General features: G+C 37.5%; 30 protein-coding genes and 2 pseudogenes. 28 read left to right on the top strand and 4 right to left on the bottom strand.

Annotated elements, in window-relative coordinates; all coding sequences use genetic code 11:
• The first annotated feature begins 291 nt into the window (after positions 1-291).
• On the top strand, positions 292-687 hold the full coding sequence (locus BMW36_RS15920) for a PD-(D/E)XK nuclease family transposase (protein ID WP_175480496.1): 396 nt from the start codon (positions 292-294) through the stop codon (positions 685-687).
• 208 nt (positions 688-895) lie between these two features.
• Here the strand turns inward: BMW36_RS15920 and csaB are convergent, their stop codons facing one another.
• Positions 896-1972, bottom strand: coding sequence for a polysaccharide pyruvyl transferase CsaB (gene csaB / locus BMW36_RS15915; protein ID WP_245711718.1), 1077 nt, complete (start codon positions 1970-1972; stop codon positions 896-898).
• 2 nt (positions 1973-1974) lie between these two features.
• A complete protein-coding gene (locus tag BMW36_RS15910) occupies positions 1975-4005 on the bottom strand; it encodes a DUF5693 family protein (protein WP_139180332.1) in 2031 nt (676 codons plus the stop codon).
• Positions 4006-4607: 602 nt separating this feature from the next.
• On the opposite strand from BMW36_RS15910, the gene BMW36_RS15905 reads away from it, so the two are divergent.
• The 16 genes and pseudogenes from BMW36_RS15905 (at position 4608) to BMW36_RS15845 (ending at position 25230) form a co-directional block, all read left to right on the top strand.
• Positions 4608-7922 carry an S-layer homology domain-containing protein gene (locus BMW36_RS15905; protein WP_089742920.1) on the top strand — a complete coding sequence of 1105 codons (3315 nt, stop codon included), beginning with the start codon at positions 4608-4610 and terminating at the stop codon, positions 7920-7922.
• 89 nt (positions 7923-8011) lie between these two features.
• On the top strand, positions 8012-10315 hold the full coding sequence (locus BMW36_RS15900; protein ID WP_089742918.1) for a hypothetical protein: 2304 nt from the start codon (positions 8012-8014) through the stop codon (positions 10313-10315).
• Positions 10316-11272: 957 nt separating this feature from the next.
• On the top strand, positions 11273-11593 hold the full coding sequence (locus BMW36_RS20870; RefSeq protein ID WP_425431956.1) for a hemoblobin-interacting domain-containing protein: 321 nt from the start codon (positions 11273-11275) through the stop codon (positions 11591-11593).
• A gap of 187 nt (positions 11594-11780) precedes the next feature.
• Positions 11781-12269 carry a hypothetical protein gene (locus BMW36_RS15890; RefSeq protein WP_089742915.1) on the top strand — a complete coding sequence of 163 codons (489 nt, stop codon included), beginning with the start codon at positions 11781-11783 and terminating at the stop codon, positions 12267-12269.
• A 516-nt stretch (positions 12270-12785) separates the two neighbouring features.
• A complete protein-coding gene (locus BMW36_RS15885; RefSeq protein ID WP_089742912.1) occupies positions 12786-13055 on the top strand; it encodes a hemoblobin-interacting domain-containing protein in 270 nt (89 codons plus the stop codon).
• Positions 13056-13388: 333 nt separating this feature from the next.
• A complete protein-coding gene (locus tag BMW36_RS15880) occupies positions 13389-13595 on the top strand; it encodes a hypothetical protein (RefSeq protein ID WP_089742910.1) in 207 nt (68 codons plus the stop codon).
• A gap of 320 nt (positions 13596-13915) precedes the next feature.
• Positions 13916-14296: a hypothetical protein gene (locus BMW36_RS15875; protein WP_089742909.1), complete on the top strand. Its 381-nt coding sequence runs from the start codon at positions 13916-13918 to the stop codon at positions 14294-14296.
• 343 nt (positions 14297-14639) lie between these two features.
• Positions 14640-14888: pseudogene (locus tag BMW36_RS20865) on the top strand (hemoblobin-interacting domain-containing protein); the annotation flags it as partial.
• 485 nt (positions 14889-15373) lie between these two features.
• Complete coding sequence (locus BMW36_RS15870) at positions 15374-15589, top strand: pentapeptide repeat-containing protein (RefSeq protein ID WP_089742907.1); 216 nt, start codon at positions 15374-15376, stop codon at positions 15587-15589.
• Positions 15590-15862: 273 nt separating this feature from the next.
• A complete protein-coding gene (locus BMW36_RS15865; protein ID WP_425431955.1) occupies positions 15863-16720 on the top strand; it encodes a hemoblobin-interacting domain-containing protein in 858 nt (285 codons plus the stop codon).
• A gap of 1076 nt (positions 16721-17796) precedes the next feature.
• Positions 17797-19563 (top strand): S8 family peptidase, encoded by a 1767-nt coding sequence (locus BMW36_RS15860; RefSeq protein WP_175480495.1) that lies wholly within the window; start codon positions 17797-17799, stop codon positions 19561-19563.
• A 404-nt stretch (positions 19564-19967) separates the two neighbouring features.
• Positions 19968-20102 carry a hypothetical protein gene (locus BMW36_RS20760; RefSeq protein ID WP_281243066.1) on the top strand — a complete coding sequence of 45 codons (135 nt, stop codon included), beginning with the start codon at positions 19968-19970 and terminating at the stop codon, positions 20100-20102.
• A 639-nt stretch (positions 20103-20741) separates the two neighbouring features.
• A complete protein-coding gene (locus BMW36_RS15855; protein ID WP_089742902.1) occupies positions 20742-21863 on the top strand; it encodes a GLUG motif-containing protein in 1122 nt (373 codons plus the stop codon).
• 149 nt (positions 21864-22012) lie between these two features.
• On the top strand, positions 22013-22165 hold the full coding sequence (locus BMW36_RS20440; protein ID WP_175480494.1) for a hypothetical protein: 153 nt from the start codon (positions 22013-22015) through the stop codon (positions 22163-22165).
• A gap of 335 nt (positions 22166-22500) precedes the next feature.
• The gene (locus BMW36_RS15850; RefSeq protein WP_089742901.1) at positions 22501-24549 is read left to right on the top strand and encodes a carboxypeptidase regulatory-like domain-containing protein; all 2049 of its coding nucleotides are present in this window, start codon (positions 22501-22503) and stop codon (positions 24547-24549) included.
• A gap of 240 nt (positions 24550-24789) precedes the next feature.
• A complete protein-coding gene (locus BMW36_RS15845) occupies positions 24790-25230 on the top strand; it encodes a cation transporter dimerization domain-containing protein (RefSeq protein WP_089742899.1) in 441 nt (146 codons plus the stop codon).
• 193 nt (positions 25231-25423) lie between these two features.
• Here the strand turns inward: BMW36_RS15845 and BMW36_RS15840 are convergent, their stop codons facing one another.
• Entirely contained in the window at positions 25424-27679 is a 2256-nt protein-coding gene (locus tag BMW36_RS15840) for a LuxR C-terminal-related transcriptional regulator (protein ID WP_089742897.1), read from the bottom strand.
• Between the two features lie 795 nt (positions 27680-28474).
• Here BMW36_RS15840 and BMW36_RS15835 point away from each other — a divergent pair.
• From BMW36_RS15835 to BMW36_RS15800, 8 genes are all read left to right on the top strand, one after another.
• A complete protein-coding gene (locus tag BMW36_RS15835; protein ID WP_089742895.1) occupies positions 28475-29851 on the top strand; it encodes a hypothetical protein in 1377 nt (458 codons plus the stop codon).
• 351 nt (positions 29852-30202) lie between these two features.
• Positions 30203-31777, top strand: a complete 1575-nt coding sequence (locus BMW36_RS15830) for a hypothetical protein (RefSeq protein ID WP_089742893.1) — start codon at positions 30203-30205, stop codon at positions 31775-31777.
• A gap of 597 nt (positions 31778-32374) precedes the next feature.
• The gene (locus tag BMW36_RS15825; RefSeq protein WP_089742891.1) at positions 32375-33139 is read left to right on the top strand and encodes a DeoR/GlpR family DNA-binding transcription regulator; all 765 of its coding nucleotides are present in this window, start codon (positions 32375-32377) and stop codon (positions 33137-33139) included.
• 282 nt (positions 33140-33421) lie between these two features.
• On the top strand, positions 33422-34246 hold the full coding sequence (locus BMW36_RS15820; protein WP_089742987.1) for a carbohydrate ABC transporter permease: 825 nt from the start codon (positions 33422-33424) through the stop codon (positions 34244-34246).
• Positions 34247-34264: 18 nt separating this feature from the next.
• On the top strand, positions 34265-35101 hold the full coding sequence (locus BMW36_RS15815; RefSeq protein WP_089742889.1) for a carbohydrate ABC transporter permease: 837 nt from the start codon (positions 34265-34267) through the stop codon (positions 35099-35101).
• A gap of 17 nt (positions 35102-35118) precedes the next feature.
• Positions 35119-36456 carry an ABC transporter substrate-binding protein gene (locus BMW36_RS15810; protein WP_089742887.1) on the top strand — a complete coding sequence of 446 codons (1338 nt, stop codon included), beginning with the start codon at positions 35119-35121 and terminating at the stop codon, positions 36454-36456.
• A gap of 12 nt (positions 36457-36468) precedes the next feature.
• Entirely contained in the window at positions 36469-37908 is a 1440-nt protein-coding gene (locus BMW36_RS15805; RefSeq protein WP_089742885.1) for a CehA/McbA family metallohydrolase, read from the top strand.
• 3 nt (positions 37909-37911) lie between these two features.
• Positions 37912-38661 (top strand): HAD family hydrolase, encoded by a 750-nt coding sequence (locus BMW36_RS15800; RefSeq protein WP_089742882.1) that lies wholly within the window; start codon positions 37912-37914, stop codon positions 38659-38661.
• Between the two features lie 1563 nt (positions 38662-40224).
• Here the strand turns inward: BMW36_RS15800 and BMW36_RS15795 are convergent.
• The gene (locus tag BMW36_RS15795) at positions 40225-41961 is read right to left on the bottom strand and encodes a carboxylesterase family protein (protein ID WP_089742880.1); all 1737 of its coding nucleotides are present in this window, start codon (positions 41959-41961) and stop codon (positions 40225-40227) included.
• 410 nt (positions 41962-42371) lie between these two features.
• Here BMW36_RS15795 and BMW36_RS15790 point away from each other — a divergent pair.
• The 3 genes and pseudogenes from BMW36_RS15790 to BMW36_RS15780 form a co-directional block, all read left to right on the top strand.
• Positions 42372-42611, top strand: a pseudogene (locus BMW36_RS15790) (carbohydrate ABC transporter permease); the annotation flags it as partial.
• A 56-nt stretch (positions 42612-42667) separates the two neighbouring features.
• On the top strand, positions 42668-43813 hold the full coding sequence (locus BMW36_RS15785) for a DUF2264 domain-containing protein (RefSeq protein WP_089742878.1): 1146 nt from the start codon (positions 42668-42670) through the stop codon (positions 43811-43813).
• A gap of 702 nt (positions 43814-44515) precedes the next feature.
• Positions 44516-51451 carry a pullulanase gene (locus BMW36_RS15780; protein WP_245711719.1) on the top strand — a complete coding sequence of 2312 codons (6936 nt, stop codon included), beginning with the start codon at positions 44516-44518 and terminating at the stop codon, positions 51449-51451.
• Positions 51452-51679 lie beyond the last annotated feature (228 nt).

Genomic DNA, 51679 nt, shown 5'->3' with positions numbered 1-51679 from the left:
ATCAGGACGAAATCTCCTCATGCAACCCCAGAGATTTGGTTGTGAAGCTGCAATCAGAACGAAAAGTGAGAAGAGCAATGATAAGATTTGTCCTTAAATCATTTTTCTAACTCCTAGACTGCAGCTGTTTTATAGTAAATGATTATAAACATGAATGAAGCTTGATAGAATAATTAATATATACAGAAACGATGTTATAATGAAAATAAAGCTTTGGGGCGATGAAAAAAATGGAAACTAAGCTTCTAAAACGAGTATCACTGGATCGGCTGATGGATCTTAAAACTGATTATGAATTTATATTTATTTCCACAAATGAATCGTTTCCATACATCATTCCGACTACATGAAGACAAGGAATTGTTTCCTTTAACAGATGTGATGGAATTTAATTTTCTGGAAATGCCTAAATTAATTAATGACTGGAAACAGGAGAAGCTAGATCCGTGGAATGACCTGCTGGCACGATGGATGTTGTTATTAGGAATAGTCGACCATCGGAGTGGGAAAGTTTATGAGGGCATTTATAAAGAATTGAAGGATATCGCCATGAATGATGAAACTTTAAAAAATGCTTTCCAAGGCTGGGGTATTTTAAGTGCGTCACGGGATGAGATGTTAGAATACGAAGCAATACTAAAAATTATACTGGACGAAGAAGAGGCTAAAATAGAAGCTGACTTATGAGAAAAGGAAGCACGAGAACAAGGTATAGAACAAGGCCGTAAGCAAGAACGAAAGAACCTGATTAAACGAATGCTAACCCAGGGTCTATCCACCGAGCAAATTGATGCCATTGCAAAAACGACAGTAAAAGAAGTAGAAAAAATAAAAGAAGAAACAGACCTCCATCCAAAAAGCTAGGCCCCCAAAAAGGACCTAGCTCTCATCTAGTCTATTCAAACACCCGAATCGCCATCTCCGCAGTCTCCCTAGCCTTAGCCTGCTGAACAACAGCCTTCTCCTTCACAAGCTCCTGCACCTCATCAAGCACAGCAAGCTGCCCCTTCACAACCTCAAGCAGCGAACCACTATCCCAATCACCATGATTCACATGCCCACCAACAGGCTGATCCATCAGCTTCGCAAAAGAATCCACCTTCGGATCATAACTCACCGCAACAAACGGCGTATAAACAATACTCGCAAAAATCAGCGAATGAAGCCTCATCCCAATCAGCAAGGAAGACTCCCGAATCACCGCAATCTTCTCCTCCATCGGAATATCAGCAGACATCACATAAGCATCCTCATCCATCAATCCAACAAGCTCATTCGAAGACCGGTAATCCTCATCCCCATGAAACGGAACAAACACCACCGAATAACCATCCCGCACAAGCCCATCCAGACATCCAGCAATCCGTTCCTTAAACGGCTGATCAGAAGGCCAGTCCCTCACACTCACCGTCACAAACGAACCTGTAATATCCGAATCTTCCACCCATTTACTAGAAAAAGTACGAGCATCAAGGCCGAATACGGGGTCTGGTACAATTACCGTCTCCTGTTTTAATCCAAGTGATGTTAACAATTGTTGTGAGTCGCGATCCCGCACTGTAATTTGATCAACTTTGTTAAGGGTTGACTTCACGATCCATTTGCTCAGTGGGTGATCGACAGGGCCGATCCCCTGTGAATAGATGAAGACAGGTTTCTTATGCCATTTTGCAATCCGCATAATACCTGAGTAATATGGTACAGACTTCATCCCTGTCTTATCCTGGAGGAGGCTTCCGCCTCCACTGATTAATCCATCTGATATCTTTAATACATTACTTACTTCTTTTAACTTCCAGCGGTTCACTGCCTGTACTTGATGCTTGCCGGCAGTAGAAGCTGGATCATTCGATAAAACGGTAATCTCCATATCAGGTTTGATCTCGCGCAATGACTGGATGATTGCTGTCAGTATTGCTTCGTCTCCTTCATTATTAAAACCGTAATATCCTGATAGTACAACATGCATCATTATCACCCTGCCTTTACAAGCTTTGCAACACTAAGGTAAATCCATCTGTAAATCAGAATCAGTACCAAACCTAGCAGAAATCCAAATACTAAACTGTACGCTGTACGCCATAAGGAAATATATACTGGAATATGCAAATGGGAGAATGTATTAACGATTGACAGGAAACCAATGCTTCCTGGTATTAATAAGAAACGTCCCCACTTTTCATGCTGCCCCATCACATATACACCTAGTATAAATAGTGGAAAGCCAATCAGGAATTCCTTCGTTCTTGGACGTACATACAATAACTCTTCTAATTTCTGACGGAACACAATTTCGAAATCTGTGGCAACACCTTCATTACCTGTACGTGTAATGTAGTAATAAATTACTCCACCTGCAATAGCCAACAATATTAAATGCCAATACTTCACTTCTGCATTTGCCAGCTTTGCCGCTAGTTTAGTGGACCTTTCAGCAGTGCTTCCTCTCAGACGGTGATACATATCGGTCACTGGTTTCACTAATGCCCACAATGTTACAACAACCATGGGAATAACATAGACCAGAATAACCCCTCGGAACTGGGCGAATCCAGTAATAAACTCACTTCCATTTAAAATACCAATCATAATCGCAATCCCTGCAAAGCTGATCCCGATAGACTTTAAATAAATCAATGAAACATCTTTTAAACTACCCTGCGCTTTACGGAAATGTATCGTCGCAAAGATTGCCGTCAGTAATGCAATGCCTAAGCCATATGCCTGTAACATTAACGTCATATTTGTAACGAGGTAACCAACTGTTAGAAGTCCTGTAACAATCACCCCTGCAATACGGATCCACATTAACTGGATAAATTCCAATGCAAGATAAGTGAAACCAATACCTGCTAACAATACAGCAATCGTCGACCATAACGGAACATTGATCTCTTCAAACGGTTCCGGTGTACCAAGACTGAACTGGTCAGGCATATGCTGTGGCACACGTTCTAAAAAGGTGACCGTTGCTTCAAGACTTTCCACAGGTTCCACCTCTGTCGGTACATGGATAAATACAGAGCGGATATTCCTCTCTTTTACTGCACGGACAGCTGTCTGCACGGATTTTGCTATCGAATCACTTTCCACCGTCAAACTGTGGAGACGAATAAAGTCAAAGTTGCTCGTATAGGCGAAAGTAGGCAAACCTAACTGGTTGACAAATTCTATCGAATAAAAATCATAACCTGCTTCATTTAACTGTGATGCATAATTCTTCATTTTATTGGAATCTGGGTGCCCAATTACTTCTTCCCCGGAAAATAATAAGCTAGAAATCTGATCATCTTTTAATTGAAGTAAATCCTGAATGGTTTGAGCATTACTCGATTCCTGGTTCTCTAACCGGAGGACATACTCAAATCCCGATTCTTTTACCATATCGATTTTTGATTCATCATAGCCGAAATATGATTCAAACTGGGAATCATCCTTTAATGTACCTTCAGTCTCAGCTTTTGCTTCCATTTCCGGGTTGTTGCTCTCCGTCACAAGTTCCTCTTCTTCAACTGCCGGTTCATCGTCTGGAGGAGAGTCCTCTGTTTCATTCTTTTCATCAATAAAGTAAAGTCGCTCAGAGCCAACCGTAATCTCTACAGGCTGGAAGAAGGATTTAATTTTTTCATCATAATATTCTTCTTCAGGAGCGGTAACGTAGAATCCTGTTTCATCATCAACCAGCGCATCCGAATCTTCATGGAACCGGACAATGTCACGTAATTCCTTTACTTCATATTTACTGATGATGTCCTGTTCTTCCCATTTCGATAGAGAATCAGGTTCAAAGGAGATTGTCGTTAGACCAGCTTCCCGTAATTCTGTTAAAACCTCATCCAGATCCAGATTTTCATCCTTTGTTAATTCATAAATTTCATGAAACGGAATAATCATATTATATGTATTACTATTCGTCTCTTTGTTCCATCTTTCCATTATTCCGGGAATAGCGGCCAGAATCAGTATAATTGTTGCAATCCATACCCATTTTTTTAGCTTCAACATGTTACTTCCTTTCCTTATTAATGTAGGTTTTAAATTTTTCATTGTATACATAAGTTATTATGGACAATTTTGCTATTAATTCTCCCCACGATATTATAACAGAAATATAAGGAATTAGAATAGGTGTAATGACTGTAATATTCTTTTAAAAATGATGTCAGAAAAAAGATGAAACAGAGGAACAATGTAGTAATTTATGGTCGAACAGAAGGAAATTCTATCATATAAATAGAGATTTATGTAAAATATGAAATATATTAAGGAAAAGTGTTTACATTGCTTAATAGTTTTGATAAAATACTTTTAGCTTTTGACATCACAAGTAGGCAATCAATACTAGAATGAAATAAACTTGTAATCATTTTGGGTCATTTTTTCACTGTATTACGATTGTCTGAAAAGCGTTAAAAGTTGAGAACTTATTAATCTATGAAATTAGCGAAAATACTTGACATTAGTCGGTGCACTAAGTAAACTGATTAGTGAAGAAAATTTTTGCTTAATTTTTACTTGTCTGGAACTGTTTTCATTAAATATTACATAGGTTAATAGTTTCAAGATTAAGTAAGTAATATTTGTAAAATACGAGGAGGAATTTCTAAATGGCTATTTCTAAAAAGTCAAAAGTATTCGCAACATCTTTAACAGCAGCTGTTGCAGCTAGTGCTGTAGTACCATCTGTTGCTGCTGCAAGTTTACCGGATGTACCTAACACTCACTATGCAGCTGATCATATCAATGCATTAGTTGAAGCTGGTATCATCACTGGTTACGAAGACGGTACATTCAGACCGGAAAGACAAGTTGAGCGTGCGGAAGCAGCAGTAATGCTTTCAAAAATCCTAGGTTATGATGCAGATTCTGCAACAAGCGCTGGATTCACTGACGTTGCTGCAGATGCATGGTATGCTAACTACGTTAACGTATTAGCTAACGATGGCGTTATCGCTGGTTTCGAGGACAACACATTCAAACCTTCAGATTCATTAACTCGTGCGGAATTTGCTACATTAGTAGTACAAGCGTACGGTATTGAAATTGAAGAAGCTGATCACCCATTCACTGACGTGCCAGCTGACGAATGGTATACTCCATACATCGAAACTCTTTATGCTAACAACTTAATCGCTGGTAAAACTGAAACAAGCTTTGCTCCTGAAGCAAACATCGAACGTGCAGACTTTGCTATGTTATTAGCAAACGCTGATTATGCATTCGGTGATACTCTACAAAAACCATTAGCAAATGGTGTAGAACAAATCGCAGCTGTTAACAACACAACTGTAGAAGTTGATTTCGAAGCAGCAGTTTCTGATGTAGATTCAATTGACTTCTCTATTGAAGGACTTGACGTAACAAATGCGGTTGTTAAACAAACTGACGCATCTGTAGTAATCCTTACAACTTCTGCTCAAGAAGGTGGAGAAGAATACACAGTTTCTGCAAACGGTGAAGAATTAGGTACTTTCGAAGGTATTTCTTCTGTAGTTCCTGATGAAATCAGCTTTGTAGAATATTCTAACCAATCTAAAGTTGGTGACGAAATCACTTTAAGAGCTGATATCGGTGTAGAAGAAGCTGGTGTACCAGTAACATTCAATATCGATGCTCCAACAGGAAGCCTTAACGAAGATCAATTAGTAGAAGTATATACTAATGAAGATGGTATTGCTGAATATTCTTATACTCAATATGCAGCAGATACTGATACAGTTTCTGTATACCCAACTGGTGCGCCTCAAGTTCGTGCACTTAGCAAAGTATACTGGGGTGTAGCTGATATCCTTGTACTTGAACAAGAAGAGTCAGATACTACTCTAGCAAATGGAGACAAGAAAACTTACAAAGTAACATTCAAAGATCCTGAAACTGGTGAACCAGTTGATCATGCATTATTAAATGTTTCATTCCTTGAAAACATTGATGTAAAACCATCTGACGTTGTAGACGCTGTTGTTGGCGATACAGATAACGAAGATGGAGCAGAAACTCCTTACCAGACTACTGATAACGATGAAGCAGGAGTAATCATCGAAACAGATTCTAATGGTGAAGCAACATTCACTGTAAGTGGAACTAACACAACAGTAACACCAGTTGTTTGGTTAGACAGTGCTTATAATGAAGCTGACGAAAATGATGAAATCAAACGTGATCTTGAGAACGCGCGTTTAGATTCTACTGAACTTCAAACTATTGGTAACTCTGTAACATTCAGAGGTGCTCAGGAAACTAATGAATTCAAAGTTGAAGGTGAAGATTTAACTGTAAGCCTTGGATTAGTTAGTGACGAAGATGAAGCAGCAGCAGGTTCTGATAATGGACGTAAATATACTGTTACTGTAACTGATGAAGACGGAGATGCTTACAAAGGCGGTATCGTAAACGTTGCACTTAACGAAGATATCGACGGACTTCGCTCTACTGAAACAAACGCTTGGATTGGAACTTCTGATGATGATCCAAACGGTGACGACCTATTAGGTGATGTTTTATCAGGTAAAGGTGAAGGTGAAATCCAACTTAAACTTGATGATGACGGAAAAGCTGAATTCTTCGTATTCGGTCAAGATGATGAAGTAGCTACTCCAATTGTGTGGATTGATCAGAATAATGCTCAAAATACACAAGCTGGTTACCTTGAAGAAGGAGAACCAAACCTTGTTGCAGATACAACTAACTTCGAAGACGAGCGTGTAGTTGGTGCTGTTCTTGGTGTAGTTGGAGAAGACGAAACTGAAGTAGAACTTGAAGACGGTGAAGATCTTGAAGTTGAATTCTACGGTGTAAACCAAAGTGGAAACTACTATGATGCAGAATATGATGTAACTTATGTAGTGAAAAACACTGGTTCTGAGCCAGTAGTATTAAATGACTTAGGTGTATATGAAGATGGAGAAGGTAACTTAATCAACACAGTTGATGAAGCTACTATCGAAGTTGGCGGAAGCTTAACACTTCATAACAACGACGCTTCTGGTGTAGATGGATTCAGTATCTCTGGTAACGAGGGTGCTGCTGTACAAGTAACTGCAACTGCAGTAACTGAAGACGACAACGTATGGAACACTGGTGATGACCGTGAAAACAACCTACGTATCGTTCCAGAACAAACTATCGAAGCTGATTTCGTTGGTGATCAAACATCATTATTCACTGGTACTGTTGTAGCAATTGATGGTACTGAAATCACTATCCGTGACGTTGATGGTGTTGAGAAAACATTTGATTATGATGGAGACGATCTATTCACTCCAGAATCTGATAATGAAGTTCAACAAAACCACTTCGCTTCATTACTTACTGTAGGTGACATTGTTACTTATACAAAAGATTCTGATGACAACGAAAAATTCGAAATCATCGAAGACAACGAAGGTAACGCAGCTCCAGTTGTAGAAGCAATTGCAACTCAAGAGCTTGTAGTAGACGGAGAAGTATTAACTATTTCTGCTGATCAATTAGCAACTGACTCTGATACTTTAACTTTAGCTAACCCAGTTATCGTTAACGAAGGTATCGAATCAACTGTAGCTATTGACGAAAATGGCGATTTAGCTATTACTCCAGGAAGTGTAGAAGAAACTTTCACAGTAGAAGTAGAAGTTTCTGATGGAGTAAACGGCGCTGTTACAGCAGAAGTTGAGGTGAGTGTAGTGGATGAAGGTACAGTAAGATTAAGTGACTTATCTGATCAAGGTGCATTTGCTTCTGAAGATGTAAGTGGTTTTGGTTCATTCGTTAGTATCCCAACTGCTGCATTAGATGGTGCTACTTCAGCATCTGTTGTAACTTTAACAACTGCTGATGGTACAGAATACACATTGACTTATAACGAAAGCAACGATGTATTCTATGCTTCAGGTGTGAGTGCTGAACCAAGTGAGCTTGAAGCTGCTGTTGTTACAGTAAACTAATTAATATATCAACACCGTTAGTAGATTGGGATTACTCTCAATCTACTAACATTACTTATAACTAAAAGATATACTTTGGAGGGTAGAAAATGAAAAAAACATTAAAAGTTTTATCAGCATCAAGTATAACTGCCGTTGCATTAGCAACTGCTGCGACTCCAGCTGCGGCTGCAAGCATTGAATCCTTCACATTACAGAATGGTGAAGAAGTAAGCAGTCTTGATTTAAACTTAATCAAAAACAACCCGTCACACGAAAGCTATTCTACTTATTTTACAGAAAATGGTTCATTAGTTTCTCCAATCGAATTTATCGAAATTGATGGACAAACTTATAGCAATGTTGATTTAAACCTTGCTAAACAAGCAAATCCAGATGCATCTTTGGATGAATTAGTTAATGAAGTGACTCCAGTTGATTCTGAAACAGAACTAGCTGTAGAAAGCGTAAGTGCGATTAACGCTAATGAAGTAAAAGTAGAATTTAGTACAGAAGTGCTTGAGTCTTCAGCTGAAACACAAGCAAACTATTCATTTACTGCAGAAGCACCATCAGCAGTTGGTAATATTGACGGTAGTATTAGTGACATTGAATTACAGGAAGACGGTAAATCTGCAATTGTTCGTTTTGCTAATGATACTTTAGTTAATTCTACAACATACAAAGTAACTGTGGAAAATGTATTATCTACTGATCACGAAAAAGTTTCCAAATTTGAAGACACTTTCTTATTCAGTGGTGACAACACAGCTGCTTCATTAGAAACTGTAAAAGTAGAAGGTTCAGATCTTCTTTTAACTTTTGACGAAGAAGTTGACTTTACGGATGCTGTTTTGAGAGTAGATGGAGTAGAGATTGCTTTGGGTACACCTACAACTACAGATGCAGGTGATTATACTTATAAAGTTGATGCAACCGGTACAGTGGCTTTAGAACAAGGTACACACAACCTTACTCTTGTTGGTGTTGCAGATTTTGCTGGTAATGAATCTAATACTCTAACTACATCATATACAGTAACTGACGATGTTACTGCACCAACTATTAATACAATTGAGGCAGTTGATAGTGATACTTTTAAAGTTACTTTCTCTGAATCAGTTACTCAACCAAGTGTAAAAGTACTTAAGGGTACTACAGAATTTGTAGCTACACCGGTAGAAGGTGGCCCTGCAAAAGAATATACAATTAATGTAGCTTCTACAGCTGGTGCTAATAATCTTTATGCTGATGGTGAAGAATCTATTAGTCTTTCAGTAGAAGTTTCTAATTATCAAGATGGCGTGAACTTATACGGAGATACTGTTGAACAATCTGTTACTCTTTCTCAAGACACAGATGGACCTGTATTATTAAACAGCTCATTAAATACAGTAGAAGAAATTACGGGTAATACTGTAGTTACTGTACCTTTTAAAGGTGTTGATGTTTCTCTTGAAGATGCTAGTAAGGTAAAAGTAATTGACCCAGATGGAATTGAGCTTACTCCTACAGTGGCAGTTAATAACGGCGAACCAACAGATGACAGTTCAGAAGTTGCTGTTACTGTTACAGGAACACCAAAAGAGGGTACTTATACTGTTGTATTTGAAGCTGGTGCAATTGTTGATGGTAATTCAAATGAAAATGATAAGATCACTACAACAGCTGACTTTAGTGCAGAAGAGTCATATTTAACATTTGGTGGAGATATAACTCCTAATCCGAACAACGCTATTGTAGTTGATTATGGTGTTGAAGTAACATCATCTGCATTAAATGTAGATAACTATAAACTAGACAATGCTGCACTTCCAGAAGGTTCAACAGTTGTTTATACAGATGCTTCAAAAGAGATCGTAGAAGTGCGTCTTCCTGAATCTTTTGTAGTTGTTTCAGATGCAGATTACAAATTTGAAATTACTCAAGATGTTAAGACTGCTGATGGTGAAATTATTGTAGCTGATTCTACAGCAGATACCAAAACAAATCATGCAGAAAACATCAAGCTTATTGATAATGTTTCACCTGAATTAGTTTCAGCTAAATACGTAGTTGATGATTCAGAAGATATTAATGCTACTCAACTTCAATTAACTTTTAGCGAAGGTTTAGCTGCATTATCTGCTGATAACCCAAGTGTACTTGATGATTTCAAAGTTTCTGTTAATGATACTACAGTTAATGTTATTAACAGTAGTGCCGTAATAGCAGGTGAAAATCAATTGATTCTTACTCTTGATTCTGAGATTAATATTAATCAATCAACTACAGTCTCTATCATTCCTGAAGGTGATGATAATTCGGGAATTATAATTACTGATGATTCTGCTGGATTAAATCCTGTAGATATTTCTACTGAGACTGTTGAAGAAACAGTAATTGTTACTCCTGCTGTGGTCCCTGCTCCTTAATTGGTCCAAGGGAGAAAAAATTAAACGAAACGTTACTTTATAAGTTCATATTCTATTATATGAACGAAAGAAGTGGAAATGACCTCATGTTTTAACTCACTGTTTTTCATAGTTTTACACATGGGGTCTTTTTCTAACTGTTCTGTCGAATTATTTAGTAAAATGCTAAATCATGCAAACAGTCCAATAGCATGTGCCTAATCCTCCTGCGTCCAATGAGGGGCTAACAACCCAAAGGGGCGAAGTCAGGTGAAGTCGTACTCACAGAGTGAGGCGGGGTTCTTTAAAAGGTGACTATGGCTAGGATAACGAATCCATGTGGAAGCAGGGTGAGGTAGTGAATCCTTCGGTTGAGCTAGGAGTTAGGGATTCATCCGAATATTTGGAATAATGTTCAGGCGATTCGTATAATTGGCTGTTAAACGAGTCGTTCTCATACCTGGTAAAGTGGGAGCCTAAGGTCATCAAAATAAGGGATAGACAGAATGGAACGTTTGAAGTCCTGCTGGAAGAGGTGAGTTAGCACCAGTGAAGCTAGCAGGATGGCAGCGGGTTCGTAGTAGTGTTGATCATCTGCCGTTTGTATTCCTGTGGTAATACAGGAAAAGGATAAAACAGATAGTAGCGAAGGGACCCAGTCAGTGGTTTGAATCATTCGTAATGATTCACTTATTTCCCCAAAATAAAATTAAATAGAGTCAATCACTTTGTTAGTGGTTGACTCTCTCTTTTAAGGTTACTGTTCTTTATTAAGGAAAAATTATAATTTATGAAGAACTATTGATTTTCTTTAGTTTTTTTAATTAATTTGTTCGTTATTAAGATCTTAGTGCATGAAGGGAAATAAAAACTGTGTTATTGACGAATCGCTGTGTGCGGTGAAAGCCGCTTGCATGGTGAATGCTCGAATCGAAAGCCATTAAACAAATGGTATAAGACGGGAATAGCGAACCAGTTATATTAGAAGCGCCTGAATTAACTGTTTTAAATGCTCAGGTTGGTGGAACGCCTAAGTTTACTTTTGAAGATAATCCTGATTGGAGAAGCAAACTTCACCGTATTACTGTCAACGAAGGTGGGCTTGAAGGAGATTTAATGGAAGAATTTATTATTTCTGAAGGAGAACTAACCTATATCGGTAGTGGCGAATATGGAGCATTAACATATGTGTGGACATTCTCAGCAACTGGTTATAAAGATGTTGTGGTAAGTTTTGATTTAAGTCCTTCAGCAACTTTCCGGACAATGGACAGCAATAGCTTGTTGCAAGGCAAATAATCTTCAGATATCCCAAAGAAAAGTTATTTAAACTTTAACTAAATAGAGGAAATAAAAATGGGGAAATAAGCAAGAGAAACAGACGAAAAACTATTGACAGATCGCCGTGTGCGGTAAAAGCCGCCTGCATGGTGAATGCTCGAATCGAAAGCCAACTGCTAATCGATTGGTATAAGGCGAGAATAGTGTGAATGTAACAACTGCTGAATTTCATGATGTTTCTTTTATTAGTGGCGCACCATTAAGTTTCTTTTCAGATGACCCCGAGTGGCGGGAAAATATCACTAGTGTGAGATATGAAGGAGAAAAGTTAACAGCAACTGATGACTATCTGATAAGTTCCCTTCAGGAATTTGTGGGCGAGCCAGAGATCCCATATGAAGAACTAGGAAAACTAATAGAGGAAGGAAAGCCAGCTGAACTTCCACAGACATATTGGGATGTAATCGAATTTTTATATGAGAATCAGAATAATACCTATATCCTAGCCTTTAATCCAGAGCTATTTGCGGGATCTAATAGCGGAACATTTGTGATTGAGTCAGAAGGAAATGAAGATGTAGAACTTTCTTTTGATTTTTCCGAAGAAATGGAAATAGAATCAACTAAGAATTCGATGGGTAGTACAACGCATGCTCTAGAGTTATTTGAAATTATCGGAAAGCAATCTAAGTGATTGATAAAGAGAGACATGAATAAGATTTTGAAAGGAAGACCTTTGTTTAGTAAGCTCTTTAGTAAGCTTGTTCTACCAACTGAAATAATAATATGGTTTAAAGCTAATTTATTTACAATCAGACATATTGATTATTCGTACTACCCTAATTCCTTTTGAAGAGTTAGGGATTATTTTATTTGAATAACAATGGTAATAAGACAAAATAATTATCACTATTAAAAGAATAATCCTGCAAATGCCAACCAGCCAAACGAGTGCTTAGTATAAGTCTTCCTATTTTGTTTATAAAGTTGTCCTAAGATAGTAGTTTTTGTCGAAAAATAAAAAAACAGTAGACTTTACATTCAACTAATTTATACTATAATTAGGGGAAATAAAAAATAATATAAATAATACTACTGATAGATCGCCGTGTGCGATGAAAGTCGCCTGCATGGTGAAGACTCGTTATAAAACTGAGAGATAGAGAAAGTATAAGACGAGAATAGTATACCGAAATTAGAAGCACCAACAATGTCCATTATGACTAACTCTATTGGATCAATTCCACATTTTAGAGGAGGAGGAGGTACTGGATATACCGCATCAATAACAGAAATAACTCTAAGAAAAGATCAAGAGCCATTAGTTACTTACACTGTAGGTGAAGATAATTTATCTATTACTGCTTCAGATATAGCTATTTTTGAAGATGGTGCATACTCTTCAACAGGTACCTATGTTTGGACAATTAAGGCTACTGGATATGAAGACAATGTGATAACTGTAGAAGTGACATCATAATATAAAAATTTAACCTCACTATTTAAAACAGGGTTTTTTTAGGGTATGGTGCCTGTCACCGATCGAATATTGTCGAGAGACATTTTAAATAGAAAGCGCTGTGGAATCTGCAGGGCTTTTTTCTTTGTTTTGACATGAGTTGAGTTAATTACCCGTTTCTCTTAGAAAGATAAATTTATATTATAATAGTGTATTAGAATATTGATACCCTAATTCCTCGAGGAGTTAGGGATTATTTTATATGGAGGGATATTGATGAATGAATATGGTAAGAAATAACAACAGTTATCATTATTGAAAGTAATCACAGACGTCATTTCCTATGAACATTAGTTGCCATATGAGACAGATCAGCCATTACCAGCTGGAGTATATGGAGGCTGGTTCAAACTAGAAAATAATGAAATAGTGGAATATACTGAGTTAAATCCATCGGAGCAAGAGAAAATGCTAAAACAACGATTAGAATCACTAGAAACAGAAAATGCTGATCTTTGTTTTCAAATTCTGAATAATGAAACAAGAGAGTCTGTGGTTTGATAGAATCGAGCATTTTTATAATTCATATGACTTAGATGGGAATCGTCTATGGGATATTAATCGTGTAAAGAGAGCTGTAGAATGTAAGGTAATTGATGAATCAGAGTATGAATAGAACATTGGAGCCATACAAAGCGTAGGCTTTTTATTTTGAAAAATATAGTGACATTTATTTATATTACTATATAATAATATGTGGGGAAATAAGAAAAGGTTTCTACTGCTGGCGGATCGCCGTGTGCGATGAAAGTCGCTTGCATGGTGAAGGCTCGTTATAAAACTGAGAGATAGGTAAGGTATAAGGCGAGAATAGCGAAAGATTGTTGAATGATGTATCTCCTTCAAACATTTCCATTTACGACAATAGCGATAATTATTTTAGCCTTCAGTTAAGATCTGATGGAGCTGCTAGAAATACTAGGTGGACTGATTCAGGATTAGAAGTAGGAGACCAACTTATTATTGAAGCTGGTGGGGAAACACTAACGCTTACTTTCTCTTCCGCAATACTAAGCAATTTAACCAGTACGGATCAAATTTATATTACTTATATTCCAGAAGAGTTAGATCTTCCCTTTATTAAATTTAGTTCAGCGGCATCAACTTTTGATGATAATGTAATTTCCGGGGGAGACGTAAGTGTTAAATTAAAAAAACAAAATGGTAAGGAATCTAGTGGGATTGTAATTGTTACAGAATAGAAAGAATAGGGTACATCTTAACCAACAGTGGGTTTTATTCTTTTTTAATAGGATGCTTATGCGACATACAAAAATAAGTGATCACAATTTGGGGTCTTTTTATTATCGAGTTTAAGTTAAGTTAAGTTAAAGACAACTTAAAGATTCCTTCAAGTCCATTGTTTTAGTAGATTAGTTATCATATCATAGAGATGGGGAAAATAAGAAATTATATTGCTGACTGATCGCCATATGCGATGAAAGTCGCCTGTACGGTGAAGACTCATTATAAAACTGAAATAAAGAAAAAGTATAAGACGAGAATAGCGGTAAAGTTGCACCGAATCTAAGTGCTTCATTTGACGGAGCCACTCTCTATATTGAATTTATCGAAAATGAAGAATGGAGAACATCGATAGAAAGTATTGAATACGATTTTGAATTGGAATCAGGTATAATTCCTTCTGATGCGTATGACATCAGTAACTCAGGTCGCATCATTATTAATGGTGCTCCTCCATTTGAAACCAAACTTATTTTTAAAGCAGATGGATATATGCATAAAGAAATAATAGTTAATGAGGGTATAGAACCAGTACTACCTGCGGAATAAGTCTATTGTGACCTCACCATTGGTGGGGTTTTTTTTGCTTAATAGGAAACTTACACTACATTCAATCATGTTAACAGACTCATAACTTATGATCGTATTTTAAAGGATTTGCTGTGTATTTAATTATATCGTGATCTTGTAGTCTGGCTCTCGTCATATTATTTATTGCATTATCGTTATCAAAATATGTAAGAAAGCTTCAGTGTCTGCTAATTGTTCTCTTATTATGTATAAAATTTATATTAAGGTATAGTTAAAGATTTATGAAGGTCCATTGCTATAATGTAAAATTTGTTATATTCTTTGATTGTGGAAAATAATTAATCTGCTAAAACGGATCGCCGTGTGCGGTGAAAGTCGCCTGTATGGTGAAGGCTCATTATAGATTATATAATTACTGAAAGTGAGAATAGTCCTTTAAAGAGCATAAGAATTGACTATGGAATATTAAATCTTGGACTTTTCAACAAGTAAGATCTAATAATATGCAAAATACCAAATTAACTTATGCCAATTTAAGTGATGCTGATTTATCCTATGCTAATCTTAATGATTCTGATGCAGGTTACGCAGTATTTAACGGTGCCAATCTGTTAAATGCAACTTTTCAGAATGCTTGGTTAGCTTATGGATATTTTAGGAATACTAATCGAACAGGCACTAATTTTTCAGGAGCCACAACTAATTTTGTTGAATGGTAGGATAAAGTATTAAATTCAAGTTTAGAAGAGATGCAATTAGGTATGTAACGATTATGGTCTCGTAGGGAGTCACTGTTTTGTGCTTTGCGAGGCTTTTCTTTATAAGATTATAACTAAAGTTACTATGCCAAATCAAGAAAGTGCATTAAGATAGCAATGGGGATTAAGATAAAGATATTTACTGCTGACGGATCGCCGTGTGCAATGAAAGTTGCCTGCATGGTGAAGGCTCGAATCGAAAACCACTATGTAGTGGCATAAGACGAGAATAGTATTATTCAACCTCCAGAATTTACGCAAATTGAAATAGACCCGACCAGCTTCGTTTATTCTGATGATGGCAATTGGTCATCACATATAACAAGTGTTAAATTATTAAACGATTCGAAGGAACTTGTTGAGGGAATGGATTACGGTATAACAGCCATTCCAGATGAACTAGCTGAAGACATTGTTGGAAATTATGTCTTGTCATTTAGTCCAGTATTATTTTCTGAAGAAGAGACATATCAAATTGTTATTGAAGCGGAAGGTTATGATCCTGCAACCTTTGAGATTAATGGCCCCATTGAAATAATTAGCCCAGAACCTAGTGAGCTTACCATTAAAAAGAAATCTATTGAAAATAATCAGGCTATCATTTCTTGGGAAAGTCCAGAAATTTACGAATATGTAAAGGTTGAAGCAACTGGTGGCGGATATGTTGCACCGGAAATCATTGAATATAGCTATTCGATTGACCCAATTACGAATGTGATTACCTATGAAGCTACGATACCATATCTTTTTCCAAACACGTTTTATAATGTATTTGTAGACATGGGCGATTCAAAAGTCGCTTTGCCTAAAGCTATAGGAAAAATAGAAATTAATACACCTGATAGTGAAACATATGGAGTAGATTTTATTAATAGTAATACAGGTGAACCCATTGGTAGTGTAACTTTGTCTCTTTTCGCAGATGAAGAAAGACAATTACGATTGACATCTCCTTTTAATAAGGATGCGTTAATTCCAGGGACCTATTATTATGAGATTAAAAAATTACCTCTAGGAACAGGTGTTGCAATGGGGACTTTTGAACTGGTAGATCAGGACGTCACAGTTGAAGTTACCTTTGAAAATGAGTGATTATTAGTGTTTGTGATTTTTAAACTAAATAATGAAGATGTTGAAAAGCTCTGTTGAGAGAAATCTCTGCAGGGCTTTTCCAATATAAATAATTAAAAAGGTAGGAGGTGCAGAAGTATTGAGTTCTCAATTAGGGATACACTTTGCTAAAGATGAGCGAATTGGTCTTTTTCTGATGAAAGATACATGTAATTACTAGTTAATTTCGAGCCAATACTGTGTCTAAACGAACGTATGAATATCATAATTAAAGTTACTATGCAGAATAATTGGTTTACAATACAATATTATTGGGGAAATAAGCAGAAAGAAGCACAACTGCTGACAGATCGCCGTGTGCGGTGAAAGCTGCCGGCATGGGGTGAAGGCTCGTGCGAAAATCATTAAAATGTGATACAAGGCGAGAATAGCAATTTAATAGCAAAAGTAGCTCAACCAACTTTTTAGAATTAGGGCTATTTTGATTTTTAGGTAGTCGATTTTTTTGTAATATAAAGTAAATATGGAAATAAGCAAAATAAAAATTGTTGGCGGGTCACTGTGTGCGATGAGAGTCGCCTGTATGGTGTAGCTCGTTATAAATCTGATATTAAAGAAAGGTATAAGACGAGATTGAAGATCCATTTACTCTTTTAATGTAAGATTCATTCGTTCATCCAGCTATTATTTAAACATATATCATGATCATGTAATCTGTCTCTCGTCATATTATCATTCGATTATGTAATATAAGTAATTGAATACATTCTCTAATTAATAGTATAATAGCATTAGTTATATTACCTTTTTTAATGGCTATGTGTCCAGAATTCTAATGAATAATACCACTTATTAAAGGAGGAATAAGTTCATGGCAGAGATATAATCTTTGTTAATAATCTCGGGAAATCAACTGGCAAATAGGTAATGAAGAGATAATTCCTTCGAAAGAAAAAGAAAATAGGGTAAAGAGTCTATTACATAGATTAATATTGTTGGAAAAAATAAATAATTATCCGGTTTTAGATGTGCTAATTCGAGATCTGGAGAATTTGACAGTTAGATGAAAAAAATTATATGAAATGCAGGTGAATGAAATGAGAAAACTTCTAAGTATTATTACAGCCCTTTCACTTTTGCTGGTCGTTCTAAATAGCCAATCCGTCTTTGCGTCAGAGAATCATACTATAGATAAAATGTTAAAAGAAAACATTTTAAAAGAAAGAAAAGAAAATGAAATTCTAATTCAATATAAACAAGAAACAAATAATAATTCTTCTAAGATTCAATTATTGAGCCAGAGCGACAGTGTAGAAACAGTTGAATTAAATGATTATGTAGATCAAAAGAAAATCATTAACCAATTGGAGCAAATGGAAGATGTCCAGTTTGTAGAAGAAAATAAAAAAGTTTATGTGCAATCCACTACTATTATAAGTGACCCTTATTATGAATTACAGTGGGCATTAGATAAAGTAGCTGCCCCGGAAGCGTGGGAAGTACTAACAGAACCAGGAGAAGAAGTGGTTGTTGGTGTTATAGATACAGGGGTCGATCTTCAACATGAAGATTTACAAGGGAAAATTCTGCAAAATGGTTATAATTTCATAGATGAATCAGAAGCAGTTTATGATATGAATGGACATGGAACTGCAGTATCAGGAGTAATTGCAGCTTCTATTAATAATGACTTAGGCATAGCCGGGGTTACTGGAAAAAGTAATGTAAAAATATTACCGTTGCAAGCAGGATTTTCTGACGGTTCGCTGTATTTATCTGATATCGTCGAAGCAATTGATTATGCCATTGAGCAGAACGTTGATGTCTTGAATTTAAGTTTTGGGAGTCCGGATTTTTCCAATATAGAATATAATGCTATCCAAAGGGCAGTTGATAATGGAATAATTGTGGTTGCTTCTGCAGGGAACAATGGCAATAGCGAATATATGTATCCTGCCTCTTATCATAATGTGATTTCAGTAGGCTCTATTGATCAGTATAACAATCTATCGAATTTTTCCACATATAATGATAAAGTGGATATTGTTGCTCCTGGGGAAGAAATAGTAACAACAACGAAAAACAACCAATATACCTATCAAAATGGAACATCTTTTTCTGCCCCAATTGTTAGTGGGATTATTGCAAGCATAATCTCAGAGAAACAGAACGTAACATTAAATGAGATAATGCCTGCTATACAGGAAACATCAGTTGATTTGGGGCCTGCTGGGAAGGACGAAAAATTTGGTTATGGCCTGATAGATTTTTATCAACTGTCACAGAAAATGTTTCCTGAAATCGAACAAATCATTATAGAACAGCCACAAGTTGAATTAACTGTAGGAGAAACATTAAAAATTCAACCAATCATCCTGCCAACAGAGGCTGCGAGTAACCAATTATTTTGGGAATCTAGTAATAATGAAGTAGTAACAGTTAATGAAGAAGGAGTAATCAATGGAGTAACAACTGGGAAAGCTACTATCTCTATTTCATCCGCTGACAGCTCTGTTACATCATTTGTTGAAGTGAATGTGGTAGATAAGGAATTAATAGAAAATGAGACATTTGAGCCTATTTATAATGCTGCGCTCGACCAGGAATGGGCAATTAATTTTAATAATAGTGTAGATGCTACTTCGATTAATAATCAAACAGTACAAATTATAGATAGTTCGAACAATCAACTTCCATTAGAGTTTTCTTTCACCAATCAACACAAAACAGTAAAAGTAAAGTCTTTAGAACTCTATGAGCCGAATTCAACATATAAACTGGTCATATCTAAAGATATTTGCTCCCAAGATGGGAAATCTTGTTTAAGTAAACCTGTTTATCAAGTGTTTCATACAAGAGAATGAAGAAAGGAAACGCGGGGGCAGTTTTCCTGTTTCACTCAGAAAGTCTCGTAGAGCATAATTGCTTTACGAGGCTTTTTATAATGATGGGATAAAAGTGAATATAAACCTACATTATTTATGTGAGGATTCATACAAACCTAGCTTTTAAGAGAAGTTAGGGATTCTTATTTAGAGGGAAAGTATGGAATCTCTATGGAGAGAAGTAATAACAAGTATAAAAAAAGAATAAGAAAAATGCCGACCACCGGACAAGTCCAAATTGCTAGTTTGAACTTGGGAAGGAGTCTAGCATGTTGTTTTGTTTTTTTTAGTGACAGAAAACGAAGAATCATCGAATTGGTTATTTGCGGAATGTCTAAAGGAAAACCTATTTGATAGTACCCCTTTAGAAGGAGAGAAAAATAATGTTGTCATTATTCAATCTAATTAGAAGTGGAAGGGGCATTCTCTCAAGTCAGTACTTCAACGGGACTTTAAGAATCTATGCCAATTTGGGAAATGCAGCTAATGCAATTGATGGACTTACTGGTTTGACGTAAACTTGTGACTATTAGATAGTAAGAGAATATGCTGAACTTGGATTTGAGAAATTCAAGCCAGATTGTTTGATTGGGAAATAAGTTCAAGGATCTATTACTGCTGATGAATCGCTGTATGCAATGAAAGAGGCATGTATAATGAAGGCTCGTAATAAATCATAAGACGAGAAAGGTGAACTTGAAATCTCAAACTTAGCTGTGTTTGCTCAGCAACCTACATCGTTGCTAGAATCTACTCCTGTCAACAATGCAACATCTATAAAACTTCTACAACCGCTGAGTCAGACAAATTGGTTAGATTCACATGCGAAATACCAGGGTTATGGCAATCCATTGGCAGAAGAAAATTATGTAATAGTTGCTCACTCATTTTTTCGGATAAGTAAAAAGAAGTCTCGAAGAGCATAACAGCCTTTCGAGTAGAAGGTTTCTCCTCCCTACTAATAAAATGATTTCCGAGTAAAGTAATCAAATATTAATAAACTAATGGTATATTATTCATTAATAATATAAAATAGATTAGGGGAAATAAGTAAAAAGTACTGTTGATGGATCGCCGTATGCGATGAAAGTTGCTTGTGTGGTGAAGGTGTACACGAAAGCCTAAGGGTATAAGTTACAAATAGCGATAAACCACTTTTGGGAAGTGAAGAAAATCCATACCTAATTGATTCAATTGCAAAATTGAGACTAATGAAAGACTTAGATGAGGCTGAGAGCATACAGCACTTTAAGTTGGTTTCCAATATTAATATGGACGGTGAAACTTGGGATCCCTTCGAGTTTAACGGAGTATTGGATGGAAATGGTTTTATTATAAGTGATGTAACAATTAACCAGCCTGAGGGAGAAGATGTTGGATTCTTTCGTAAACTTCATAGTGATGGCAAACTAATAAATGTTCAACTATCGGATATAAGTATAACTGGTCGCAATTGTGTAGGAGGGTTAGTTGGACGAAATTATGGACATATTGATCATTCTTTTGTAACTGGTTCTGTAATAGGAAATGGTTACTTTATAGGTGGCCTGGTTGGTGTGAATGAAACCGGGACCTTGACCAATTCAAATGCATCTGGAAGTGTAATTGGAAATAATACAGTACCTGATAATCCTTCTTCTATAACTATGACAAGTGCTGATTCAGGAACAACAGCCTTTATTTTTGACCCACAAGCGGGCACTGGTAGTGGAATCGGCGGATTGGCTGGTATTAATTATAGTGGAATCGTCACTGATTCCAATGCAACTAATTCTGTACGTGGAAATATTACATTAGGTGGCTTAATTGGTTACAATTATTATGGGACTATTGACCATTCTTATGCAACTGGTAGTATAATTGGAAACTATACAATTGGAGGCATGATTGGTAGTAATTTAGGTGATATCACTGATTCCTATGCTACTGGAAATGTAACCGGAAATGTAACTGGAAGTGTTGCTGGTACTGCTATAGGCGGATTGATTGGTAATAGTTTTGGTTATATCACTAATTCCTATGCAATTGGAAATGTAGCTGGAACTGCTAATTCTATTGGTGGCTTAGTTGGTATGGGAAGCTCCATTGTTACTAATTCTTACTATGAGGAAATAAGAACAGGTCAATCTTATGATAATGGTATGGGCAACCCACGTACCTCTGAACAAATGCAGAAAGGTTATGCGGATAGTACGATTGGTAAAGAAGAAATCTATACTGGCTGGGATTCGGAAATTTGGGATTTCGGGAATGACATGGAATATCCAAAATTAAGATAGAAGTAGGAGGATTTCCCTGCTTCATAAACCCTGTTTTTTTCTTATAATAGTGATGGAATAGGAAGAAGATCTTGGGATACCGAATAAATGAATATGACGAAAGTCTCTCGTACGGTAAGGCTCGATCGAAAGGATTTGATATAGCATAAGTGGAGAAAAGCCAAAATTTTAGTGTTGCATATCCCGGTATTACGTGGAAAGATGGAAAAGCACCAAATGGGGGAGTTGGATGTGGGCTAACATTAACTTCTGTAGAGATGGACAGGGAAATGGCCTTTCTGGCTGGTAAAGGATATTTTTAGTACATAGTAAGCTTATCAAACGGATGACTTTAATATGTAAGAACTTTGGTTCAGTTCCAGACCCTAATTTATTTATGAAATTAGGGTTTTTGCTTTGCAAATATTTTTTCATGTATATAGAGATTATTAGGATTATTAGTGCCTTAAAACATAGTAAAAATATCGAATGAAGTAATGTTCTTGTGGTTATATTGTCCCAGTCGTAATGGAGATTTATCTAAACTATTAGAAGTAGAATAACCAATATTATGGATAATTAGCTATACCTAGAAAAATTAATGTGATATAATAACCAGGTACTAGTCTAAATATACTATATTTTTGGAGGGGAAAAGATGAGGAAATATAAGAAAATGATACCGCTTGGTGCTGTTGCGGTGATTGCTGCAGTTACTCCTGCTGTAGTGGCTGAAGTTCCGGTTGAAGCCGCTGGTATCGATCAATTGGAAATTGAATTGAATGGTGAAAACCAAGTAATAAGTTCACTGGATTTGAACTTATTAAGGTTAGGACAAGAAGTAGCAGATTATGATTTTAATACTTTTTTTAATGAAGGTGGATCTGCTAGATTTTCAGTTAAAAATATCATTTCGGAAGGTGTAAAGTATGATATTGTTGACTTAAATCTTTTAAAATACCAAAATCCAAATCTTTCTTTAAGTGAATTATTTGAATTAATTAATCCTAATGACAGTATTCCTAGTGAAATTAATGCTCCGGGTGAATACGGTCCTGCTTCTTCTGTAGAAACGATTAATGGAGATGTGACAATTAATAGCCCTGGAGTTACTTTAAGCAATGTACATATTACAGGTAATTTAGTATTAGCAGAAGGAATTGGTGAAGGTGAAGTTACACTTAATAATGTAACCGTAGATGGTGAAACGGTTGTTAATGGTGGTGGAGAAAATAGTATATATTTTAATGATACCGTATTAGCAACTGTTATAGTAAATAAAAATACTGGGGCAGTTAGAATTGTTGCACAAGGTAATTCTCAAGTATATGAAGTACAACTAGAAACACCGACAATTGTTGAAGAAGAAGGCTTAGATAATAATGCAAATGGATTTGAAGATGTAGTAGTGTCAGAAACAATGCAATCAGTTGGGGATACTGCACAGGTTCGTCTTGTGGGTCAATTTGAGACAATAAATTCTCGTGCTAGCGATATTCAGATTGATCTAAGTGAAGAAACAGATATTGAATCCTTGATTTTAAATGCAGCTGCTCATGTGCTTGGTCAAGGGAATATCCGATTTGCGCAAATTAATTCCAACGGTTCTACTTTATCTCAAAGACCTCAAAATGTTGTGTTAGATATTGATACAACATCTGTAAATATCGGAGGTGAGGATGTAACCGACAGCTATTCAGATGTAGATAGCATTCAGCTAAATTCAATAGATGCAAATGCTTCTAGTATTAATCTCAATGCAGATAGTGTGATTACAGGTGTCTCAATTGCTGATTTCAATGTGACTGCAACGATTGAGGGTGAAAGTTACGAATTAACAAATGTTCGATTAAATAGTAACCATAATCGAATAACTTATGACCCAATTCCTTTGTATGGAAATATTGGTAAAACGGTAGAGATTACAGTGTCGTCCAATTCTCCTAGAGTAAGCGGAGCTGTAGTAAGTGATTCTTATCAAATTGGAACAGGTTTCTCTGGAAGAATTACAGATGTACAAGGTAATGGGATTTCAGGGATAACAATTAAGTTTCGTGAAGGAAATGGTGTACAAGAAGGAGTAGTGGCTGAGGAAGTAACTACAGATGAAAATGGATATTATTCAGTTAACTTACCTGCTGGAATGTATACAGGTGAATTATCTGGTGACGGATTTGTTACAAGCTATATGATAGGCAGTGCACCAAGTGATGTGTTCTTAACTAATCAAAATGAGACTGCTATTCGTGCAGCTGCGTCTACAGAAGTAAAGATTATGTTAACTTGGGACCAGGATCCACGTGACTTAGATTCACATTTATTAGGACCTGGAATCGATGGAGAACCATTCCATATTGCTTATTATAATAAGCAAGAAGTCGAAAACGGGATTACCTATGCCGACTTAGATTGGGATGACACTCAATCATATGGACCTGAAACAACAACAATCCGACAATTGGTAGATGGCGAATATAGATTCTATGTTCATCATTTTTCTGGTATGAGTACATTAAGCTTGTCAGGTGCAGAAGTATCGGTTTTCCTTGGGAATGAAAGCACTCCAAATCACACATTCAGTATTCCAAGAACTGATGGAGAAGACGAGTATTGGCTTGTTTTTGATTTAAATGTGAGCAATAATGCTGAAACAATCGAGATTATCCCTATTAATAATTTACAGGATATTGAGCCAACTCTGCGATAATGAGAATCAATGAATGATGAGATACAACTTTTTTTGACCATACTAAAAGAGGTCCTGGTGGGTGAAATCCCATTAGGGCCTTTTTCTATGTTATCTAAATAATGCTGAAGTGTAATTTACAATTAAATTCTTGCCATTTTGTTTACATTTAGTATAATTAAATTTGTGACTTCAAAAATGTATAGTTATTAAGCTATTTTTTAATAATGATAGATAAAAAATGACGGAGGTGTCCAGCAATTGAAGAAATATTTGTTAATGATGTTAATGTTGCTTCTTGCAATGATCACAATTATGGGATGTTCAGATAGTGAATCAGAGAATCAGGAAAGTCCTGAAACAGAAAATGAAGAATCAACAGAGAAAGAGTCAGAAGAAGCAGCTGAACCCGAAAAGGAACAAAAAGTCGTGGATAAGTCGGAATCTGCCCAGCATAATGAAGATATAGAAAAAGAGATGTTGAATGAAGAAGGTATTGTAGATGTATCCCTTCTTATTACAGAAGATGGTGGCGGGTATGTAATAGCTGATGTGGAAGTTGATTCAGCAATGGATAATGCGACTGCAAAAGGGATTGCAGAGACATATGCCAACAAATTAAAAGAGGCATACCCGGAATATTCGGTAGATATTCAAACACATAAAAGTGGCGAACCTTTTGAAAAGGTGACAGTGGAATAAATTGTTATTCACAAAGTTTTGCGCAGTTCTAAAAAAAGGCACAACTCGCGGTGAGAGCCGTTCGTTGTGTCCTTTGTTTTCTCTGAAATATGTGGATTGATACTTAATTATAATAATTTTTTGTAAATAAATCCAAGTACTGATTAAACTCATCAAAGTGGGTAAATATTCGACTTACTTCTCTTTTATCTCGTTACAATAAAAGTTGATTTTCTGCTGCTTTCACTGCCTGAACTCTATTACTTACATTTAACTTTTTATAAATTCGATGAAGATGGCCTTTAACCGTACCTTCCGTAATATTCAGCTGGTCCCCGATTTTTCGATTAGAAAAGCCCTGTTGGATATATTTGATGATTTCAATTTCGTGCAGGGTTAAAGCATTTTTCATTTCAGGGTTATCATTCAATATCTTTGATTCCTCTTTATTCGCTAATTGCAATAAATTAGTACAATATTCGCTTAAATGACTAGGAAGATCGTTTTTAACATTAGGAAAAATTAGAAATAAAGTAGGGTCCTGATCGAGAAAAGAGCGGATATATCCATACTTGTGTCCGACTTCTAATGCATCCTTTAATAATAGCTCTGCTTCTGTCGTTTGTTCGAGTTTAATTGCACATATTGTTTGAAGTAAACGTCGCTCTAAATGATTACCAATATTTTTGTCTGCTGATGTTGATGTTATCATTCGGCGAAGTAAATTATCCGCCTCTTCCACTTCTTGAAAAGCCAGCAGTGATCGTGTAAGTGTGAAATATTCAAAACTTGTCATTTGATTCCAGAGAATGTGCAAAAACTCCTTTTGTTCTGCCAGCCAATCTTCCGCATCCTCAAGAAAGCCCTCATTCAGTAGAGTGTATGTCTTTATTGCTTTTCCAGTTCTTCTCCAAACAGGATTATTAGTCTGGAGGGAGCGGAAAAATATCTCTTCGGTAAGGTAGTGTACTTTTTTAATCCGCCCTTCTGATTGATGGCATAAAAGTTCCAGCCATAACGCAGGGATAGAGATACCGGGGTGTTTATCTGCAATGGCTGATTGCCATACAGTCTCCAGGTACTCTCTAGCGGCTATTTTGTCATTTTGTTCATAAAGCGCTTCTGCAATTGCCAGCTTTCGATATGGAGTAAATGCAGAAGTTTTATGGGGAAATTGCAGTTCTTTTACTGTTTCATGAATGTTCCCGTTAAACCCGAAGCTATTACGGTTAAAAGGAATACTTCCCTGATTTAGAGCTAAATATGGCGTCCATGTATCTTTTTCTGTTTGCAACAGAAGGTTAGCTTTCTGTCCACTATTATCATTCTCTTCAGCTCTATTCAGCATGATTAAAGTCCAATGTTGAAGGGAAGCGGCCTCCTTATCTGCAGAAGTATATAAGGGATCCAGTCGATGAAACCATCCTTGCAATGTATCGTATTCCTCTAGCTCAAGTGCTTGTGGGGCAAACTTCTTTAAATATTGCAGAGCCAGCGCTGGTTTATCTGCCAGTATTGCCATATCAAAAGCTTCTTTTATGAAACCTTCCTTTTCAAGGAATAAAGCGGTTTTTTCATATACTGGTCTTTTAAATTTCTTATCGGGTAAAATCTCCTTTATGATGACTCTGACAAGAGGATGGAAGCAATACATCCACCGGCTTTCCACAAGCACTTTATTTAATAGCAAATGATGTTCCAGGGTGTTAAAGAGAGAATGAACATCAGTCTGTAGAAGTTCCCTTGCAAAATCCAATGATAAATAAGGTGGTATGGTTAAAGGGCGCATCTGATTAACTGCTTTACCGGGAAGCTGACTCATCCATTCATTTACGATAAATTTTTCCAATAAAGGGGCAACTCTTCCTTGTTCATCAATCAGGGGAAGTTGACCTTGGGAATAATGCTGATAAGCTAATTGAAGTAAAGCGGGGCAGCCATCTGTAACTGTAAATATCTCTTCTAATTGCTTTTCAGATATTTCAATAGAATAGGATGTATGGTTGGAAATCCAACCTATTGTTTCTTCCTGAGTGAGCTTTAAATCATTAGCATTTAATTGAAGGGTTTGATATTGAATATCAGATATATGTGCTAAGGGAGTAATTGATTCCCTGGATAAGAGAATGAAGTGAATGTTGGGACTTGCCTTTAATAAACATTCCTGCAGGGAGCTTATTGCCTCTTTATTTTTCACCCGGTGAACATGATCAATAACAATTATGCTTCTGGTATCTTTTGTTTCGTTCAAAATTCGTGTCAGATGAAGGTGTAGTGTTTGTGGGTTGTTACAGGAGTCCGTTATTTCCATGCTTCGAAACGGAAAATCACTTACCATACTCCAATGATTTGTTAAGGTTGATTTTCCATATCCCCCGGGAGCATTAATAAACGTTATTTTTTTCTTCAATATTCTATGAAAAGTAGTACTGAGCCTTTCAGGTATATAATGCTTTTGTCCTTCTGCCATTCCCGATTCCCCTTACTATAATTATCTCTACTTTAATGGATATCTAAGTATATTTTACAAATATTTTATGCGACTTTCAATCATACTAGTTCAAAATTACCATTTATATCGCTTTTGAGTTCACATAAAACTATGAATGGTATATAGAGGGAAACATTTTGTAAAAAATGAATTAAATCATAACTAAAGTTACTATGCTAAAGTGGATAAAATGGACTAGATTAATATGGAGGGATTAAGAAAGGAGAGATGATATACAGATTCGATTCGTGAGAAAAACACCAAGGCAACACTATAACATGCGGTATTAAGCGATGCTGACGATTCTGATTTCTGCTGCGCACCATTATTATGTGTCTGTCAGGGTGGCATACAGTTAACCTGACAGGAGGGTGAAGTTATTTTGAACAAGGGAAGACAGGGCAACTGTTACAAATGACTGGTATAACAGGAAGGACTTAATGGATTCAAAATAAAAAATTGGGGAAATAAAGAAAAGATTCATACTGCTGACGGATCGCCGTGTGCGATGAAAGTCGCCTGCATGGTGAAGGCTCGCTATAAAACTAAGAGATATAAATGGTATAAGGCGGGAGTAGTGATACAACAGCACCAATCATAAACGGTGTTACAAGTGGCGAATTCTATAATTCAAGTGTCCGGCCAAATAGTTCAGATTCTGATATAAAATCAGTCATTTTAAACAGGGACTCTGATAATGATGGAAACTATAATACTTCAGAACCTTATTTATTAGGGGACAGTATCACAAAAGATGGTAGATATCAGTTAATTGTGACGGATTATGCTGGAAATAAAACGGTAGTTCTGTTCATAATTGATACTGTATTTCCGGAAGTAACTGGAGTTACCGATGGAAACACATATGGAGCCTCAGGTGTTACGCCAGTTTATACAGGAGGTACAGCAGAATTAAACGGAGAGCCGTATGATTCCGGGACATTCATCAACAGACATGGTGACTATACGCTCATTGTACAAGATAAAGCAGGGAACACAATAACTGTTTCGTTTGTCATTGATAGAGAGTCACCTATGATAACGGAAAAATCTATGACATCTGATAATTCCAATCATTCTCAGATAGCGAGAGAAGGTGATATCGTTACCTTATCGTTTCGTACAGCTGAAGCGGCTACTATTTCAAATATGAGGGCATATATAGAAGGTGTTACGGTCGATGCTGTTACCTTGGATGATGCAGGGGATAAGGATCCATTAACATGGAGGGCTTACTTTCCGGTGGATTCCAGCACTAAAAATGGGTTACCTGTATTTCACTTTGATTTAACAGATGAAGTAGGAAACCATAGGAGCTATTATACTAATTTTTCATCTGTTAATAGTGTTACAGTGGATACAAAGGCACCTGAAATTATAAGTAGTGTAGTACAACCGAACAATGGATATATTGATGTTACCTTTTCTGAAGGAGTGTTTGGCGGCACCGATGGAAAACTTGCGATTGATAAATCTGATATTAAAGCAGTCACAAGTGATGGAACATCTGACGGCAATCCTTCGAGTGTCACCATTGATTCGATAACGAAAACAGATGGCAGCGAATTAACTGGAGGAGAATCCATGATAAGAGTCCATGTTTCTTTCACTGGTGAAGTAACAAAAGGTGATACACTGGAAATCATGACGGTAAATGGAGCTATCCGCGATCAGGTGGGGAATATCATAGCAGATGACCAAACTACCGGAGAAAAAACACTTAATACTACGCTCGGTTATACCTGGGATGAAGCTACCAATACAATAACTTTAACAGGGTTAACAGTGGAAGATAACACGTCCGGTGATCGTGTCCAATTAATCACAGCAAGGGATGACTTATCCATATATGATGCTGATTTCCAAACACGGCCTACTAATATCGGTGGATCCAATAGTTTAATATCTATTTCAGCGGGATTGGATAAGGCTGAATTTTGGAATACAGGTGACGGTTTATTTGCAAATGCAGTCGGCTCCGGAAAGATTCAGCTAGAGCTAGTTGCGTTAGGAAATATGATAAGTGATGACACAATTATGAAACAGGATAATCTGCAGTTATATATTCAAGATGCAGAAGCTTCTGAAAGAAAAATCACATTAAGTTTTAATATCGATTCTACCAGAGAAGATACCATTATTTTAAATTAGGGATAAAATAATTGCTCTGCGAAAAGTCTTTTTGCAGAGTATTTCTCTATGTTTTAGGAGATGAAAACTGCGAGGTTACTTCCGCATGCTGCTAAATAATTTTTAAAGAATATTAAAGGGTGGTTAAAGATTCGCTAAAGAATAATAAAATTCGACTTAATAAGATTGATTATATAGTAAACTAAGGAGGGGAAATAAGCGTTTCCGGCTATCTGCTGATGGATCGCCGTGTGCGATGAAAGTCGCCCGCATGGTGAAGGCTCGTTATAAAACGTAGACAAAGATAACGTATAAGACGGGAATAGTATAAATGTAATAGAACTTAATTCAATATTAATTGCAGCAGTTAAAGTGTTAAATGAAATAACAGTAGGACCGAAAGTAGGACAGGTATCAGAGGTAGATAAAGAAGATTTAGCAGCAGCTGTCGCAACTGCTCAGGAGGTTTATGATGACAGGGCAAATAAAACACAAGCTGAAATAGACAGTGCCACTGAAACCTTAACTACTGCTCTAGCATTATTTAACGGCAAAGTAATCAAGGCAGGAGATGCTACGGATTTATATGAAAAATTAAGTACAGCGACTATTCTGTTAAGTGAAGTGACTGTAGGTACAGAAGTAGGACAGGTATCAGAGGTAGATAAAGAAGATTTGGCAGCAGCTGTCACAACTGCTGAAGAGATTTATGATGACAGGATAAATAAAACGCAAGCTGAAATAGACAGTGCTGCAGAAATTCTGAATAATGCAATTACAACCTTTAATAATAACATAATAACAGCTGGAGATCCTGCAGCAATAATTCAGACAATTTCAGAAGCAGAAAATCTTTATGAGGAGGGAGAAGAAGGAACATCAGTTGGCCAGTATATAGTGGGCTCAAAAACTGTATTAAAAACAGCTATAGATACTGCACAATTAGTTTTAGATAGCGCAGCAAGTAAAACGGAGCAGCAACTATCAGATGCAGAAGCATTATTGGACCAGGCTATAACAGTTTTTGAAAACAGCAAGGTCACACCATTATCGGGACTGCAGAACGTAACAGTAAAAGATGCCGAAACTGACCTAAGTAATTCAGTGTCGCTAGAAAACGGAGAATCTCTTGTACTTATATCTTCAAGCGAAGCGATTGCTACAGCAACTGAAGATTCAACTGGAACCATAAAGATAACAGGAGTTACAGCAGGTGGACCTGTCACAATTACAGTTCAAGTAATTAAGGATGGGCAGGTAATTAGAGCGGGCTCATTTACAGTTACAACGATTGACTCTATGAGTATAACGAGTAAAGAGTTAACTGATTTCAATTTTTCAACAGTTTATGCAACTCAGGCAAAACTTGTTAGTAAACCGGTAACAGTCGGTGATTTTACTGGGAATCGAAAGGATTTCACCATTGTCATTGGAGAAGATCGTATTCCAGTATACGTTGATTGGAAACTATCGACAGACTTCACTAAAGGGGCAGCGATGGGAAGTGTGGTAGAAAGCCATATTCAACAGTACTATATTGATAAAGGTGGTTCAGATGCACTGATGAACCGTCCTATATACGCTAACGGGTCAAATGATACATTCCAGATAGGTACATATCAGTCTGGAGTTTCTTCCTCCTTTACACTAGAAGGTACTGACTGGACATACTTCTTTGAACAGTCTGTTGCACACGGAACAGATACTGATACATCTGGAAATCGTGAATTCTCTGTAAGTGATGGAACAAATAAAGCAACAATCCAGTTGACATATGATCTGGAAACAGTGGAGGGATTAGTGAGTTATATTAATAATGCTTTAGAAAATGCTGCTGTAGAAGCTAAAGCTGAGAAAATCAGTTCCACACAATTTAAGATTACTTTAACGACAGATTCCGGGGAGTTAATCATTGATGGGATAAATAAAGAAGATTTTTTCGGATAAAAAAATTAATGAGCAGTTTCCGGTTTTAAATGAAAGAAGCGTCAGTGAACTACATCGGATAACTATATCATGTTGGCATCTCGGCGTACTTCAATAGAAATTGCACCGCAATGAATCCTGCCTTGCAGTAAACCCATCTCTGCCATTCGGAGGATCACCCCTCCTATATAATGGAATTGCACTATGATGTGTAAATCTGTTGTATAGGAGGTTTTTTTCGTGGTTAAGTATCGAGAAATTGCTTGACCTCAATTCTTAAGGGGTAAGTCAAAGGGGATTAATTCTAGTTGTTCCAATTCAACAAATAAGTCGTTAAAAGAGCTTAAAGCTTAAACATATTTTGGCCATTCTAGGAGGACATAACATAAGTGATCTTCAGGAGCTCCCGATCAAGCTTCGTTTTGTTTTGTGATTGGCAATTGAAAGATATGTGAAACATGCTAAATGAAGACAAGGTCTTGACCCTGTTTGAGTTATTTAAGCTATACTATTGTATATTTTTTGTAATATTAAATATTTACATAAGTGCTTATTGGTATTTGTGATATAATAATGTGGAATTTATTGCATTTACACAATAGAACGGAGGATTCATGTATGTTGTTGAAAGATCGACAATCGAATATTTTAGCTAAGCTGGATCAATTTCATTCGATTCGAGTTGCCGATTTAGTGAAAGAATATAACGTATCTGTTGAGACAATAAGGAGAGATCTGGAGTACCTGGAATCTGTCGGCAAACTGAAAAGGGTACATGGTGGAGCGATTTTGGAAAAAGAAAACAAAGAAGAGAAATCTTTTATTGCAAGGGAAACGCTTAATGTAAAAGAGAAACAGGAACTTGCAGAGATTGCTGCACAGTTTGTACAGGAAGGTCAATCCATTGCGATGGATGTCAGTACAACAAACACGGAATTCGCTAAAGTATTAAAGAAAAAATTTAACCAGTTAACAATACTAACTAACTCCTTACCGATCGCCTATGAATTATCGACAATGCCACATTATTCGATCATTATTGTTGGAGGAATTCTGCGAAATGAAGAGCTATGTGTGGTTGGCGATATGACGGAACAATTTATCTCACAATTTCACATTGATACCCTATTTTTAAGTATGAGTGGTATCTCCTTACATTCCGGTTTAACAGACTATGGAATTCGTGAATGGAATGTGAAACGGCAACTGCTCGAAGCGTCTAATAAATGCTATGTTTTAGCTGACAGCAGTAAATTTGATGCGGTCTCGCTATTAAAAGTATGTTCTTTTAATGAAATTGATGCGATTATAACAGACAGTTCCTTGTCCACTAACATAATAGATAACTACAAACAAGCAGGCATTACGATTATAAATTCATAATTGTAGTGCTTTTTTTATGACCAATTCACGATTGTTATCTTTTATTTTATAATGTGTGGGGTTTCGTTGTGATTTTGTTGTAATTTACACAAAATTAAACATACATTAATACTTTATCCACAATTCATTAGTAAACTATTCATTGAAGGTAAAAGAACAAAAGAAAGGAGTGAATACGAAGTGGCTACAACCATTATACATAAAGAAGTGCAAAACAAACCCGCTAAATCAAAGAAAGGTTTGCAGAGCCAGCTAATTCCATGGGTATTTGCTTTGCCTGCAATGATTCCGCTGATCGTTTTCTGGATTTATCCAATGATTCGGTCATTCTGGATTAGTTTAACTGATTGGGATTATATCAGTCCAACTTACACAATAGTAGGCTTAGACAATTATGTAAGTCTATTACAAAGTGACAGCTTTTATCAAGTTCTGTGGAATACATTTTATTTTTCGGCAGGCACTGTTATCCCTACAGTTTTAGGCGGACTATTGCTAGCGATGTTACTTGTAAAACATAGTAAAGGTTTCGGTATTTTCCGAACCATTTTATTCTCCCCATGGGTAACACCTACTGTTGCTGTTTCCATTGTCTGGTCATGGATATTCGAGCCCGAAGCAGGATTAGCCAATTGGCTTCTCTCCATTTTCCAGGTGGAAGGCCTGCCATGGACAAGCAGTCAGACATGGGCAATGCCAGCAATTATTATCGTAACAGTATGGAAAGGCCTAGGCTGGTCAATGATTTTTTATTTAAATGCATTGAAAAAAATTCCTGTATCACTGTATGAGGCAGCTTCTGTTGACGGTGCTTCACACTTCAAAAAGTTTTTACACATATCGATTCCGCTTGTATCACCAACAACTTTTTTCCTAATAGTTGTCTCCACCGTAGAGGCACTGCAAGCATATGATCAAATTCAGGTTATGACACAAGGTGGACCTGCCGGAAGTACACGAACACTATTATATATGTATTATCAATTTGCATTTGAAGAGTTCAATATGGGCAAAGCAACTGCGTTAGCAACAGTATTAGTTGTAATTACTGTTATTCTTTCGCTCATCCAATTTGTGCTGGCAAAAAAATGGGTGCATTACCAATAAGAGAAGAAGGTGATAGAAATGACCATTCATCGTTTATTTTCTGTTACAACAAAATACATCCTGTTAACTGGCTTAAGCATTATGATGTTTTTTCCATTTTTATGGATGGTGATTAGCTCGATTAAAACGAAAGAAGAAATATGGCAATTCCCACCGGTTTGGTGGCCTGGTGATCCACAGTGGGGAAATTTTTCGGAAGCATGGAACATGGCACCATTTGGACAGTACATTGTAAATAGTGTTGGTACTGCCTTGGTTATTGTCGTTATTCAGCTGATTAACTCTGCAATGATCGCCTATGCTTTCACACAGTTTCGTTTTATTGGAAGGAATATTATGTTTGGATTGATTCTGGCATCCTATATGTTACCTGTTGCTGCTACATATGTTCCTAGCTATGTGATATTAGCAGATTTAAAACTGTTAGACAGTTATGAAGGGATTATTCTCTCTAATGCAGTAAGTGTTTTTGGGATATTTTTATTAAGACAAGGGTTTTTGCAAGTTCCAAAGGATGTAGTAGATGCGGCCAAAATAGATGGTGCGAATCATTGGCGTATATTATGGCGAATCTTCTTACCATTAACACTTCCATCATTTATAGCATTCGGTTTGATCAGTTTTGTTCAAAATTATAATAACTATTTATGGCCAACATTGATTATCAAGAGTGAGGATAAGATGCTGATTACTCAAGGAATTCAACAATTTTTCATTCAGGAAGGAGGGTATGGAATGCAATGGCCGTTAATTATGGCTGCAAGTACTTTTGTTATATTGCCATTGCTGGTACTCTTTCTTTTCGCTCAAAAGTGGTTTGTTTCAGGAATAAGTGATCAAGGTGTTAAAGGATAAAACAAATAGGAGGAGTTATGATGAATTTTATTAAGAAAAATGTAATAGTGGCACTTTACGGTCTGGTTGTTTTATTAATGGTTGCCGGCTGTTCTGGTAATCAGGATGAAGCAAGTGCTAGTGAGGGCGATTCAGATGGCGGTCAATCAAGTAATAGTGCTGTAGAGATAGAATTCTGGTACGGTCTTGGTGGTAATCTTGGTGATAATATGAAAAGAATTATTGATGAATTTAACCAAAGTCAAGATGAGGTGGTTGTCACCGGTATTGCACAAGCCGATTATTCGGAAACTTATCAAAAATTACAAGCTGCTATTGCAGCGCAACAAGTTCCTGCGGCTGTATTACTTGGTTCGGACACTGTGAATGCACTGGCACAAAAGCAGGCGCTTGCTCCAATGGATTCTTTTATTGCAGAGCAGGCAGATTTTGAGGAATCTGACTTTGTTGAAGCATTTTATCATCAGGGAAATGTGAATGGGACACAATTCGCCCTGCCGTTATATGGCACAACTCAAGTTTTATACTATCGGGAAGATGTCTTTAACGAGTTGGGTATTTCACCAGATGCACTAAATAATTGGGAGACATTATTAGAGGCAGCGGAAACGATTAAAGAGGAAAAAGAAATATACGGCTGGATGCCGATGTGGGGATCCGGTAATTTAATTGATGCAACTCTAAGTAGAGGCGGCACGATTTTAAATGAAGATGGAACAGAAGTAACGATTGACAGTGAAGAGTGGATCGATACATGGGAATTTTTTAGGAAAGCGATTCATGAAGATGAAGTGATGGGGCTTCAGCATGGCGGTCAAGGTTGGGAATATTGGTATAAAACGATTGATGATGTCCTGCAAAATAGAGCAGCAGGTTATACAGGTTCAAGTGGCGATCAGGGGGACTTAGATTTCACTATTGTATCAGCACATAAACAGCCAGGCTGGGAAGGAGATGATCCGGCACCAGTGGCAGATGCGCTGCAAGGTTCGATAACAGCTCTTGCCTCAGAAGAAGAGCAGCAAGCAGCATTTAAATTTTTAAGTTACTTTACAAGCCCGGAAGTTACAGCAGATTGGTCTATGAACACTGGCTATATAGCTGTGAGGAAATCTGCAAGAGATGTTGCGGAATTTCAGCAGTTTGCAGAAGAGAATCCGCAAATTTTAGTACCATTAGAACAAGCGGAAACAGCATCGACTCCATTTATTGACCCAACTGGCGGCAAAATTACTGATGCAATTAGTAAAGCAGCGGATCTTGTGGAGATAGAGAATATCCCGGCAGAAAAAGCATTGAGTGATGCAAAAGAAGAAGCACAACAAGCACTTGATGAGATTCTCACAAATAATTAAGGAGCTGGACAAATGGCTAATGATGTAAATCTGCAATATACATTTAAACTGGATGCACCCTATACAAAGCACGTTTTCTTAATCGACCAATCATATGCAAGCATTCAATTAAGCTGTGACTTTTCTGTTCATGACTGGATGATGTTGCTGATATGGGATCCAAATAACCAATTAAGGGCGCAATATTTAAAAGTGAATGAATCAGCATTTAGAATCCAGCTTTCCCAACAGCCTGACCAATGTTCCTATAGTGCTGTACCAGGTGAGATTATATCAGGTGAGTGGACGATAGAGCTGTTTTCAAATGGTGGAAACTGTAATTTTGACTTAAGGATAGAAGTAAATAATCATGATTCTCAGCTGCAACCGAAACAACACTGGATGACAAAACAGAATAAAGAACCATTTTTTCACCTGAATCAATTGAACCGGACAAAAGTATTTAATCAGGAAGCCCGTTGGTATAAAGGTGACTTCCATACACATACAACCATTTCAGATGGTAAGTTAACACCGGAGTTAGGGATGGAACAAGCCCGAAAGCAAGGACTGGATTTCTTTGTTGCAACAGACCATAATGTGATCCCGACGAATTGGGTGGATAGCGAACTTTTAGTAATACCAGGTGTTGAAATAACTTCTTCAAAAGGTCATTTTAATGCTTTAGGAGTTGACCAATGGTTAGATTGGAGACCAACATGTCAAGATGGCGGGATGGAAAGTGAAGTAGGGATGAATCGACTATTACGGGAAACAAAGGAAGCAAACGGTGTCCGTTCGATCAACCATCCGTTATTAAGACCGTGGGAATGGCAATTTAAACAGACAGATCTTAGAGAAGTGGATGTGATTGAAATATGGAATGATCCAACCTATCAGGATAATCCGCTAGCAACAGAGCATGCGCTAAAATTATGGGACGAGTTATTGCTGGATGGTCATAAAATTTACGGGATTGGCGGCTCTGATTCCCATAACTTGCCAACAGAAAGTTATCAGGAAGGTGGCCCGCCATCGTTGATTGGTGATCCGGCAACTTATATCTATGCAGAAAATTTATCCATTCTATCTGTTTTAGCAGGGCTACGTCGGGGGGAAGCCTACGTAGCAAGAGGTCCTGAACTTTTCTTTGATATACAGGATGAAAATGGTCCGGTTCGTTTAGGCAGCACTTTCACTGGTAAACTAACATACTCCTTCCATTACAAAAATGTACCAGCTGACAGCAAAGTTATCTGGATTAAAAATGGAGAACGGGTGGAGTCAACGAATCTATTAACTGAAGGTTTGACAGAAAAAATGTTTGAAATAGAGAAAGAGTATGCGTATATACGCTTAGAAGTACGTAAGGAGAACGGGGAATTAGTGGCATTTACCAACCCAATATTTCAAGGTATAAAAACACCTAGTATTCGTAATTGGGAGGAATTATTACAAAAGGCAGGTTATTAATCATTGATTGACATCAAAGCAATTTTATTCGACAAGGACGGAACATTAATGAATTTTCATAGTATTTGGAGCAAATCAATGAGTGAATTGCTCCAGATACTAAGCAATCAGTATACGGATAGTAATCGAATGTTTGAAGAATTCTCTAAGGCAATTGGTTTTGCTGACGGCCAGATTGATGCGGCAGGAATCTTAGCAGGTGGAACAACGAATGACATCACCAATGCATTAAATTTAGTAATCACACAAAATCGGCCAATAGGTTCTCCGAAAGTGGTTAATAGATGGGTATCCGACAAAATAAACCAGCTAACAAGAAAATATATACATGAAATACAGGCAACAACAGAGGATTTGCCCGAATTATTAACAAGAATTAAATCGACTGGAATAATTATTGGTATCGCAACGGCAGATGATTACAATACAACGATGACCTGTTTAGAAGCGCTTGGTATTCGAGATATGTTTGAATTTATAGTAACATCTGATCGTTATCCTGCGCAAAAACCAGACCCGGGTATTGTGCTGGATTTTTGTAAAAAATACCGGATCAAGACAAATCAGGTAGCTGTTATTGGGGATACTTTAGTAGATTTAACATTGGCCGAAAATGCAAATGCAGGCCTTTCGATTGGTGTATTATCAGGAACGAGTACTTACAAGGACTTAGTGGAAAAGGCAGATATTATTGTACCTACAATTGGTAACATTATAGATGAAAATAATCATTTTATATGGGAGAAAGCATAGGAATAGTTCACTCGATTCATAAATCAGAAGAAACAAGAGAAGAACGAAATCGCTCCACGATAGCTGTGGGGATCGAGCATTTTTATAAGAGTAAGGAAAGATCTGTATGATTATCAACAATACCGATTTGAATTATTTAATGAAACGGAAATCTACAGTGATTCTAAGTTGATATACTCGTGTTATTAACTAGATTGGTATAGCTATACGAAAAGACTTTTTCAGGGCCTGAGGCTGTCGTGGAATACCTCGGCTGTTACCCACACCGGATTGCGATATCTGATCATCTTACCCTATAAAGGGAAAAGACAAGATTCCGATTATCGTGAAAGATTATAAGTATCATAATAGAAAAAACAGTGACTATGAAGCCGGTCTGCATTACTTTATGCATTTACTTCCAAAAGGATTTGTGAAGGTTAGGCTCTACGGACTGCTTACAAACAGTAATTAAACAGGAAGTGAAAAGATTGAATTCCCATAGAAAGTGCACCGCAACTTCATTCTTCTATTGCTCCACTTGGAACTGCCCCCATAGGAAAATAGGTGGAGGAACTGTTGAATTCTACATCATAAAATGGAAGAAAGCTCTGTGTAAAGTGAAATCTTTGCAGGGCTTTTCTAATGTTTTTATTGATTTAGTACAACAAGGATGATTTGGATATAGATCAGCAAACGATACAGGTAGACTAGTCAGACATTTTTAGGTTATTTCTTTACTTTAAGAGAGTTACTAAGTTATCGATAGTGGTCACAATGAATCGGTTATACTAGAGAACGAAACGCTAGATCCGTAACCGGGAGCCGGAAGAGACTGCATTAAATCTAAATTGCAATGAATTTCTAAGAGTACTCGATTCACGATTCACCATATAGATAATTATCAGCGCTCGATTTTTTTATATGTCAATACTAGAATTAACATTAGTATTGTAATAAGCCCAAATGTTGAAGTGAATATATCTATCACTCCAAGGTTTAGCATAAATATACTTATAACTAGCACAACAACCAATTGAATAAACCATAGATAAAAGGCCATAATCACACTACCTCTCTTGGTAAAGACCATAATACATAATGAATAGCCTATGATTAAAGTTACGACTAACATTAGAATTTCCGCGTTCATATCATACACCTCCCCTTATAATCTTTCTTTATCTACGTTTACATTTGTAAAAAGATTCAAGTTTTAATTTTTTCATCTTTAAGAGATACAAGGGGCTCGTTCTCGTCCTTCATTCAGAATAGTCGGATGGGAAAGTTTATTTGAACAAAATAGCGGGCTGAATGGAGATTTAATGGGACGAGTTGAAATGGATCAGCAAGGCTATTTCTATTTGAAAATTTCACTAACTGCGAGGCGGATCCCAATGGATTTGTTGTCCAGACTTTTTTAGAGGAACGGTTAGAAAAGGGTTTATATCTTCTATAATAAACGTGTGAAGAAATCAGCCGGTATGATTCTTGCTCAATACTCAATCATACCAGCCAATTATCTGCTCAATATATAACTTTACCTTATGGGGATCCTATCAGAATTGTCCCTTTTCACCTAATTTATTCTATCCACAAACTACTATTGCCATAGTATTGATCGAGTTCCTCACTAAACCATCTTCCATTTAAAACTTCATTAATGATCTTTTCTTTTGATTCATCGGAAATGGATGTATCTGCCTCTATTTCAGCTATGACATCTTCTTTAGTGGTAGTGACTCCAGACATTTGTGCCACGGATTTTTCTTCATTTGCTGTTAATACAAGGTTAGCCGGCTGTTCTTTCGTCCATGGCTCCCATTGAGTCAATCCTTCTCCATTAGGATCGCCTTCATGGAGGAAATTAGATAAATAGGCTTTAAACTGACTGCTTAAGTCTTTCGCACCTTCTAACTGAAATGAATCTAGAATCATTGATAAATAGCTTGTATTATTACTGTCCAGTAGAGGAACAAATACGCCATGGAATGATCCGAAAGTATCCATATCTGTTGTTTCTGTTAATTCATCACCAAAAGGTATTTCAATTGTATAAATTGGCGCATCATAGTTGTCATACATGGTCAAAGCTGATTCTTGGGTATTGAATAAACGATAAAGTTCACTACCGTATTTTTTCGCAAACTCGAATTCATTCCGTTTGGTTTCGTTACTAAACAAACTGCCATCTTCAAAACTTGCCGAAAAATAAGGGTCTCCCAATGCAAAGAAAGAGAATTCACTCGTTCCAGTTAACATCATTAAAGGAACAGAATGATAGTTCGTTGTATCAAATTGCTCTTCTGGAAGAACAGTACCATCATTATACAAATGAGGAAATACGCTCATCCTGATTCCGGCATTATTCATTAGACCACTTAACCTCTCTGCAGATAAGGAATATAGATAGTCTTTTACCTCCTCCTCTTCTTTTTGCAGCCATTCGTAAGCTTCCTCTTCCGTAGCTTTTACTCCATCTTCCACAACTAGTGGAGCAATTGCTTTAGCAAAGACCTTCACGCTATCTTCCTGGTCAGCCATTGTCATTCCTCCACTAAATGCAATCGCTTTTTGAAATTTTCCATCGAAAACAGGAGAAGTTAACGCTGCCATAACATCACGCCCACCAGCAGAAAAACCTGAAATTGTTATATTATCTGGATCTCCCCCAAAGCTTTCTATATTTTCTTTCACCCAATCTAGTGACTGAGCAATATCTAACAAGGCATAGTTTCCGGAATCCTCTAGTTCATTACCTGTGCGTAAAGCGGGTAGAGGATTAAACCCTAAGGGTCCGAGACGGTAATTGATCGATATAAAAATAGCATCTAAATCATTTACAAATGCATCACCGGTAATTTCTTCTGACGTTCCTGTCTGGTTATTTCCTCCGTGAATAAACAGTAACACTGGCAGGTCTGTCTTATCAGTATTTGGACGGTAAATATCAAGATTTAAACTATCCTCACTGCCTGTAACTCCTTCAGCAGAAGCTTGTATGGCAATATCACTGGGTTCAGTTGCATTGAACGTACCTTCAAACTCCTCCGGATCTTCTGGTGCTTTCCACCTTAATTCATCTACCGGGGGTTTTGCGTAAGGGATTCCCTTCCAAACTAATGTATTCTCTTCTTCATTTTCGTAACCTTCAACATCACCATGGTTTGTCTCTTGGATGATACCTTGTTGATAGGAGTAAACAGTAGATGTAGCTTCATCCTTATCATCCGTTGAGTTAGTAGTTTCATTTGTTTGATTACAGCCTGCCAGAGTAATTGCAAGTACAACGGTTATCAAGAATCTAGTTAATAATTTCATGTTAATACCACTCCTTATGTAAAATATTTGCGGGGTGTCATCTCTCAAAATTAGTAGCATCTAATGGAATAACTATGCGGCAAAAAATCACATCTATTTGAACCCCCCTTTCTAATTTTTGCAATAAAAAAACCTAAAAAGAACGAAACACGCGGTTTCAATCTTTTTAGGTTATGCCCAAAAAAGGTAACATTCCATTAAATAATATATACTTAGTTTTCATCAGATGACAATCCTCACTGTTGTGAAGTAAACATATCACAGTAGAAGTTCGTGATAAATTTATTTAAGTTTACTAAAACAAAAAATGCATGTCAACGTTTTCAAAGGAGAGCGTTAGAAATTTTCAGACAACTATTAGTTTGCATCACAGTTTATGCTTCTCCTTTACCAGATGGGGAGCTGGAGATGCAATGATTTCCTTACAGGACAGAGAACTGTTTCCGGTACAGCTGATCCTTCGTGAAATATTAATTGCAAACGGTACGAGCGATATGACATCAGGGGTGAGTGCTGTTGATGCAATGCCGATAGGTGAGACGGTTAAATATGCTACAATTGTTGTGGCCACATAGCCAATTCTTTGCTTATACCCTTTCTTACAAAAGTACTTTGTGAAAGGTGTTATGATAGGTGGAATAAAAGGATAGATTTATTGCATGAATGAGGGCTGTGACCAAATAAAAGGAGAAGGAGAAGAATAAACATGGGGAAACAGCAAGAACGAGAATATTGGATTGAATCTATGTTAAAAATTGCAACCCCTGTTCTGACAAACTTGAGGGACAGAATATTAAGAAAAGAAATGCCAGTCGAGATGAAAGAAGGCACTAATCGTGAGCAGTTCTCCCACCTGGAGGCAATGTCTCGCTTATTAGTCGGCATGGCACCATGGCTTGAGCATATGTGTGAAAATAGTGAGGAAGAAAAGCTTCGAGCTAATTATGCGGAATTAGCAAGAGCCGCAATAGATGCAGGAACAGATCCAGAGTCACCTGATTATATGAATTTTTCTGTTGATTTTCAGCCCATTGTAGATACTGCGTTTTTGGCGCATGCATTATTAAGAGCTCCGAATGAATTGTGGGAAAAGCTTGATTCAAAGGTGAAAAGTAATGTTATCACTGCATTGAAAGCAACTAGAACCAGAAAACCATTCTATTCCAACTGGTTATTGTTTTCTGCAATTATAGAAGCATTTTTATACAAAGCAGGGGAAAAAGACTGGGATCCAATGCGAATCGACTTTGCCATAAAACAATTTGACCAATGGTATTTAGGTGATGGAGTCTATAGTGACGGAACAGAATATCACCATGATTATTACAATAGCTTTGTCATCCATCCCATGTTAGTAGACTTAGTAGAAACAGTAGGTCATGAGTACGTGGAATGGGAGGCGCGGAAATCAGACATTCTAGCACGCTCTCAGAGATATGCGGTCATTCAGGAACGAATGATATCCCCTGAGGGTACCTTTCCGCCTGTTGGCAGATCGCTTGCCTATCGTTTTGGTGTTTTTCAGACGTTAGCTCAGCATGGATTACGCAACGACTTGCCAAGAGATATTCAGCCTGCACAAGTGAGAAGTGCGTTAACCGAAGTAATAAAACGAACATTAGAAGCACCTGGAACTTTTACCGATTCTGGCTGGTTAACTATTGGATTCTGTGGCCATCAACCGGGAATCGGGGAATTCTATATATCTACAGGAAGTGCTTACTTGTGTATGGCGGCATTCCTGCCTTTAGGGTTACCTGAAACTGCCCCATTCTGGAGTGATCCGCCAATGGAGTGGACATCCAAGCGAGTATGGTCAGGTAAAGAGATTCCGATTGATAGTGCTTACTAGAAAGTGGAATACGATGACAAAATATGAAGAGTAATAGTAATAAATATTTGTACGCGTAAAAAGAATGCAACAATGAGGTAGGGATAGCTAATGAGAGGAATTCCGGATTGGTAATTTTCTAATAATTGTAAATGCAGCTACAGTGACTGGAAATAATTCCAATGATCAGGCCTAGCAGTGCCAGGAATGCAAGCATGCTAAATCCGCAAACAGGGATTAATCCTGGCATCCATCTTAATAATAGTCGTATATATAGCCTTCATAATGTATATTTTGGTAAACTCTTTTCTTAATACAAAAGTAAGGTTCATTGGTTGAAATTTCACACTCTGAAGATCCTCCCTCCAAATTCTGTATTTTTAACCGAAGGACAGAGAGTATGGAAAAGAGGCTAATACAAAAGGGACCAAGGGAACAGTCTTTTCATCTGTTTGGTCCCTTTTATGTTACATATTAGCCATGAATTTTAGGAGATAAATCAGCCTCATAATAGGGTAAAATGCGGGCAACTCTACCAAGTAACATCCACCCTCCTTCATATGGTTGCGCTTTCAGTAAAAATATTGTATATTAATTAAAGAAAACGATTGCGCTAATGTATAAATCAATCTAGCGTAATTTTTTTATAACATTTGCGCAAACGTTTTCACAATAAAAGTGCATGAATGTTGCACAATCATTTTCAAGGAGGGAGCAGGATTGATGAACAAAAAAGGAAGGAAGTCTGTCATCTGGGTGATGATAGCAACAATGGTTTTTAGTTTGTTTACAGGTATTGCCCCTATTGGGTCCGTAAAAGCAGCAGAGGAGGTAGAGGCTGACCAGATAGGAGAAAACGAGTTAAGAATTCATTATGACATTGGCAATTATGATTTATCTGATATTGGCGCATGGTTATGGGGAGATGTAGTAAACCCGTCTGATGAGGTGAGTGATTGGCCGAATGGTACCTGGTTTGAGGAGGGCGGAACAGATCCATATGGTGCCTATATCGATGTGGCGATAACAGAAAACGCCCAAAACATCGGACTGAAAATTAATAATCGTGCGGGAGATGGATTAACAGATGATATTTCGATTGACATATTGTCTGAACAAATGGATGAGGTATGGCTTACAAATGATGGAAAGGTGTATTACTATGAGCCAAAGGATTTTGAAGAAAATATCATTCGTGTCCATTTCCAAACAGATGCAGAATCCTACCAGCCATGGGGAGTTTGGTCATGGGGAGATGTAGCCGCAGAATTAACGGAATGGCCGACAGATGCGCATCCTTTTACTGATCAACAGGTTGGAGACTATGGTGCGTATGTCGACATTCCTTTAAAAGAAAATCCGGCTTCGATTGGATTTCTGCTTGTCGAAATGATAGAAAATGGACAGCAGACAAATGATTTTAGTTTTGCTGATCTGGACAATCACCGCCAGATTTTTCTGAAGGATGGGGATGAAACAGTATATACCAATCCATATTATGTATCGACAGAAGTAGAAGAAGAGCCTCCTGAAGAGCATGAGGGGGAAGCAGATATTACGGTTGACGGATCTGTGAATCGCAGTTTCACTTATAATGATCATGCTGTATTGTCTGTGAATATTACGAACAATTCCGAGCTTGGTATTCAGTCAATTTATGCTGATACGACTGCATTGGGTGGAGAGGAATTCCTGCCAATTTCACCGGATCTGAATGAAGTAACTTTATCTGTCAGTCATGATATTGAACCAGGAAGTAAGACAATTCCAGTTACTGTTGTAGATGACCAAGGTGGTACTTATTCGACAGAAGTGACTGCAACGGTGGCACCGAGGGAAGTGAGTGAAGCAACGACAGATTGGGACGAATCAATCATTTATTTTATGTTAACCGATCGTTTTTATGATGGGGATGCATCGAACAATGATCCGTATCAATTAAATTACAGCAGTTATGATAACCAGCAGGGAACGTATCAGGGTGGTGATTTTAAAGGGGTAATGGAAAAACTCGACTACCTTGATGAGCTAGGAGTAAACACAATCTGGGTTACACCAATTGTCGAAAACGTTGGTTATGATGTGAATCATAATGTTCCAGAAGGTTCGTATTTTGCTTACCATGGCTATTGGGCAGAAGATTTTGAAAAATTGAACCCGCATTTAGGTACATTAGAGGAATTTCATCAGTTAATTGATGCAGCAGCTGAACGAGATATCAAAATAATGGCAGATGTTGTTTTGAATCATGCTGGTTATGGTCTGAATCAGTCGGCAGTGAATCCGCCAGCAGGATATCCAACGGAAGAAGACCGCGATCGTTTTGCTGGAATGTTTCGCGAACAATCCGGATCTGATGATGAGACCATGTCATTGTCCGGCCTGCCGGATTTTCAAACAGAAGAAGCAGAAGTGCGTAATCAATTAGTCGAATGGCAAAAAAACTGGATTGAAAAATCGACAACAAGCAATGGAAACTCTTTAGCGTATTATCGTGTGGATACGGTAAAACATGTGGACGATACTACCTGGCAGCATTTCCGTAATGAATTAACAAAAGAAAAACCGAGCTTTCAATTAATTGGAGAAGCGTGGGGTGCTGGAAAGTCTGATGACCAAGGGTATCTAAACTCCGGAATGATGGATTCGTTATTAGACTTCGAATTTAAAGCAACTGCAGCAAGTTTTGTTAATGGAAATCTGGAAAGTGCGAATCAAGCATTGACCGATAGAAACAATACAATTGATAATACCGCATTACTTGGTCAATTTTTAGGCAGTCATGATGAAGATGGCTTTTTACACAGCCTTCAAGGTGACGAAGGTAAATTTAAACTGGCAGCTACGTTGCAATTGACAGCAAAAGGGCAGCCTGTTATCTATTATGGAGAAGAGTTAGGACAGAGCGGGGCAAATAATTGGCCGATCTATGACAATCGCTATAATTTTGCCTGGGATCAGGTTGAAAATAATGAGATGCTGACACATTATCAGAAAAACCTGGATTTCCGTAATCAATTTTCAGATATTTTAGCAAAAGGTACGCGGACAACTGTCGCAGGCTCTGATCAGGATCAATACTTGTTAGTGGAAAGAGTGTATGAAAATGATAAAGTGTATCTCGGATTAAATGTAGCAGAAACAAAACAAACGATTCGCGTGAAAGTGGATAATAAAGCAGCAGTTATGACAGACCATTATGCGAATAAAACATATCAAGCGACAGAAACCGAATCGGGCGAGTATGTAATCACCTTTGATTTACCAGCAATAACGGATGGTGGTACAGCTTTATTAACCGTTGCAGATGGCACTCTTTTATCAGGAGAGACGAGTGATGAGGAGCCAGAGCCAACAACTCCGGAAACAGGAGAAGTTCCGGCAGGGCATCTGCGTGTCCATTTTCCTGTAAACGATAACGAATTAGGATTATGGGTTTGGGGCGATGTGACAAATCCATCAGAAACAGTCGGTGCCTGGCCAAATGCTGCATTATCCTTCAAGGAAGAAAACACAACAGAGTATGGACGTTTTGTTGATATCGAATTGAACGAAAACGCCAAACAGGTAGGAATGTTGCTGAATAACACCAGTGGGGAAAATTTATCTGGTGATCTATTTGCCGATATCCTTGCACCGGAAATGAACCAGGTCTGGATTACGGAAGATTATGAGGTTTACCCTTACCGCCCTTTAAGTGAAGAGGATGGAAAAATAAGAGTGAATTTCTATCAGGAAGAGGAGTCCTATAATAATTACGGGTTATGGACATGGGGAGACGTGAGCCAGCCGACAGAAAACTGGCCAGACGGCGCTCATTTTTTAGCAGACGATCGACTTGGCTTGAAAGGATCGTATGTTGATCTTCCACTAGCTGACAATCCAGGCCAAATTAACTTCTTATTTTTGAACAAAGAAACCGATTGGCAGACAGGAGATTTATCTTTTTCCGACTTCGGCAAACATACACAGATTTTCGTTCGAAAAGGGGATGACACGGTTTATACGAATCCGTATTTTGTAAAAGAAGAAGGTCTGGTAAATGGGGAAATACTCTCAGATAAAAAGATTGAACTAAGTTACACGTCTGTCGCAGGACTGGCGGCGGAAGAGCTGCCTGAAGCGATCACAGTGACAGATAAAGAAGGTAATGACGTGGCGATTCAATCTGTTACCATTTCTGAAGTGGACCAGACAGTCTTGTTGCATGGAACATTTGCTGTAGACAAAGCACCCTTTACTATTACACATGATGGCAGAAAGGCTACTGCTTCTGCAGGCTGGAGATTAAAGGATGAAATGTACGGTTATGATGGCAAATTAGGTTTGGAAGTACATGATGCTTCAAACGCTACTTTGCGAATATGGTCACCAAGTGCGGACAATGTGTCGGTAGTACTGTATGACAAAGATGATCCTGACAAGATTGTTAAAGAAAATATTTCTATGACAAAAGGTGAAAAAGGAGTATGGCAAGCCGAATTAAACCAGGCTACGACTGGAATTGATCATCTATTAGGTTACTATTATCATTTTGCGATTGAACGTGAAGGGGAGACTGTACTAGCGTTGGACCCATATGCAAAATCAATGGCAGAATGGACGAATGCTGGTAATAAGGTTGGGAAAGCGGCTATTGTCGATCCAAGCCAAATTGGGCCGGAGCTCGATTTTGCAAAAATAGATCATTTTGAAAAGCGCGAAGATGCGATTATTTATGAGGTACATGTCCGTGATTTCACTTCTGATCCATCGATTGACGAAGAACTGGAAGCACAGTTTGGCACATTTGCCTCTTTTGTTGAAAAGCTTGATTATATAGAAGATTTAGGTGTGACACATATTCAGCTGCTTCCTGTTATGAGCTATTATTTTGCAGACGAAATGAGCAATGGGGAACGAATGCTGGAATACTCTTCGGCCGATAATAATTATAACTGGGGCTATGATCCGCAAAGCTATTTTTCACTGACAGGAATGTATTCGGAAGATCCAACAGACCCCGCCAAGCGAATAGAAGAGTTTAAAAACTTAATTCAGGAGATTCACCGTCGTGACATGGGAGTGATTTTAGACGTCGTTTACAACCACACAGCACAGACACACATTTTTGAAGACTTAGAACCAAATTACTATCATTTTATGAATGCTGATGGTACACCAAGAGAAAGCTTTGGTGGAGGGCGATTAGGCACAACCCATAAAATGGCCCGACGTATTTTAGTAGATTCTGTTAAATATTGGGTGGATGAATTCAAGGTCGATGGTTTCCGTTTTGATATGATGGGGGACCATGATGCGGAAAGTATTCAAATCGCCTATGATGAAGCAAAGCAATTGAATCCTAATATTGTGATGATAGGAGAAGGCTGGCGGACTTTTGCTGGTGATGAGAATTATCCGGATGTCCAGCCGGCGGACCAGGACTGGATGCAGGATACAGATAGTGTTGCTTCTTTTTCCGATGAATTCCGTAATGAATTAAAGTCCGGTTTTGGCAGTGAAGGACAACCGCGTTTTATTACAGGTGGGGCAAGGGATATTCAAACGATTTTTAACAACATAACTGCAAATCCAGGTAACTTTACATCAGATGATCCGGGAGATGTTGTCACATATATTGCCGCACATGATAACTTAACTTTGCACGATGTGATCGCTCAATCGATTAAAAAAGATCCAGTGGAACATAAAGAAGAAATTCATCAACGGATTCGATTAGGTAATTTGATGGTCTTAACATCACAAGGTACATCCTTTATTCATGCAGGTCAGGAATACGGGCGTACGAAGCAGTTCCGTCATGAGGATTATAAGGGAGAAGTAGCAGAACCGCCAAATAAATCTACCTTGTTAACAGATGAAAATGGTGATCCTTTCGAGTATCCATATTTTATTCATGATTCCTATGATTCTACCGATGCTGTCAATATGTTTGACTGGGAAAAAGCAACCAATGAAGCAGCTTATCCGGTCGAAACTACAACAAGAGCTTATACAAAAGGATTGATAGAGTTAAGGCGCTCAACAGATGCTTTCCATCTTGCAACAAAACAAGATATCGAAGAAAAAGTGAAATTATTAGATATTCCAGAGATCAAAAAGGAAGACCTCGTTGTTGCTTATCAGACAGAGGATTCTCAGGCTAAAGAAAAGTATTATGTGTTTATCAATGCCGATAATCAAACAAGGACCCTTTCATTAAAAGATGATCTTACAAACGGAGAAGTGGTCGTAGCAGGAGACAAAGCAGGCACGAAGGAAATTGCGGATCCGCAGGGGGTTAAGCTGACGAAAGAATCAATTGAAATAGCACCATTGTCTTCTGTTGTTATTCGGTTAAGTGATGAAAAAGATGAGGATGATATGGATACAGATAAGCCTGGTGACAGCGGGTCGGATTCCTCCTCAGACGACTCATCGGATTCTTCAGATTCTGATTCGGGTATGAAAGAAGAGGATACGCCTTCTCCTAATGAAGGAGATGGAATTATTGTGGTGGACAGTGATGCAATAGAAGTTAGCGAAGAAACAGATGAGAATGGGAAAGAAGTTTTGCGAGTAACGTTACAATCTAAAATAATTTTGGAGCAAATTAAAAAGAGCTCTCAACTCGAGCGGTTAGAAATTAAGCTTGATGCAGATTTTCGACGATTAGTAACCGTTTCTATTGTGGGAAAGATAATTGAAGCAATGAAACAAAAAAATGAAAATGCTACTGTATACATTGAAAGTAATCTGGCAAGCTATCAACTTCCTGTTAAGGAATTAGGCGAGTTAGAGGAAAATGCAGAAGTGGAAGTGTTAATGGAAATTTTGCCGGATGAAGAGGTGGCAGAACTTTTTACAGATGATGTGCGAGGACCGGTAGTCCGTTATGAGGTTAATATTATAAATGGTGAGAACGTTCAGTCATTATCGACTTTTGATCAATACGTAGAACGCTCCGTGAAGCTTGAGGAGCAGTCAGATCCAGACAAGTCAACAGCTGTGTTAATAAAAGATCAAGACGAAATAAGCTTTGTTCCATCGATTTTCACGGACAATTCAGTAGTTATTAAGCGACGTTCTAATTCCCTGTATACCGTGATGGAAAATGAAGCGGAATTACGTGATATAGCAAACCACTGGGCAACAGACCACATTCAGACATTAGCCAACAAGTGGATTGTTAGTGGGTATGCGGATCAAACCTATAAGCCAAACAAAAAAATAAGTCGCGCTGAGTTTGCCAGATTAATAGCAGTCAGTCTGGCATTAGAAACAGAAAATACCGCTGCTCCTGCGTTTACTGATGTGGCCGGGGATGAATGGTTTGCAGGCAGTGTGCAGGCATTGGTAGAAGCGGACCTGCTTTCAGGCTATACCGATGGAAGTTTTCATCCAAATCAATCGATTACCCGTGCGGAAATAGCGAGTATATTAAGCCGTGTCGCAGAATTTATTGGTGCGGATCTGAAAAGAAACGATCATTCTCTTGCTGATTTAAGCGATGTGGATCAAATTCCGGAATGGGCAGCAGAGGAGATTGAAACCGTATTACAGTTAGAAATTATGCAAGGATATAATAGCGCATTTACACCAAATGATGATGCAACAAGAGCAGAAATGGCAGTGGCATTATATAACTTGTTAGAACGAGTGGAGTTTATTAACTAAAGTATATGAAGGCGTAGGGGCAGGGCATTGGACCTGTCCCTAAGTTCTGTAGTGAAATTTCCCTAAAATTTTCACTGCTATATATTATAGAAAGATAGAAGTATCCATGAATGAAAATCTTGAAATGAATATCATTGGGAAGAATCGAGCGGGAGACGGCATTCACTCCAATTAGCAAAAAGAGGAGCAGAAGTTGCAAGAAGAGAGCGAAAGTTGCAAGAAGAGAGC

It is taken from the genome of Gracilibacillus ureilyticus (assembly GCF_900111195.1).
Classification (GTDB): domain Bacteria; phylum Bacillota; class Bacilli; order Bacillales; family Amphibacillaceae; genus Gracilibacillus; species Gracilibacillus ureilyticus.
This window is presented reverse-complemented; position numbering and strand designations above follow the sequence as displayed.

Coding starts and splice junctions, on each gene's coding strand:
- BMW36_RS15920 (WP_175480496.1), top strand. CDS start 292: ATGAATTTATATTTATTTCCACAAATGAATCGTTTCCATACATCATTC.
- csaB (WP_245711718.1), bottom strand. CDS start 1,972: ATGATGCATGTTGTACTATCAGGATATTACGGTTTTAATAATGAAGGA.
- BMW36_RS15910 (WP_139180332.1), bottom strand. CDS start 4,005: ATGTTGAAGCTAAAAAAATGGGTATGGATTGCAACAATTATACTGATT.
- BMW36_RS15905 (WP_089742920.1), top strand. CDS start 4,608: ATGGCTATTTCTAAAAAGTCAAAAGTATTCGCAACATCTTTAACAGCA.
- BMW36_RS15900 (WP_089742918.1), top strand. CDS start 8,012: ATGAAAAAAACATTAAAAGTTTTATCAGCATCAAGTATAACTGCCGTT.
- BMW36_RS15885 (WP_089742912.1), top strand. CDS start 12,786: ATGTCCATTATGACTAACTCTATTGGATCAATTCCACATTTTAGAGGA.
- BMW36_RS15870 (WP_089742907.1), top strand. CDS start 15,374: ATGCAAAATACCAAATTAACTTATGCCAATTTAAGTGATGCTGATTTA.
- BMW36_RS15860 (WP_175480495.1), top strand. CDS start 17,797: ATGAGAAAACTTCTAAGTATTATTACAGCCCTTTCACTTTTGCTGGTC.
- BMW36_RS20760 (WP_281243066.1), top strand. CDS start 19,968: ATGTTGTCATTATTCAATCTAATTAGAAGTGGAAGGGGCATTCTCTCA.
- BMW36_RS15850 (WP_089742901.1), top strand. CDS start 22,501: ATGAGGAAATATAAGAAAATGATACCGCTTGGTGCTGTTGCGGTGATT.
- BMW36_RS15840 (WP_089742897.1), bottom strand. CDS start 27,679: ATGGCAGAAGGACAAAAGCATTATATACCTGAAAGGCTCAGTACTACT.
- BMW36_RS15825 (WP_089742891.1), top strand. CDS start 32,375: ATGTTGTTGAAAGATCGACAATCGAATATTTTAGCTAAGCTGGATCAA.
- BMW36_RS15820 (WP_089742987.1), top strand. CDS start 33,422: ATGATTCCGCTGATCGTTTTCTGGATTTATCCAATGATTCGGTCATTC.
- BMW36_RS15815 (WP_089742889.1), top strand. CDS start 34,265: ATGACCATTCATCGTTTATTTTCTGTTACAACAAAATACATCCTGTTA.
- BMW36_RS15810 (WP_089742887.1), top strand. CDS start 35,119: ATGATGAATTTTATTAAGAAAAATGTAATAGTGGCACTTTACGGTCTG.
- BMW36_RS15805 (WP_089742885.1), top strand. CDS start 36,469: ATGGCTAATGATGTAAATCTGCAATATACATTTAAACTGGATGCACCC.
- BMW36_RS15795 (WP_089742880.1), bottom strand. CDS start 41,961: ATGAAATTATTAACTAGATTCTTGATAACCGTTGTACTTGCAATTACT.
- BMW36_RS15785 (WP_089742878.1), top strand. CDS start 42,668: ATGGGGAAACAGCAAGAACGAGAATATTGGATTGAATCTATGTTAAAA.
- BMW36_RS15780 (WP_245711719.1), top strand. CDS start 44,516: ATGAACAAAAAAGGAAGGAAGTCTGTCATCTGGGTGATGATAGCAACA.